General features: G+C 68.8%; 55 protein-coding genes and 3 tRNA genes. 33 read left to right on the forward strand and 25 right to left on the reverse strand.

The annotated features are described in order from the left end of the window. Window positions 1-217: 217 nt before the first annotated feature. The 7 genes from E3O60_RS04505 (at window position 218) to E3O60_RS04535 (ending at window position 11,191) form a co-directional block, all read left to right on the forward strand. Window positions 218-1,237 carry an adenosine deaminase gene (locus E3O60_RS04505; protein WP_134497270.1) on the forward strand — a complete coding sequence of 340 codons (1,020 nt, stop codon included), beginning with the start codon at window positions 218-220 and terminating at the stop codon, window positions 1,235-1,237. Further along, window positions 1,234-4,860 carry a bifunctional proline dehydrogenase/L-glutamate gamma-semialdehyde dehydrogenase gene (locus tag E3O60_RS04510; RefSeq protein WP_088454888.1) on the forward strand — a complete coding sequence of 1,209 codons (3,627 nt, stop codon included), beginning with the start codon at window positions 1,234-1,236 and terminating at the stop codon, window positions 4,858-4,860. Before E3O60_RS04505 ends, E3O60_RS04510 begins: the two co-directional genes overlap by 4 nt. A gap of 36 nt (window positions 4,861-4,896) precedes the next feature. Beyond that, window positions 4,897-5,523, forward strand: coding sequence for a hypothetical protein (locus tag E3O60_RS04515; protein ID WP_088454889.1), 627 nt, complete (start codon window positions 4,897-4,899; stop codon window positions 5,521-5,523). A gap of 219 nt (window positions 5,524-5,742) precedes the next feature. Continuing rightward, complete coding sequence (locus E3O60_RS04520; RefSeq protein ID WP_088454890.1) at window positions 5,743-6,744, forward strand: 3-oxoacyl-ACP synthase III; 1,002 nt, start codon at window positions 5,743-5,745, stop codon at window positions 6,742-6,744. Beyond that, window positions 6,741-9,446 (forward strand): alpha/beta fold hydrolase, encoded by a 2,706-nt coding sequence (locus E3O60_RS04525; RefSeq protein ID WP_134497286.1) that lies wholly within the window; start codon window positions 6,741-6,743, stop codon window positions 9,444-9,446. The genes E3O60_RS04520 and E3O60_RS04525 overlap by 4 nt, the downstream gene beginning before the upstream one ends. Next, window positions 9,443-10,414, forward strand: a complete 972-nt coding sequence (locus E3O60_RS04530) for an NAD(P)-dependent oxidoreductase (protein ID WP_134497272.1) — start codon at window positions 9,443-9,445, stop codon at window positions 10,412-10,414. The genes E3O60_RS04525 and E3O60_RS04530 overlap by 4 nt, the downstream gene beginning before the upstream one ends. Window positions 10,415-10,750: 336 nt before the next feature. Continuing rightward, complete coding sequence (locus E3O60_RS04535; RefSeq protein WP_088454892.1) at window positions 10,751-11,191, forward strand: YdeI/OmpD-associated family protein; 441 nt, start codon at window positions 10,751-10,753, stop codon at window positions 11,189-11,191. Window positions 11,192-11,231: 40 nt separating this feature from the next. Here E3O60_RS04535 and E3O60_RS04540 read toward each other — a convergent pair whose 3' ends face one another. The 3 genes from E3O60_RS04540 to E3O60_RS04550 all read right to left on the reverse strand — a co-directional run bounded on the left by E3O60_RS04540 (window position 11,232) and on the right by E3O60_RS04550 (window position 13,067). Continuing rightward, window positions 11,232-11,594 carry a GntR family transcriptional regulator gene (locus tag E3O60_RS04540; protein ID WP_088454893.1) on the reverse strand — a complete coding sequence of 121 codons (363 nt, stop codon included), beginning with the start codon at window positions 11,592-11,594 and terminating at the stop codon, window positions 11,232-11,234. Then, on the reverse strand, window positions 11,591-12,559 hold the full coding sequence (locus tag E3O60_RS04545) for a hypothetical protein (RefSeq protein WP_134497274.1): 969 nt from the start codon (window positions 12,557-12,559) through the stop codon (window positions 11,591-11,593). The genes E3O60_RS04540 and E3O60_RS04545 overlap by 4 nt, the downstream gene beginning before the upstream one ends. Before the next feature lie 70 nt (window positions 12,560-12,629). After that, window positions 12,630-13,067: an Lrp/AsnC family transcriptional regulator gene (locus E3O60_RS04550; RefSeq protein ID WP_088454895.1), complete on the reverse strand. Its 438-nt coding sequence runs from the start codon at window positions 13,065-13,067 to the stop codon at window positions 12,630-12,632. A 307-nt stretch (window positions 13,068-13,374) separates the two neighbouring features. On the opposite strand from E3O60_RS04550, the gene ddaH reads away from it, so the two are divergent. Next, on the forward strand, window positions 13,375-14,166 hold the full coding sequence (gene ddaH / locus E3O60_RS04555; RefSeq protein WP_088457798.1) for a dimethylargininase: 792 nt from the start codon (window positions 13,375-13,377) through the stop codon (window positions 14,164-14,166). Then, window positions 14,163-15,428: an ornithine--oxo-acid transaminase gene (gene rocD / locus E3O60_RS04560; protein ID WP_165787866.1), complete on the forward strand. Its 1,266-nt coding sequence runs from the start codon at window positions 14,163-14,165 to the stop codon at window positions 15,426-15,428. The genes ddaH and rocD overlap by 4 nt, the downstream gene beginning before the upstream one ends. Window positions 15,429-15,478: 50 nt before the next feature. On the opposite strand, the gene E3O60_RS04565 is transcribed toward rocD, so the two are convergent. The 4 genes from E3O60_RS04565 to E3O60_RS04580 all read right to left on the reverse strand — a co-directional run bounded on the left by E3O60_RS04565 (window position 15,479) and on the right by E3O60_RS04580 (window position 18,291). Continuing rightward, a complete protein-coding gene (locus E3O60_RS04565; protein WP_088454897.1) occupies window positions 15,479-15,844 on the reverse strand; it encodes a LysR family transcriptional regulator in 366 nt (121 codons plus the stop codon). 78 nt (window positions 15,845-15,922) lie between these two features. Further along, window positions 15,923-16,318, reverse strand: a complete 396-nt coding sequence (locus E3O60_RS04570) for a sortase (protein WP_240632329.1) — start codon at window positions 16,316-16,318, stop codon at window positions 15,923-15,925. Between the two features lie 63 nt (window positions 16,319-16,381). After that, window positions 16,382-17,773: an MFS transporter gene (locus E3O60_RS04575; RefSeq protein ID WP_165787867.1), complete on the reverse strand. Its 1,392-nt coding sequence runs from the start codon at window positions 17,771-17,773 to the stop codon at window positions 16,382-16,384. Then, the gene (locus tag E3O60_RS04580; RefSeq protein WP_134497276.1) at window positions 17,770-18,291 is read right to left on the reverse strand and encodes a MarR family winged helix-turn-helix transcriptional regulator; all 522 of its coding nucleotides are present in this window, start codon (window positions 18,289-18,291) and stop codon (window positions 17,770-17,772) included. Before E3O60_RS04580 ends, E3O60_RS04575 begins: the two co-directional genes overlap by 4 nt. Before the next feature lie 162 nt (window positions 18,292-18,453). Between E3O60_RS04580 and E3O60_RS04585 the strand changes: the two genes are divergently transcribed. Together E3O60_RS04585 and E3O60_RS04590 are read left to right on the forward strand one after the other, a co-directional pair. Further along, the gene (locus tag E3O60_RS04585) at window positions 18,454-19,383 is read left to right on the forward strand and encodes an alpha/beta fold hydrolase (RefSeq protein WP_134481263.1); all 930 of its coding nucleotides are present in this window, start codon (window positions 18,454-18,456) and stop codon (window positions 19,381-19,383) included. A gap of 9 nt (window positions 19,384-19,392) precedes the next feature. Beyond that, the gene (locus E3O60_RS04590; RefSeq protein WP_088454901.1) at window positions 19,393-20,442 is read left to right on the forward strand and encodes a biotin/lipoate A/B protein ligase family protein; all 1,050 of its coding nucleotides are present in this window, start codon (window positions 19,393-19,395) and stop codon (window positions 20,440-20,442) included. A 42-nt stretch (window positions 20,443-20,484) separates the two neighbouring features. Here the strand turns inward: E3O60_RS04590 and E3O60_RS04595 are convergent, their stop codons facing one another. Next, entirely contained in the window at window positions 20,485-20,805 is a 321-nt protein-coding gene (locus E3O60_RS04595) for a GNAT family N-acetyltransferase (protein WP_241993204.1), read from the reverse strand. 34 nt (window positions 20,806-20,839) lie between these two features. Here E3O60_RS04595 and E3O60_RS04600 point away from each other — a divergent pair, with 34 nt between their 5' ends. Both E3O60_RS04600 and E3O60_RS04605 read left to right on the forward strand, forming a co-directional pair. Further along, a complete protein-coding gene (locus E3O60_RS04600; protein WP_103478745.1) occupies window positions 20,840-21,745 on the forward strand; it encodes a site-specific DNA-methyltransferase in 906 nt (301 codons plus the stop codon). After that, complete coding sequence (locus tag E3O60_RS04605; protein WP_088454904.1) at window positions 21,742-22,668, forward strand: LLM class F420-dependent oxidoreductase; 927 nt, start codon at window positions 21,742-21,744, stop codon at window positions 22,666-22,668. Before E3O60_RS04600 ends, E3O60_RS04605 begins: the two co-directional genes overlap by 4 nt. A gap of 18 nt (window positions 22,669-22,686) precedes the next feature. Here the strand turns inward: E3O60_RS04605 and E3O60_RS04610 are convergent, their stop codons facing one another. Then, entirely contained in the window at window positions 22,687-23,715 is a 1,029-nt protein-coding gene (locus E3O60_RS04610; RefSeq protein ID WP_088454905.1) for a LacI family DNA-binding transcriptional regulator, read from the reverse strand. A gap of 261 nt (window positions 23,716-23,976) precedes the next feature. On the opposite strand from E3O60_RS04610, the gene E3O60_RS04615 reads away from it, so the two are divergent. The 3 genes from E3O60_RS04615 (at window position 23,977) to E3O60_RS04625 (ending at window position 27,347) form a co-directional block, all read left to right on the forward strand. After that, entirely contained in the window at window positions 23,977-25,305 is a 1,329-nt protein-coding gene (locus E3O60_RS04615; protein WP_088454906.1) for an ABC transporter substrate-binding protein, read from the forward strand. 81 nt (window positions 25,306-25,386) lie between these two features. Next, complete coding sequence (locus E3O60_RS04620) at window positions 25,387-26,439, forward strand: carbohydrate ABC transporter permease (RefSeq protein ID WP_088457800.1); 1,053 nt, start codon at window positions 25,387-25,389, stop codon at window positions 26,437-26,439. Continuing rightward, window positions 26,436-27,347, forward strand: a complete 912-nt coding sequence (locus E3O60_RS04625; RefSeq protein WP_088454907.1) for a carbohydrate ABC transporter permease — start codon at window positions 26,436-26,438, stop codon at window positions 27,345-27,347. The genes E3O60_RS04620 and E3O60_RS04625 overlap by 4 nt, the downstream gene beginning before the upstream one ends. A 57-nt stretch (window positions 27,348-27,404) precedes the next feature. Here the strand turns inward: E3O60_RS04625 and E3O60_RS04630 are convergent, their stop codons facing one another. Next, window positions 27,405-28,100, reverse strand: a complete 696-nt coding sequence (locus E3O60_RS04630; RefSeq protein ID WP_088454908.1) for an NAD(P)H-binding protein — start codon at window positions 28,098-28,100, stop codon at window positions 27,405-27,407. Window positions 28,101-28,193: 93 nt separating this feature from the next. Between E3O60_RS04630 and E3O60_RS04635 the strand changes: the two genes are divergently transcribed. Both E3O60_RS04635 and E3O60_RS04640 read left to right on the forward strand, forming a co-directional pair. Next, entirely contained in the window at window positions 28,194-29,051 is an 858-nt protein-coding gene (locus E3O60_RS04635) for a D-alanyl-D-alanine carboxypeptidase family protein (protein ID WP_241993205.1), read from the forward strand. A 224-nt stretch (window positions 29,052-29,275) separates the two neighbouring features. Beyond that, a complete protein-coding gene (locus tag E3O60_RS04640; RefSeq protein ID WP_166788953.1) occupies window positions 29,276-29,956 on the forward strand; it encodes an amidase domain-containing protein in 681 nt (226 codons plus the stop codon). 15 nt (window positions 29,957-29,971) lie between these two features. On the opposite strand, the gene pgm is transcribed toward E3O60_RS04640, so the two are convergent. Continuing rightward, a complete protein-coding gene (pgm, locus tag E3O60_RS04645) occupies window positions 29,972-31,588 on the reverse strand; it encodes a phosphoglucomutase (alpha-D-glucose-1,6-bisphosphate-dependent) (RefSeq protein ID WP_088454911.1) in 1,617 nt (538 codons plus the stop codon). 36 nt (window positions 31,589-31,624) lie between these two features. Here pgm and pheA point away from each other — a divergent pair, with 36 nt between their 5' ends. Next, window positions 31,625-32,569, forward strand: a complete 945-nt coding sequence (gene pheA / locus E3O60_RS04650) for a prephenate dehydratase (RefSeq protein ID WP_088454912.1) — start codon at window positions 31,625-31,627, stop codon at window positions 32,567-32,569. Next, on the forward strand, window positions 32,566-33,102 hold the full coding sequence (locus E3O60_RS04655) for a hypothetical protein (RefSeq protein WP_088454913.1): 537 nt from the start codon (window positions 32,566-32,568) through the stop codon (window positions 33,100-33,102). The genes pheA and E3O60_RS04655 overlap by 4 nt, the downstream gene beginning before the upstream one ends. A 4-nt stretch (window positions 33,103-33,106) precedes the next feature. On the opposite strand, the gene E3O60_RS04660 is transcribed toward E3O60_RS04655, so the two are convergent. Continuing rightward, window positions 33,107-34,150 carry a diacylglycerol kinase family protein gene (locus E3O60_RS04660; RefSeq protein WP_174776284.1) on the reverse strand — a complete coding sequence of 348 codons (1,044 nt, stop codon included), beginning with the start codon at window positions 34,148-34,150 and terminating at the stop codon, window positions 33,107-33,109. Window positions 34,151-34,199: 49 nt separating this feature from the next. On the opposite strand from E3O60_RS04660, the gene serS reads away from it, so the two are divergent. The 5 genes from serS (at window position 34,200) to E3O60_RS04685 (ending at window position 38,014) form a co-directional block, all read left to right on the forward strand. Next, window positions 34,200-35,465, forward strand: a complete 1,266-nt coding sequence (gene serS / locus E3O60_RS04665) for a serine--tRNA ligase (RefSeq protein WP_088454914.1) — start codon at window positions 34,200-34,202, stop codon at window positions 35,463-35,465. Further along, the gene (locus E3O60_RS04670) at window positions 35,462-36,274 is read left to right on the forward strand and encodes an HAD family hydrolase (protein WP_134497278.1); all 813 of its coding nucleotides are present in this window, start codon (window positions 35,462-35,464) and stop codon (window positions 36,272-36,274) included. The genes serS and E3O60_RS04670 overlap by 4 nt, the downstream gene beginning before the upstream one ends. Window positions 36,275-36,426: 152 nt before the next feature. Then, window positions 36,427-36,511 (forward strand) — tRNA-Ser (locus tag E3O60_RS04675). 42 nt (window positions 36,512-36,553) lie between these two features. Further along, window positions 36,554-37,831 carry an LCP family protein gene (locus E3O60_RS04680; RefSeq protein ID WP_241993206.1) on the forward strand — a complete coding sequence of 426 codons (1,278 nt, stop codon included), beginning with the start codon at window positions 36,554-36,556 and terminating at the stop codon, window positions 37,829-37,831. Window positions 37,832-37,923: 92 nt separating this feature from the next. Continuing rightward, window positions 37,924-38,014 (forward strand) — tRNA-Ser (locus tag E3O60_RS04685). A 53-nt stretch (window positions 38,015-38,067) separates the two neighbouring features. Here E3O60_RS04685 and E3O60_RS04690 read toward each other — a convergent pair. Beyond that, entirely contained in the window at window positions 38,068-39,057 is a 990-nt protein-coding gene (locus E3O60_RS04690) for a DUF389 domain-containing protein (protein ID WP_198415688.1), read from the reverse strand. Between the two features lie 53 nt (window positions 39,058-39,110). Here E3O60_RS04690 and E3O60_RS04695 point away from each other — a divergent pair, with 53 nt between their 5' ends. Beyond that, entirely contained in the window at window positions 39,111-39,632 is a 522-nt protein-coding gene (locus E3O60_RS04695) for a metallophosphoesterase family protein (protein ID WP_088454918.1), read from the forward strand. Here the strand turns inward: E3O60_RS04695 and E3O60_RS04700 are convergent. The 3 genes from E3O60_RS04700 to E3O60_RS04710 form a co-directional block, all read right to left on the reverse strand. Beyond that, window positions 39,619-41,385: a bifunctional diguanylate cyclase/phosphodiesterase gene (locus E3O60_RS04700; RefSeq protein WP_088454919.1), complete on the reverse strand. Its 1,767-nt coding sequence runs from the start codon at window positions 41,383-41,385 to the stop codon at window positions 39,619-39,621. The two genes, E3O60_RS04695 and E3O60_RS04700, sit on opposite strands and share 14 nt — an antisense overlap. An 87-nt stretch (window positions 41,386-41,472) precedes the next feature. Next, window positions 41,473-41,970, reverse strand: a complete 498-nt coding sequence (locus tag E3O60_RS04705) for an FBP domain-containing protein (RefSeq protein ID WP_088454920.1) — start codon at window positions 41,968-41,970, stop codon at window positions 41,473-41,475. A 122-nt stretch (window positions 41,971-42,092) separates the two neighbouring features. Then, window positions 42,093-42,947: an SDR family oxidoreductase gene (locus E3O60_RS04710; protein ID WP_088454921.1), complete on the reverse strand. Its 855-nt coding sequence runs from the start codon at window positions 42,945-42,947 to the stop codon at window positions 42,093-42,095. 216 nt (window positions 42,948-43,163) lie between these two features. Here E3O60_RS04710 and E3O60_RS04715 point away from each other — a divergent pair, with 216 nt between their 5' ends. Beyond that, window positions 43,164-43,502, forward strand: a complete 339-nt coding sequence (locus tag E3O60_RS04715; protein WP_240632463.1) for a helix-turn-helix domain-containing protein — start codon at window positions 43,164-43,166, stop codon at window positions 43,500-43,502. A 20-nt stretch (window positions 43,503-43,522) separates the two neighbouring features. Here the strand turns inward: E3O60_RS04715 and E3O60_RS04720 are convergent, their stop codons facing one another. From E3O60_RS04720 to E3O60_RS04730, 3 genes are read right to left on the reverse strand one after another with little or no spacing between them, the layout of a single operon-like run. Then, a complete protein-coding gene (locus E3O60_RS04720; protein ID WP_103478753.1) occupies window positions 43,523-45,112 on the reverse strand; it encodes a carboxylesterase/lipase family protein in 1,590 nt (529 codons plus the stop codon). Between the two features lie 57 nt (window positions 45,113-45,169). Continuing rightward, on the reverse strand, window positions 45,170-45,898 hold the full coding sequence (locus tag E3O60_RS04725; protein ID WP_088454924.1) for a flavodoxin family protein: 729 nt from the start codon (window positions 45,896-45,898) through the stop codon (window positions 45,170-45,172). A 32-nt stretch (window positions 45,899-45,930) separates the two neighbouring features. Then, on the reverse strand, window positions 45,931-47,130 hold the full coding sequence (locus tag E3O60_RS04730; RefSeq protein WP_088454925.1) for an MFS transporter: 1,200 nt from the start codon (window positions 47,128-47,130) through the stop codon (window positions 45,931-45,933). A 234-nt stretch (window positions 47,131-47,364) separates the two neighbouring features. Between E3O60_RS04730 and E3O60_RS04735 the strand changes: the two genes are divergently transcribed. From E3O60_RS04735 to glsA, 5 genes are all read left to right on the forward strand, one after another. Next, window positions 47,365-47,952 (forward strand): nucleoside deaminase, encoded by a 588-nt coding sequence (locus E3O60_RS04735; protein ID WP_088454926.1) that lies wholly within the window; start codon window positions 47,365-47,367, stop codon window positions 47,950-47,952. Window positions 47,953-47,956: 4 nt separating this feature from the next. Then, window positions 47,957-49,342 carry an MFS transporter gene (locus tag E3O60_RS04740; RefSeq protein ID WP_240632332.1) on the forward strand — a complete coding sequence of 462 codons (1,386 nt, stop codon included), beginning with the start codon at window positions 47,957-47,959 and terminating at the stop codon, window positions 49,340-49,342. A 2-nt stretch (window positions 49,343-49,344) separates the two neighbouring features. Further along, window positions 49,345-49,761: an MmcQ/YjbR family DNA-binding protein gene (locus E3O60_RS04745; protein WP_134497280.1), complete on the forward strand. Its 417-nt coding sequence runs from the start codon at window positions 49,345-49,347 to the stop codon at window positions 49,759-49,761. 43 nt (window positions 49,762-49,804) lie between these two features. Next, a tRNA-Arg gene (locus E3O60_RS04750) sits at window positions 49,805-49,877 on the forward strand. Window positions 49,878-49,942: 65 nt separating this feature from the next. Next, on the forward strand, window positions 49,943-50,869 hold the full coding sequence (gene glsA / locus E3O60_RS04755) for a glutaminase A (protein WP_088454929.1): 927 nt from the start codon (window positions 49,943-49,945) through the stop codon (window positions 50,867-50,869). Window positions 50,870-50,886: 17 nt separating this feature from the next. Here the strand turns inward: glsA and E3O60_RS04760 are convergent, their stop codons facing one another. From E3O60_RS04760 to E3O60_RS04770, 3 genes are all read right to left on the reverse strand, one after another. Next, the gene (locus E3O60_RS04760) at window positions 50,887-51,507 is read right to left on the reverse strand and encodes an NUDIX hydrolase (protein ID WP_240632333.1); all 621 of its coding nucleotides are present in this window, start codon (window positions 51,505-51,507) and stop codon (window positions 50,887-50,889) included. Window positions 51,508-51,600: 93 nt separating this feature from the next. Then, window positions 51,601-51,786, reverse strand: a complete 186-nt coding sequence (locus E3O60_RS04765; RefSeq protein WP_088454930.1) for a DUF1918 domain-containing protein — start codon at window positions 51,784-51,786, stop codon at window positions 51,601-51,603. Between the two features lie 245 nt (window positions 51,787-52,031). Continuing rightward, complete coding sequence (locus tag E3O60_RS04770; RefSeq protein ID WP_088454931.1) at window positions 52,032-52,478, reverse strand: MarR family winged helix-turn-helix transcriptional regulator; 447 nt, start codon at window positions 52,476-52,478, stop codon at window positions 52,032-52,034. A gap of 129 nt (window positions 52,479-52,607) precedes the next feature. On the opposite strand from E3O60_RS04770, the gene E3O60_RS04775 reads away from it, so the two are divergent. Next, window positions 52,608-53,549, forward strand: a complete 942-nt coding sequence (locus E3O60_RS04775; protein WP_088454932.1) for a diacylglycerol kinase family protein — start codon at window positions 52,608-52,610, stop codon at window positions 53,547-53,549. Between the two features lie 11 nt (window positions 53,550-53,560). Here the strand turns inward: E3O60_RS04775 and E3O60_RS04780 are convergent, their stop codons facing one another. From E3O60_RS04780 to E3O60_RS04790, 3 genes are read right to left on the reverse strand one after another with little or no spacing between them, the layout of a single operon-like run. Continuing rightward, entirely contained in the window at window positions 53,561-54,295 is a 735-nt protein-coding gene (locus E3O60_RS04780) for an ABC transporter permease (RefSeq protein ID WP_166788793.1), read from the reverse strand. Between the two features lie 16 nt (window positions 54,296-54,311). Further along, window positions 54,312-55,115: a hypothetical protein gene (locus tag E3O60_RS04785; RefSeq protein WP_088454934.1), complete on the reverse strand. Its 804-nt coding sequence runs from the start codon at window positions 55,113-55,115 to the stop codon at window positions 54,312-54,314. Then, window positions 55,112-55,819, reverse strand: coding sequence for an ABC transporter ATP-binding protein (locus E3O60_RS04790; RefSeq protein ID WP_088454935.1), 708 nt, complete (start codon window positions 55,817-55,819; stop codon window positions 55,112-55,114). The genes E3O60_RS04785 and E3O60_RS04790 overlap by 4 nt, the downstream gene beginning before the upstream one ends. Between the last annotated feature and the right edge of the window lie 33 nt (window positions 55,820-55,852).

Genomic DNA, 55,852 nt, shown 5'->3' on the forward strand with positions numbered 1-55,852 from the left:
AAGCTAAGACTCTTTGCGCCGATGGTACTGCAGGGGGGACCCTGTGGGAGAGTAGGACACCGCCGGACTTAACTTAGAAACACACAGAAAAGCCACCCCGCCAGGGGTGGCTTTTCTGCGTTTAACCCCACCCCCGGTTCCGCGAGTTTTCGGTGCTCAACTCACAGTTCGCGGACATGGCACGATGGGGACTCACCTTAATCCGGGGGAGAGAGCTATGACCGTCGCCACCTGGCCCGTCGCGGAACTGCACGTGCACATCGAGGGCACCCTCGAGACCGAGCTGCTCGTGACCCTGGCCCGACGCAACAACGTCGAACTGCCCAGCTACGACCCCGCGGCCTTGCGAGAGCTGTACAGGTTCACCGATCTGCAGTCGTTCCTCGACATCTACTACGAAAACCTGGCGGTGCTTCGCACCGAGGCCGACTTCTACGATCTCGGAATGGCGTACCTCACCCGCGCATCCGCCGCAGGAGTGCGCCGTGCCGAGATCTTCTTCGACCCGCAGACCCACTTGGCCAACGGCATCCCCCTCGACGTGGTGTTCGGCGGCCTCACCCGCGCCCTCGGCGACGCCCGGGCCACGCTGGGCATCTCCGCCGACCTCATCCTCTGCTTCCTCCGTCATCTGGGCGGTCGGGCCGCAATGGAGACCTTGGAGGCGGCCCTCCCGTACCTCGACCAGTTCATCGGCGTCGGACTCGACTCCGCCGAGGTCGGTTTCCCGCCCTCCCTGTTCACCGAGGTCTTCGCCAAGGCCACGGCCCTCGGGCTGCACAGGGTGGCGCACGCGGGCGAGGAGGGCGGGCCGGACTACGTGCGCGAAGCCCTCGACCTGTTGGGGGTGGAGCGGATTGATCACGGCATCCGCGCCATCGAAGACCACGACCTCGTCGAGATTCTCCGCAAGCGGCAGATCCCGCTCACGTTGTGCCCGCTCTCGAATGTGTGCCTGCGGGCCATTCCGATGCTCGGCCTGCATCCGCTGCCCGCCATGCTCGCCGTCGGCCTTCTGGTGACCGTCAACAGCGACGACCCCGCCTACTTCGGTGGCTACGTCGATGACAACCTGGCGGCCCTGCAGCGCGAGTTCAGCCTGGATCACCACCAGATGGCGACGCTGGCCCGCAACTCGTTCGTGGCCTCGTTCCTGCCCGAAGATGAGAAACGCCGACACATCACGGCCGTGGACGAGCACCTTGAGGGGCTGCTGCGACTAACCTCGGGAGCATGAGCAATAGCCTCCCGAACGTGCAGCAGGACCTCGGTGTGGAGGTCGTGGCCCTGGTCACCAAGTGGCTGGCCGACAGTGCGACGATCCCAGCAGACGTTTCCGCTGAGCGGCTCGCCGGCGTACTGAAGGACCCCAACGGGCTCGACTTCACCGTGGGGTTCGTCGACGGCGTCATGCGACCGGAGGACGTGATGGTCGCCGGCTACAACCTGCAACGGGTGGCCAAGCTCGCGCCGGCCTTCCTGCCGCCGGTTCTGCGAGGCGCCATCGGCGTCGGCGGCGTCATGGGCCCGGTACTGCCGTGGGTCGTGATCCCGGCAGCCCGCAAGGTGCTGCGCCAGATGGTCGGTCACCTGGTGGTGGATGCGACGGCAGACAAGCTCGGCCCCTCCATCGAGGCACTCAAGGAATCCGGCAACCGGCTCAACATCAATCTGCTCGGCGAAGCCGTGCTGGGCGAGAAAGAGGCGCTGCGTCGCCTCGCCGGCACTCGCGAACTCCTGGCCAGGGACGACGTGGACTACGTGTCGATCAAGGTCTCCTCGATCGCCAGCCAGCTGTCGATGTGGGCGTTCGACGAGGCCGTCGACAGGGTCGTCGAACGCCTGACCCCGTTGTACGAGCTCGCCGCGGCGTCACCGACACCCAAGTTCATCAACCTCGACATGGAGGAATACCGCGACCTCGACCTCACCATCGCGGTCTTCGAACGCATCCTCGACCAGCCGCGGCTGCAGGGCCTCGAGGCCGGAATCGTGCTGCAGGCCTACCTGCCCGACGCGCTCGGCGCGCTGCAAGGCCTCACCCAGTGGGCGCACGCCCGCCGAGCCGGCGGCGGCGCCCCCATCAAGGTGCGCCTGGTCAAGGGGGCCAACCTTGCGATGGAGCACGTGGATGCGACGGTGCACGACTGGCCGCTTGCCACCTACGTCAGCAAGCAGGACACCGATACCAACTACAAGCGTGTGCTCAACTGGGCGCTCACCCCGCAGAACACCGACGCCGTGCGCATCGGGGTGGCCGGGCACAACCTGTTCGACGTGGCCTATGCGCACTTGCTCGCCGAGCAGCGCGGTGTAGACGACCGCATCGAGTTCGAAATGCTGTTGGGCATGGCCACGAGCCAGGCCGAGGCCGTGAAGAAGGACGTCGGCCGGCTGCTGCTCTACACGCCGGTGGTGAACCCCGCGGAGTTCGATGTGGCCATCAGCTACCTCATCCGCCGCCTCGAGGAGAACGCGAGCGAGGAGAACTTCATGTCGGCGGTGTTCGAACTGGCCGACACCCCGGCCCTGTTCGAGCGGGAGAAACAGCGCTTCCTCGACTCTCTGGCCGCCCTCGAGACCGCCCCGGGCGCGCCGGGCGGCACCGTGTTCGTGCCGCCGGCGAACCGGGACCAGGACCGCTCGGTGGTTGTGCCTCTCGAGCCCCTGCCCGACATCGACTCGCCCCCGCTGACGACCCCGCCGGCCGACGCCGACGACCCCAACCTCACCGCGATGGTGCTCGGCCTGACCCGGGGTTCGGTCTCCACGAGCCGGTCGGTTCTGGGCGGTTTCCACAACGAACCCGACACCGACCCGTCCCTCCCGGCGAACCGCGCCTGGGGCCGGAGCATCCTGGCCAGGGTCGAGACGTCGATGCTGGGCAGGGAGAGCATCAAGCAGGCCCGCATCGATGACGCCGACAGGCTCGATGAGGTCATCGCCACCGTCACCGCGGCCGGAGCCGCCTGGGGGCAGAAGCCGGGCATCGAGCGCGCCCAGGTGTTGCACCGCGCGGGTCTGGCCCTGGCCGCCAACCGCGACCGCCTGATCGAGGTGATGGCCTCCGAAACCGGAAAGACCATCGCCGAGGGTGACCCGGAGGTCAGCGAAGCCATCGACTTCGCGCACTACTACGCCGCACAAGCCCGCGAGCTCGACAGGGTGCAGGGCGCCATCTTCGTACCCTCACGGCTCACCGTGATCACGCCGCCGTGGAACTTCCCGGTGGCCATCCCGGCCGGCGGCGTGCTCGCCGCCCTTGCCGCGGGCTCCGGCGTGATCATCAAGCCGGCGGCTCTCGCCCAGCGCACCGGCGCCGTGATGGTCGAAGCGCTCTGGGAGGCCGGGGTTCCGCGCGAGCTTCTCGCCCTCGTCGACCTGCCCGACCGGGCTCTCGGTAGCCGGCTGTTGGCCCATCCCGACGTTGACAGGGTCATCCTCACCGGTGCCTACGAGACCGCCACGCTGTTCCGCGGCCTGCGAGAGGACCTCCCGCTCCTGGCCGAGACCAGCGGCAAGAACGCCATCATCGTCACCCCGTCCGCCGACCTCGACCTGGCCGCCGCCGACGTGATCAAGAGCGCCTTCGGCCATGCCGGCCAGAAGTGCTCCGCCGCCAGCCTGGTGATCCTGGTCGGGTCGGTCGCGCGGTCCACCCGATTCCTGGGCCAGCTGGTGGATGCCGCGACATCGCTCCGGGTGGGCCGCCCCGCCGACCCGGACAGCCAGATGGGCCCCATCATCGAGCCCGCCGACGGCAAGCTGTTACACGCGCTGACCGAGCTCGGCGCCGGCGAAAGCTGGCTGGTCAAGCCCCAGCTGCTCGATGACGACCTCGAGACCGGGGTCGGGCAGCTGTGGTCGCCCGGCATCCGCAGCGGCGTCGCCCCCGGCTCGTACTTCCACCTCACCGAGTTCTTCGGCCCGGTGCTCGGTGTCATGCACGCCCGGAATCTCGAGGAAGCCATCCGCTACCAGAACGCCGTCGACTACGGGCTCACGGCCGGGCTGCACTCGCTCGACGCCGACGAGATCGCCCAGTGGGTCGACACGGTTCAGGCCGGCAACCTCTACGTGAACCGCGGGATCACCGGCGCGATCGTGCGGCGACAGCCGTTCGGCGGCTGGAAGCGCTCGGCGGTCGGACCCGGCTCCAAGGCCGGCGGCCCCAACTACCTCTTCGGTCTGGGCGGCTGGGTCACCGATCCGGGAGTCAACAGCTCCACCCTGCACCTGCGGGGCCTCGAACAGCGCATCACCGATCTCATCGAGGCTTCTCAGCCGTCGCTGCCCTACGAGGAGTTCGACGTGTTGCGCCGCTCGGCGCTCAGCGACGCCCTCGCTTGGCGTGAAGAGTTCGACGTTGTCGCGGACGTGTCCGCGCTCGGGCTGGAGCGCAACCTGTTCCGGTACCGCCCGCTGCCGGTCACCGTACGGCTGGGCGACGACGGCAGCCTGGCCCTGCTGTTGCGCGTGATCGCGGCCGGCCTGCTGTCCAAGTCCAGGTTCGTCGTCTCCAGCGCCGTGCCGGTGCCGCCGAGGGTGCGAGCGGTCCTCGCTCCCCGCGATATCCCCGTGATCATCGAAAGCGACGAGGAATGGCTGGCCAGGGCTGCCGCCGGCGGAATCAGCACGAGCCGGGTGCGGCTGATCGGCAGCGACCCGCAGGCCGGAGCCGCTGTTGCAGCCACGGCTTTCGCCCACGCCCTCGGCGGCAGCCCGGACATCGCCGTCTACGCGCATCCGGTCACCCAGTCCGGACGGGTCGAGCTGCTGCCGTTCCTCCGGGAACAGGCGATCTCGATCACCGCGCACAGGTTCGGCAACCCGAGCACCCTCACTGATGAGGTCATCTAGCGCAATAATGGCTGCGGTCGAAGGCGAGGTGATCCAGTGGCAGCACCGACGTTCCTCCGGCTGCGCCGTGAGGCCTGGGGATTCATCATCGGGTCGGTGCTTTTCATCGTGGGTGCCGTTCCCGGTTTTTTGGATGCCGTCGGCCCGGTGGCCGACAACCTGACCTTTTTCATCGGCTCACTGTTCTTCACCCTCGCCGCGTTCATCCAACTCAATCTCAGCGGTCGGCGGCCGCCGCGCAGCACCACCAACCGGCCGGACCGGTTCGACTGGTGGGCCGCGGCCATCCAGTTCGCCGGCACCCTGTTCTTCAACCTGAGCACCGTGACGGCTCTGGCGGCCAGTCTCGGCGGCACCGAGCGCACCGGGTGGCGTCCGGATGCCTACGGGTCTGTCTGCTTCCTGCTCTCCAGTCTCCTCGCCGTTGTTGCGACCACCGGGCGAGATGCCCTGTGGGACCCGAAGGCCCGAACCTGGCGGGGTGCCTGGCTGAACCTCCTGGGGTCAGTGGCCTTCGGCATCGCCGCGGTCGGCGCGTATCCGATAGCGGAGTCCGGCCAACAGTTTCTGGCGAGCTGGGCTACTGTCGGCACCATCACGGGTGGTGCCTGCTTCCTGGTGGCCGCCGCCCTCACCAGACCCGGTACGCCACGCCTCTCCTGACCCTCCCCGAACCCGGGCGCGCGGCCCGGTGACGGCACCACCGTCAGAAAGGCTGATAATGGAAGGTAAGCGTCGCCGCATCCACCGACATCCGGAGCCGCTGTGGGCATCAGCTTACGCACGGTTGACACCCAGACTTCTGGGAGAAAATCGATAGGACATGATTTGTCGCCACCCATAACTCGACAGGGGACCCCGTTGGACGGAAACGCAACAACGATGCACCGCAATGTCGCGTTGTTGTCGGTCGCCACGACCATCGCCCCGCGCATCACCACCTCCGAAGAGATCGACGCTCGCCTGCAGCCGGCGCTCAAGCGACTGCGCCTGCCCAAGGGGCTGCTGCAGCGCGTCGCCGGAGTGCACGAACGACGCAATTGGGACGTGGGGCAGGCCTTCGACGACGCCGCCGTCTCCGCGGGCAAACGTGCCCTCGCTCAAGCCGGTGTCGATCCCAGCGAGGTGGGGTTGATGATCAACACCTCGGTCACCCGTAAGCACCTGGAACCCTCTGTCGCGGTGCGCATCCACCACGGACTCGGTCTGCCGTCGTCGGCCACGAACTTCGATATCGCCAACGCCTGCCTGGGCTTCGTCAACGGCATGACCCTGGCCGCCCAGCTCATCGACTCCGGCCAGATCAAGTACGCCGTGATCATCGACGGCGAGGATGCCGACGAGATCCAGACCAACACCATCGAGCGCCTCGGCCGGCCCGACATCGGACGCAAGGACTTCATGAGCGAGTTCGCCAGCCTCACGCTGGGCTCCGGCGCCGCTGCGGCCGTGCTCGGCCGGGCCGACGCGCATCCGGAGGGACACCGCATCCTCGGCGGCGTGACCCGGGCGGCCACCCAGTTCAACGACCTCTGCGTCGGCAGCGTCGACGGCATGTTCACCGACGCCAAGGCCCTGCTCAAGGGCGGCATGGAACTCGTCGTGTCGGCCTGGACCGAAGCCAAGCGGGATTGGAGCTGGTCGAACATGGACCGCTACATCCTGCACCAGGTGTCTGATGTGCACACCAACGCCATTGTGAAGGCAACTGGCCTGGACCGCAGCAGGGTGCCGCTGACCTACCCCAGCTATGGCAATGTGGGGCCCGCCTCCATCCCGATCACGCTCTCCGAAGAGGCCGCTCGGCTCCAGCCCGGCAACCGGGTCCTGCTGATGGGCGTCGGCTCCGGTCTCAACACGGCCATGATGGAGATTCAGTGGTGAGCTTCCGGCTGCCGCGAACCGCGACGGCCCTCGCTCCGGCGAGCGTGCCGCCGAGCGGGCTGCCCGGCCTGGACCCGGACTGGTCCCGGATCGTCGATGTCGTCGAGAGCAGCCTGGCTGATGACGGCACGGCGCCAGGTGCCAGTCACGCCTGGCATCTGCTCGACAACGGCGAACAGCTGGCCGCGCTCGGGGCGGAGCCGGTCGGCACGATCCTGTGCGTGCACGGCAACCCCACCTGGTCCTACCTTTGGCGTGACCTCGTGGCCCAGGCCACCGCGGCGGCGACCACCGGCCGGCCGGCCTTGCGCGTCATCGCGGTCGACCAGCTCGACATGGGTTTCTCGGAGCGCACCGGCGTCGCCCGCCCGCTCGCCCGACGAGTGCGCGACCTCGACGACCTGACCCGTGCCCTCGGCCTCACCGGTCCGGTGGTGACCTTCGGCCATGACTGGGGCGGCGTGGTCTCCCTGGGCTGGGCCGTCGACCACCCCGAGCACCTCGCCGGCGTCATGCTGCTGAACACCGCCATCCATCAGAGCGACACCGAACCCATCCCCGCCCCGCTGCGCCTCGCGCTCGCCCGCGGTGTGCTCGGTGCCGGCACCGTGACCACTACGGCGTTCCTGGACACCACCCTCGCGCTCGGGCACCCGGCCATGCCGGCTGCGGTCAAGAACGCCTACCGGGCGCCGTACCGCACCCCCGCCCGCCGCGGCGGCATCGGCGGCTTCGTCGCCGACATCCCGGTGGACGCCCGCCACGACAGCCACGCGGAGCTCGACCGCATCGCCGAGTCGCTCCGCTCGCTCACGGTTCCCGCCCTGCTGCTCTGGGGTCCGCGGGACCCGATCTTCAGCGACAGGTACCTCGACGACCTCAGCGACCGGCTGCCGCACGCCGCCGTGCACCGCTTCGAGGGTGCCGGACACCTCATCGCCGAAGACGTGGACTACGCCGGCGCCGCACTCGGCTGGCTTGCCGAGAGCCTGGTCGAGCTGAGCCCGGTGGTCGAGCTTGTCGAGACCCAGACGGCGCCTGCCGACGTACTCCAGCCCCTCTGGCACTACCTCGACGAGCTGCGGGACAGCGACGAGACCGCCCTCATCGACATGGCTCCCGGCAAGGGCACCGACCCCCGCGTGGTCAGCTGGCGGCTGCTCTCCCGCCGGGTCCGCGAGATCGCGGCCGGTCTGCACCAGATCGGCGTGCGCCGCGGCGACCGCGTCTCCCTGCTCGTGCCGCCCAGCGCCGACCTCACCGCGGTGCTCTACGCGTGCATCCGCCTCGGCGCGATCGTGGTCGTGGCCGACGCCGGTCTCGGACTCACCGGCCTCACGCGCGCGGTCCGCGGCGCCCGCCCCGACCACGTCATCGGTGCGTTGCCCGGCCTGATGGCCGCCAGGGCCCTCGGCTGGCCCGGCCAGAGGATCTCCGTCAACCGGCTTCCTACCGCCAGCCGTCGCGCCCTCGGCGTCTCCTACGCCCTCGCGGATCTGATCTCGCTGGGCCGGGACGAAGAGCTTCCCGAACCGCCCCAGCCGGACGACGTCGCCGCGGTGCTGTTCACCTCCGGCTCCACCGGACCCGCCAAGGGCGTCGTCTACACCCACGGCCAGCTGTCGGCCGTCAGCCGTGCGCTGCACGCCCAGTACGGCGTCGGCCGCGGCACCGGCCTGGTAGCCGGCTTCGCACCGTTCGCTCTGCTCGGCCCGGCTCTGGGTGCCCGCTCGGTGACCCCGGACATGGACGTCACCGCCCCGAAGACGCTGACCGCCACCGCGGTCGCCGCCGCCGTGGCCGCGATCGACGCCACCGTCGTGTTCCTGTCCCCGGCCGCGCTGGCCAACGTCGTGGCGACCCAGGGTGAACTGACCCCGGCCGACCGTGCCGCCCTGGCCCGGGTGACGAGCTTCCTCTCAGCGGGCGCCCCGGTGTCCGAACCTCTGCTGGCCTCGGCCGCCGCCCTGATGCCCGGAGCCAGCGCCCACACGCCGTACGGCATGACCGAGGGCCTGCTGATGACCGACATCACCCTCGACGGCATCCGCGAGGCCGCCATCGATGACGAGGCGCGCGGCCCCGGCGGCGTCTGCGTCGGCCGCCCCACGGCGACCACCCGAGTGCGCATCAGCGCCCTCGACGAAACGGGAACCGCCGTCGGAGAGCTCTCCGAAGCTCCGCAGGTCACCGGCGAGATCGTGGTCTCGGCTCCGCACGTGAAGGACCACTACGACAGGCTCTGGCTCACCGACCAGGCCGCCACCCGCATGGTCACCCCCGGAGAGCGCTGGCACCGCACCGGCGACGTCGGTCACCTCGACGCCTCCGGCCGGCTCTGGGTTGAGGGTCGCCTGCCACATGTGATCACCACGCCGCACGGTGTCGTCACCCCCGTCGGACCGGAGTTAGCCGTTTCGGCCCTGGCCGGCGTCGACCGCGCCGCCGCCGTGGGCGTCGGACCGGCCGGCAGCCAGCAAATCGTCGTCGTCGTCGAGACTGTGCCGCCGGCCACCCGGGTCGGCCTGGCCGAGCCTGCGCTTGCCGCGGCCGTGCGCGGCGTCGCCGGCCAGCCGGTCGCGGCCGTGCTCGTCGTTCCGCACCTGCCCACCGACATCCGCCACAACTCGAAGATCGACCGCACGCGCCTGGCCGGCTGGGCGCACGGCATCCTCACCGGCGCCAGGCTCACCCAGCCATGAGGGTGCTCGTCACCGGTGCCAGCGGCTTTCTCGGCCGGGCTGTCGCGGCCGCCATCGTCGCCGCCGGCCACGAGGTGCGCTGCTTCCAGCGCCGGCCCAGCGGCGTCGCCGGCGCCACTGACGCGCTGGGCTCGATCACCGAGCCGGCCGACGTCGCCGCGGCCGTCGCCGGGGTCGACGCCATCGTGCACCTGGCCGCCAAGGTCTCCCTCGCCGGCCCGCCCGCCGAGTTCGAGACCGTGAACGTGGGCGGCACCCGCACCCTGATCGCCGCCGCCCGCACGGCGAACGTGCAGCGCCTGGTCTTCGTGTCGTCGCCGTCGGTCGCCCACTCCGGCGCATCCATCACCGGCAGTGATGCGCTACCCGCCGACCCCGACCACGCCCGAGGCGACTACGCCCGCACCAAGGCCGCCGCCGAGCTGCTGGCGCTCGCCGCGGACTCGGCCGAGCTGCGGGTCGTCGCCGTGCGGCCGCACCTGGTCTGGGGCCCCGGCGACACCCAGCTGATCGCGCGGATCGTGGAACGCGCCAGGGCCGGCCGGCTGCCGCTGCTCGGGCACGGCGCCGCTCTCATCGACAGCACCTACATCGACAACGCCGCCGGCGCCATCGCGGCCGCGCTCGAGCGGGTGGATGCCGTACACGGCAACGCCTACGTCATCACCAACGGTGAGCCCCGGCCGGTGGCCGAACTGCTGGCCGGCATTTGCGCGGCGGCGGGCGTTGCAGCACCGGCCTGGCGCGTGCCGGCGAGTGTCGCCCGTGCGGCCGGCTCCGTCATCGAGACGGCCTGGCGGGTGTTCCCGGGCGAGGATGAACCGCCGATGACCCGGTTCCTCGCCGAGCAGCTCTCCACCGCGCACTGGTTCGATCAGCGCCGCACCCGCGCCGACCTGCACTGGACCCCGGCGGTCTCCCTCGACGAGGGTCTGGCCCGCCTCGCCGAGTCCTACCGCACCGCCTGAGCCCTCGACTAACGGCGCCTCACCCGCACTGCGGCGCGTGCCCCGCAAAGCGGCGCGTGGCCCGCATAGCTCGGCGGGCGGGGTAGGCGCCGCTGCGCGGGTGGCACGCCACCCGCCTACCGGCGCTTGACCCGCATATCGCTCTCAAAGCCCCGGATACCCCTGGCGCTACACCTGCACAGCGGCGCCTGACCCGCACAGCGCGCGCGAGCGGGGAGGCCGTGAGTCGCGCCAAGGTGCCCCTTCGGGCGTGCTGAAGGGGCGCAACGCCGCAATTCGCAGGCGATGCGCGCAGGGTGCTTGTCGAGATCCGACCGACGGCGGCATACTCGCACCATGGACTTCCGCACCGTCATCGAGCAATCCGGTGCCACCGCCACGGGCATCCCCGTGCCAGAGGAGGTGGTCGCGGCGCTCGGCCCCGGCAAGCGGCACGCCATCACCGTCACCCTCAACGGGCACAGCTACCGCAGCTCGGTGGCACCGTACCGGGGCGCCTACATGATCGCCCTCAGCGCCGAGAATCGCATCAAGGCCGGGGTGGCGGGCGGCGATGAGGTGGACGTGACCATCGAACTCGACGATCAACCGCGCACCGTCGATGAGCCCGACGTGCTGCGGGCCGCGCTCGCCGCGGACACGGCAGCACGCACCGCCTTCGACGCCCTCTCCTACAGCAACCAGCGCAAGCACGTGCTCGCGCTCGAAAGCGCCAAGACCGACGCCACCCGTCAGCGCCGTCTCGACGCGGTTCTCGCTGAGCTGCGCGGTGCCTGACCTCAGCTACGCGGTGCCGGACCACGCCCGCCCGGTCGGCTCAGCCCGGCAGCCCCAACGCCCCGCGCACGATGGTCAGTGCCTCACCGGGGTCGACCCCGAGCGATTTCGCCCGGTCGGCGTAGGCCACCGCGGCGAGCTGCATCTGCCGCTGCGTCGCATCCCCGGTGGCAGCCACGAAGGAACCCAGCCGCCCGCGCGTCTCGATCACCTCGTCCTGCTCCAGCGCACGGTAGCTGCGCGCCACGGTGTTGGGGGCGAGGCCCAGGTCTTCGGCCAGACGGCGCACCGTGGGCAGCTTGTCGCCGGGCGTCAGGGTGCCGGTGCGCACGGCCTCGATCACCTGGATGCGGATCTGCTCGAAGGGGGGCGTGGTTGAGCGTGGGTCGACGACGAGTCTCACGGGCGGCCGCTCTCGACCGGAGCGGCTACTCCGTGTGTGCCGCGGCGCAGCTCCGCGGCCACGTCCGGCCAGAGCCGGGTGAGGTAGTGCGGCGGACGGCGTGACCCCATCGAGAGCAGAGCCACACCCACCGAGCCCATGACCAGTGGCACGATGGAAAAGGCCACAGACATGGCGGTTCCGGTTCCCGACGAGGGTGTCACCGCCGAGCTGACGGAGGTCAGCACCACGACCACACTGCAGAGCGCCCCCAGCGCGGGAGTCTGCACCAGTGCACGCAGCGTCCAACTGCGGAGAGCGTCGGACCACGCCAACTCCATGTCGTTGCCGGCGGGCTGGCCCCGCCCCACCAAGCGAGTCGACAGGATGCGGCCGACTCCGGCCGATGCGAGCGAGATGATCCACAGCACAAAGCCGGGCCACCACAGAGAAGGGATGCTCGCGTCACTGAGCGCGTCGTCGGGACCGACCAGGATCAGCGCGGCCACGGCGGCCAGTGCCACTCCGCTGACACCCATGGCAACGGGACCGCACCAGAGGTCGACGGTGGAGAGATAGTCCGCACGGCGCGGCGTGGGCGCCCGCGCCACGCGAGGACGATCGCCGAGCGAGACGAACGCCGACCTGAACTCCGCAACGCACAGTCCGACGGCGCCACCCAGGCCGGTCAGAACGATGAGCATCAGCCCGGACCATATGCCGCCGTCCGGTGATTCCGGTAGCGCGATAAGAGAAGCTGTCGAAACGAGCAGAGCGATCAGGGTGCCGACCAACACGCCGCGGGTCCGCGAACGGATGCGCGCGATCAGGACAGGCTCGACCTCCGGTGTGATGGCCAGGCCGGCGCGTCGGGCGGTATCTCGCAGCGCATCCGGGCGAATGACGGCACCTGGCCGAAGCTGCCACGCGAAGACGACCGTCAGCAGTCCGGCCACGACCAGCAGGGTGATCTCGTACGCGTCCACGGGCATCCTCGTTTGTTTGGTATTTGTACCAAGCTAACAAGCCGGGGTGCGCCCGTCAAGGGCCGTGCGGCTACTCCGCGCTGCGGTGGATCAGCCTGGTGAGCACGATGGCACTCCGGGTGTGGTCGACGTTCGGGGCCAGCCGCACCTTCTCCAGCGCCGCCTCGAGGCCGGGGATGTCGCGGGCCCGGATGTGCACGATCGCGTCGGCGCTGCCGGTCACGGTGCCGGCATCCACGACCTCCGGCACGCCGGAGAGGATGCGCAATAACTCGTCGGGCGCGACGGTGCCCCGGCAGAACAGCTCGACGTAGGCCTCGGTGCTCATGCCGTCGATCGACGGGTCGACCTGGATGGTGAAGCCGCGGATGACCTTGTCGGCGACCAGCCGGTCCACGCGGCGTTTCACCGCGGAGGCAGAGAGGCCCACGATAGAACCGATGTCTCCGTAGCCCGCCCGGGCGTTCTGGCGGAGAAGGTCGAGGATGCCGCGATCGAGGTTGTCCATTCGACCAGTGTACGCGCCGAAGTTGCGTGCGCGCCGCTTGCAACGCGCATTACATGCGCCAATTCGCACGAAACGTTGATTCATGCTGTGTGAGACTAGAACCGGCGTCCCTGTGTGATCGGCCTCACCGTTGTACAGGGCTCACGAGAGCGACCTGGTCCGCCACCCACCCGCGTTCCGCCAACGCCTTGGCCGGCGGACCGCCAACAGAGGAGCTCCAGTGTCAATAGATGTCGCATCCGCTACCCCGAACGAGTCGGTCGCGCCAGCCGCGGTGACTCGTACGCCGGTGAAACGCACAATCCTGATGTGCAAACCGGAGTTCTTCACCGTGGTCTACCGGATCAACCCCTGGATGGACCCGGCCCTGCCGACCGACACGAGCCTGGCCGTCGCCCAGTGGCAGACGCTGTACGACACCTACATCGGCCTCGGCTTCGATGTCCACCTGATCGACCCCATCGACGGTCTGCCCGACATGGTCTACGCCGCCAACGGCGGTTTTGTCATCGACGGCATCGCCTACGGCGCCAAATTCACCTACCCGCAGCGCCAGCCCGAGGGCCCCGCCTACATGGACTGGTTCGGCGCCAACGACTTCGACGTGCGCGAGCCCGTCGAGATCAATGAGGGCGAGGGCGACTTCCTGCTCGTCGGCGACGTGATCCTGGCCGGCACCGGCTTCCGCAGCGCGTCGAACAGCCACGAAGAGGTCTCGGCCATCTACGATCGCCCGGTGATAACCCTCACCCTGGTGAACCCCAGCTTTTATCACCTCGACACCGCCATCGCCGTGCTTGACGCCTCCCCGACATCGGGGAACGGCGAGATCGCTTATTTGCCCAGCGCGTTCGACGAACCCAGCCTGGCCATCCTGCGCGAACGCTTCCCGGATGCCATCCTCGTCACCGAGGAAGACGCCGCGATCCTCGGCCTCAACTCCTACTCCGACGGTTACAACGTCGTGATCGCCGCCAAGGCGAAGGACTTCGAACGCCAATTGCGTGCACGCGGCTTCAACCCGATCGGCGTGGACCTGTCCGAGCTCTTGCTCGGCGGAGGAGGAGTCAAATGCTGCACTCTGGAGCTGCGCCGATGAGCGCCCTGACCGATGCGACCGGCCTCACCGCTCAGGTCGGCCTGACCGACCAGAGCGCGGCGATCGCACTTGAGAACCAGCACGCCGCGCACAACTACCACCCGCTGGCCGTCGTGGTCGCGTCCGGCGACGGCGCCTGGGTCACCGACATCAACGGCAAGCGGTACCTCGACTGCCTCGCCGCATACTCCGCCGTCAACTTCGGTCACTCCAACCCGGTGCTCCTGGATGCCGCGCGCGCGCAGCTGGGCCGGATCACCCTCACCAGCCGCGCCTTCCACAACGACCAGCTCGGCCCATTTGTGACCGCCCTGGCCAAGCTGGCCGGCAAGGACATGGTGCTGCCGATGAACACCGGCGCGGAGGCCGTGGAATCCGGTGTCAAGGTAGCCCGCGCCTGGGGCTACCGGGTCAAGGGCGTCGCGGCGGGGATGGCGAACATCATCGTCGCCGGCGGCAACTTCCACGGCCGCACCACGACCATCATCAGCTTTTCCGACGACGAATCGGCGCGCGCCGACTTCGGCCCGTTCACGCCGGGCTTCCGCACGGTGCCCTACGGGGATGCCGCGGCGCTGGAGGCGGCCATCGACGAGAACACCGTGGCGGTGCTGCTGGAACCCATCCAGGGTGAGGCCGGCATCGTGGTACCGCCGGCGGAGTACCTGCCCGCCGTGCGGGAGATCACCTCCCGGCACAACGTGCTCTTCATCGCCGATGAGATCCAGTCCGGCCTCGGCCGCACCGGCGCCACCTTCGCGGTGGAGCAGGCCGGTGTGGTGCCCGACCTGTACCTGCTCGGCAAGGCCCTCGGCGGCGGCATCGTGCCCGTCTCCGCGGTCGTCGGCAACACCGACATCCTGGGCGTGCTGCGCCCGGGTGAGCACGGGTCCACCTTCGGGGGCAACCCGCTGGCCGCCGCCGTGGGGCTGGCGGTGGTGAACATGCTCGCCACCGGCGAGTATCAGCAGCGAGCCAGGGACCTCGGCGCCCACCTGCACGAGAGGCTGCTCGGCCTGGTCGGCCACGGTGTGCTCGAGGTGCGCGGTGCGGGTCTTTGGGCAGGTATCGACATCGACCCGGCGCTGGCCTCAGGGCGCGCGGTCTGCGAGGCCCTGATGGAGCGCGGTGTGCTGGCGAAGGACACCCACGGCTCCACCATCCGGCTCGCCCCACCCCTGGTGGTGTCGGCCGAAGACCTGGACTGGGCGGTGGACCAGCTCACCGCGGTGCTCGAGGAGTTCGGCGCCTCCGTTCGTTAGGCCACCTAGCTCGGAGAGAATCCGGCTGGCCCGGTCGACGCCGGGTCAGCTCAGCGGGATTGGCGGCGCTTGCCGGGCGCGGCCTGGCCCTTGACGGCGGGCGCGCGACCGCGGCCCTTGGACGCCTTGGCCTTGCCGCCGCCGGATCCGCTGCTGTTGCCCGATCCCTGGGACGGGCCGCCGGCCGGCGGCATGTGAGCGATCAGCCCCTTCGCTTCGGCGAGCAGGGCGATGCCGGCCTCGGTGAGATACGGGTTGTCGGCGGCGGGCTCGAAGAGGGGAACGCCGAGCTCGGCTTCCAGGGCGGCGACCGATTTCATCAGCGTCGTGCGCGACACGTTGAGGTTCTTGGCGGCGCGCGCGATGTCCAGTTCCTCGGCGACGGCGACAAAACGCCGGAGCAGTGTGGTGTCCACGGGCATCCTCTCTGCCGCACGCGCGGGTCGCGTGCCTCAGTACAGGCTACGCGGTCGTGACGGCCTTCACTCTTCGGGTCACACGAAGAGCAGCACGATCCCCAGAACCGCCGAGCCGAGGCCGAGGCTGGTCAGGATCAAGCCGGTCAGCCGCAAGGCCTTGCCGTCGTGGTCCGGCGAATGGGTGCGGCATCGTTCAGGGGCCCTGGCGTTGAACCACAGGGTCACGTCGTCGCCGGGCTCCAGGTGCACGGTCTCGTGGCTGTCTGCCCGGGCCTCGTGCACCTCGCCGGTGGTGTCGAACCAGCGGATCACCGGGCCGGACGTGGTGGCCGCGACGACGCCATCCGCCTCGACCCACCGGCCGCCGAAGCCGCGCACCGATAGGCCGATGATGTAGAGCGGAACGCCCACCAGGAGCCCGACGATGGTGAAGATCTCGCTGAGCATCGAGACGATGTCGTGAAGGTCCACCCGTGCCGCCGTTTCCCGTCGTCTGCCTAGGGTGAAATGTTAGCGCGCGCGGCACCCCCTGGGTCAGCGTGGAGCAGTCGCCTCGACGACCGCGATCTCGCGGGTGGCCGTCTCCCGGTCGCGGTCCTGCCGTGCCGCATCGGCCTTCGCCGTGACGATGCGGATGGCCGAGGTGAGCGGATGGCCGTCGCCGCGGTGCCGCACGTGCAGCCGCGCGGTGCGCGGTGAGGTGCGGGGGCGGATGCGGACCCGCAGGCGCTGGTACCTGATCATCCAGAACAGCACCGCCGCCGCCGCGAGGAGGCCGGAGACCGCGGCGACGCCGATGGCCCAGCGCGGGCCGTACTGGTCGGCGACCCAGCCGACCAGTGGAGCGCCGAGCGGGGTGCCGCCGGCGAAGATGGCCATGTACAGCGCCATCACCCGGCCGCGCATGGCCGGCTCGGTGGTGGTCTGCACGTAGGCGTTCGCGGTGGTCATCAGGGTCAGCGAGGTGAGGCCCACGAAGGCGAGCGAAATCGCGAAGGTGATGTAGCTGGGCATCACGGCGGCGATGGCGCAGGTGAGGCCGAAGAAGAACGCGCCGCCCACCACCAGGCGCATCCGGGGTCGGCTGCGCCGGGCCGAGAGCAGGGCGCCGACCACGCTGCCCACCGCCATGATCGAGCTGAGCATGCCGAACTCGCTGGCGCCCATGCCGAACTCCACGGTGGCCATGGTGGAGGTGAAGATGGCGAAGTTGAAGCCGAATGTGCCCACCAGGAACACCGTGATCAGCACCGCGACGATGTCGGGCCGATGCCAGACATAGCGGAAGCCGGCCATGAGTTGGCCCCGTTCCCGCGGTGCGCGGGGCTGCTTGCGGAGTTGCTTGGTGCGCAGCAGCGTCATGGCGGCGACGGTGAAGGCGAAGGTGACGGCGTTGATCATGAATACCCAGCCGGCGCCGACGGCGACGGTGAGGAGGCCGGCCGCGGCGGGGCCGATCAGCCGGGCGCCGTTGAACGAGGCCGAGTTCAGCGCCACGGCGTTCGAGAGGTTGTCGTCCGGCACCAGCTCGGAGACGAAGGTCTGCCGGGCGGGCGCGTCGATGGCGGCAACGATGCCCAGGCCGAGGGCGAAGAGGTAGACGTGCCAGAGCTCGACGACGCCGGTGATGGTGATCAGGCCGAGGCCCAGGGCGAGTGCGCCCATCAGAGCCTGGGTGAGCATCAGCAGCTTGCGGCGGTCGAACCTGTCGGCGATGAGGCCCGACCACGGCATCAGCACCAGCTGCGGCCCGAATTGCAGGGCCATCACGATGCCCACTGCGGTGGCATTGTAGTCGGTGAGCTGGGTCAGCACGATCCAGTCCTGGGCCGTGCGCTGCATCCAGGTGCCCACATTGGACACCAGGGCGCCGGCGAACCAGATCCGGTAATTGACCACGCTCAGGGAGCGGAACATTGCACTCAACTGTTGGCGAGCTCCTTCATGATTTCGGTGGCGGACGCCAGGATCTGGCGTTGTTCGGGGGTGAGCCGCAGGATGCGCGTGGCTATCCAGTCGTCTCGGCGGCGGCGGGTCTCGCGCACCAGGGTCATCCCGGTGTCGGTGACGGTGAGCACCACCTTGCGGCCGTCCTCGGCGGAGCCGGCGCGGTTGACCAGGCCGGCCTCGACGAGGGCGTTCACGGTGCGGTTCATCGAGGGCGGGGTGACCCGTTCCTCTTCGCTGAGCGCGCTCAGGGTCATCGGGCCGAGTCTGAACACAGCGCCGAGGGCCGAGAACTGGCCGCTGGTGAGTTCGTTGTCGGCCTGCTCCTGGCGCACCCGGCGGGCCAGTCGGCCGTTGGCGAGCCTGAAGTCGTGGCTCAACTCGGCGACGGAGCGGCGCTTGGTGTGCGCCGCCGCGGGGGCCGGCGCTGGCGCGGGTGCGGGTGCGGGTGCGGGTGCGGGTGCGGGGGGACTGGGCGCAATGGGGCTCTCTGACATGATTACTTAGCCTAACAAATTAGCTATGCTAATGATTCCCAGCTCGCCGAATCGCCGCCGAATCGCCACTGAATCGCCGCGACTGTTCCCGAAGCGGACATTTGCGCCCGGTACGCCGGGCGCAAATGTCCGCACGGGCAACAGGTACGGCAGAATAAGCCCGTGCCCACCTTCATCGATGAACACGGCGTCCCGATCGTCTACTACGCCTGGCCGGTCGACAACCCGCGCGCGATCGTGCAGCTCGTGCACGGGGTCGGCGAACACGCCCTGCGCTACCGGGAGGTGGCCCGCGCGCTCAACGCGGCCGGCTACTCCGTCTACGCCGACGACCACCGCGGGCACGGCCAGACCGGGATGCTGCAGCACGGTGGCGACGTCGGCCAGCTCGGTCGGCTCGGCGTCGGCGGTCTGCGCGCGGCCGTCGCCGCCGTGCACGCCTTCACCGGCGTGATCCGGCAGGCCACCCGCCACCAGACCGTTGCGCGGGGCGAGGGACCGGCTGCGCAGACCGGGCAACCGCAGGCACAGCCGGTGCCGCTGGTGCTGCTCGGGCACAGTTGGGGATCCTTCATGGCGCAGATGATCCTCAACCGGTATCCCCAGGACTACCAGGCGGTCGTGCTCACCGGCACGGCCTACCGCTGGCCCGGCTACCTCAACAGCGGGGATCTCAACGCCAGGCACAAGCACCTCGGCTCGACCGGTGCCGAGTGGCTCAGCCGGGACCCGGCGGTCGCGGCGGCTTTTGTGGCCGACCCGCTCACCACGAGCGTGCCGCTCGCCAAGCTGTTCGGCCTGCGCGACGCCGCCCGCATCCTCGGTCGCCCCGCCCGGCGGCTCCCCGCGGACCTGCCCGTGCTCATCCAGGTCGGCGGCGACGACCCCGTGGGCGGGGAACGCAGCGCCCGCAAGCTTGTGGACGCCTTCCGGCGCCGGTCCGGCCTGCGGGATGTGCGCCTGATCGTGTACCCCGGCGCCCGGCACGAGGTCCTCAACGAGATCAACCGCGACGAGGTGCTGGCCGACCTGGTCGCCTGGCTCGACGCGCATCTCCCGGCCGCCGTCTCCGAGTCCGCTGCCGACGATTAGGCTGATCACATGCATGGTGAATACAAGGTTCCAGGCGGCAAACTCGTTGTGGTCGATCTGAATGTCGTCGACAATCTCATCACCGATTTTCGCCTGGCCGGTGATTTCTTTCTCGAGCCGGACGACGCCCTCGAGGACATCAACGCAGCGGTGAACGGCCTCGCCGCCGACAGCGACGCGGCCACCATCGCGGCCGCGGTGCGGGCCGCGTTGCCGCCCCAGGCCACCCTGCTCGGGTTCTCTCCGGAGTCGGTCGCCGTCGCCATCCGTCGTTCGCTCGCCCACGCCAGCGGGTGGCGGGACTATGAGTGGCAGATCATCCACACCAAGGCCGTGCCCCCGGTCATGCAGATGGCTCTCGACGAGGTGCTCGCCGTCGAGGTCGGCGAGGGCCGCCGCAGCCCCACCCTGCGCATCTGGGAGTGGAATGAACCGGCCGTCGTGATCGGCAGCTTCCAGTCGCTGAAGAACGAGGTCGACCCCGTCAACGCCGAAAAGCACGGCTTCACGGTGGTGCGCCGGGTCTCCGGCGGCGGCGCCATGTTCATGGAGGCCGGTTCGGTGATCACGTATTCGATCTACGCTCCCACCGAGCTGGTGCACGGTATGAGCTTCGCCGACTCCTACGCCTTCCTCGACGAGTGGGTCATCACGGCGCTCAAGTCACTGGGCATCGACGCGCACTACCAGCCGCTCAACGACATCACGAGCCCCACCGGAAAGATCGGCGGGGCGGCCCAGAAGCGCCTCGGCAGCGGCGCCGTGCTGCACCACGTCACCATGAGCTACGACATGGACGGCGAGAAGATGGTGCAGGTGCTGCGCATCGGCCGGGAGAAGCTCAGCGACAAGGGCATCACCAGCGCCGCCAAGCGGGTGGATCCGCTCCGCAGCCAGACCGGGCTCAGCCGCGCCGAGATCATCGACCGCATGAAGCAGACTTTCACGAGCCTGTACGGGGCGAAACCCGGCGACATCACCGATGAGGAATACGCCAAGGCCGCCGACTTGGTGGAGAGCAAGTTCAGCACCGACGCCTGGATCGGCCGCGTGCCCTAACCAGGACGGCCCTGGCCAGCACAGCGCCTGGCGAGCACAGGATCAGGTGCCGCGGATGAGCAGGTCCTGGTATTCGGCGTGCTGGTCGATCCAGTCCGCGACGAACGGGCAGGCCGCCACCACGGTGAGGTCGGTGCGCGTGCGCACGTCGTCGAGCGCCTGCTCGATGAGGAAGCCTGCGAGCCCGTGTGCGCGCTTGGCCGGGTCGACCTCGGTGTGGGTGAAGGTCACTGACTGGCCCGCCAGCCTGTAGTCGGCCAGGCCCACCGGCTCGCCGTCCTGCCACAGCGTGTAGCGCGAGAGGTCCGGTTCGTGCCTGATGTGCGCGGTGCTGTCGGCACGGGTCATCTCTTCACTTGTCATCGGAACAGCGTAAGCCGACTGACAGAATGAGGGAATGCCAAACGCGTGGACTCAGTCCTCTCCCAGCAGGGTCATCGAGGCGGACAACCTGGTTGTGCTGCCGACGCTGCCCGACGGCGCGTTCACCCTCATCTACCTCGACCCGCCGTTCAACACCGGCCGCAGCCAGAAGCGGCAGTCGACCACCTCGGTGCGGAGCACCCTGGCCAGCGGCGCCCACGCCACCGGAACCATCACCGGGTTCAAGGGCCAGCGCTACGAGCGCATCAAGGGCGATCTGCTCGGCTACGACGACCAGTTCGAGGACTACTGGGCGTTCTTGGAGCCCCGTTTGATCGAGGCCTGGCGCCTGCTGGCCGATGACGGCACCCTCTACCTGCACTTGGACTACCGTGAGGCGCACTACGCCAAGGTGCTCCTCGACGCTCTCTTCGGCCGGGACTGCTTCCTCAACGAGCTGATCTGGGCCTACGACTACGGCGCCAAATCGAAGAACCGCTGGCCCACCAAGCACGACACGATCCTGGTCTACGTGAAGAACCCCAAGGATTACTACTTCGACTCCAGCACCGTGGACCGAGAGCCCTACATGGCGCCGGGCCTGGTCACCCCCGAGAAGGTGGCCAAGGGCAAACTGCCCACGGATGTCTGGTGGCACACCATCGTCTCGCCCACGGGCAAGGAGAAAACCGGCTACCCCACCCAGAAGCCGGTCGGCATCCTGCGGCGCATGATCCAAGCCTCCAGCCGGGAGGGCGACTGGGTGCTGGACTTCTTCGCCGGCAGCGGCACGACGGGTGCCGTCGCGGCTGCCCTGGGGCGCAAGTTCCTTCTCATCGACCAGAACCCGGAGTCGCTCGCGGTGATGCACGAGAGGCTCGGCGCCCTGCCCGGTGTGGATTTCGTCGACGCCGAGCTGGAGACAAGACTGGGAGCATGAGACTCCGCATTTTCACCGAGCCCCAGCAGGGCGCCAGCTACGACGACCTCCTCGCGGTCGCGCAGGCCACCGAGACTCTCGGCTTCGACGCCTTCTTCCGCTCAGACCATTACCTCGCCATGGGCGATCACGTCTCCGGGCTGCCCGGGCCGACGGATGCCTGGACCACCCTGGCCGGACTGGCGCGCGAGACGCAGCGCATCCGCCTCGGCACCCTGGTGTCCTCGGTCACCTACCGTCCGCCGGGGGTCCTGGCGATCCAGGTCGCCCAGGTCGACCAGATGTCGGGCGGCCGCGTGGAACTGGGCCTGGGCACCGGCTGGTTCGAACAGGAACACCTGGCCTACGGCATCCCCTTCCCGGCCAAGCGGTTCGGCATGCTCGAGGAGCAGCTCGAAGTGATCACCGGCCTGTGGGGAACGCCCGTCGGTGAGACCTACAGTTTCGCCGGCGAGCACTACACCCTCGTCGACTCTCCCGCCCTGCCCAAGCCCACGCAGTCCCGCGTGCCGGTGATCGTGGGCGGTGGCGGAGCCAAGCGCACCCCGGCGATGGCCGCGCGGTTCGCCACCGAATTCAACCTGCCCTTCCCCGACTTCGCCGACATCCCCGCCAAGTTCGCCGGGGTGCGCGCAGCCTGCGAGGCCATCGGCCGCAACCCGCAGGAACTGGTCTACTCGACTGCGCTGATCGCGGTGGCCGGCGCCGACGAGGCCGAGTTCGCCCGACGCGCTGCCGCCGTGGGCCGGGAGCCCGCCGAACTCCGCGAGCACGGGATCGCCGGGACCACCGGTGAGGTCGTCGACAGGCTGGGAGCCCTCGCCGCCGACGGCGTGGAGTGCGTCTATCTGCAGATCATGGACCTGGCCGACCTCGAGCACCTTGATTTTCTGGCCAGAGAGGTTATGCCGCAGCTCGACTGAACGGATGACCTGGGCGGCTCAGGCCGAGTCGCGAAGCACCAAGCGCGTCGGCATGAAGTTATGGTGCGGCACGGTCTCGTCGCCGGCGAGCAGGCGCAAGAGCAGGTCCGCCATCGCGAAGCCCATCTCCTTCGATGGCTGGCTCACCGTGGTCAGCGAGATCGGACCGGAGGTGGCGGCCGGGCTGTCGTCGAACGAGACCACCGCGATATCGCCGGGCACCGAGCGGCCCTGTTCGGCCAAGACCCCCATCGTGCCCACGGCCATGAGGTCGCTCGCGACGAACAAGGCATCCACGTGCGGGCTGTGTTCAAGCAGACGGCGAGTTGCCGCGGCGGCGCCCGCGGCCGTGAAGTCGGCGTGCTCCACGGCATCTGACTCGAGCCCGGCGGCCGCGAGTGCGTGCCGGAAGCCATTGAGTCGGTCGATGCCGGCGGGCATGTCGACCGGTCCGGTGATGGTGCCAATGCGGTGCCGGCCGAGGTTGATGAGATGCTGCACGCCGCTGATGGCGCCGGCCACGTTGTCGACGTCCACGAAGTAATTATCCGGGCCGGAGTGGTTCGTGGGTCGGCCACCGAAGACCACGGGCATGGTGGTCTCCAGGTTCGCCACGAAATCATCGCCGGTGTGGTGCGAGATGACGATGGCTCCATCGACGTTACCCGAGCGCAGGTAGCGCATGGTCTTGTGCCGGGGGTCGCTCGACGCGACGAGGAGGTTGAGCGTGTAGTCACTCTCGTCCAGGCGCTGAGTGATGCCCTGCACGACGGCGGCGAAGTACGGGTCGCCGAAGAACTTGGTCATGTCTTCCGGCACGACCAGGGCGACCGACTGGGTGTGGTGGCTGGCCAGTGACCTGGCGGCGCGGTTGGGTACATAGTTGAGTTGTTCGATCGCGGCGTTGACGGAATCGACGACCTCCTGCCTGACCTTGGGGGAGCCGTTGACAACCCGGCTGACCGTTGCTCTGGAGACTCCGGCCGCCGCGGCGACCATCTCGAGGGTCGGCTGGGGCGGACGCGCACTCCGGATTCCCATTGTCATGGGGTCAGTCTATTTGCGCTCGGGCCATTGGTCCCGCGTGAATCCGGTGCGCCCGTGCCCAGGCCGCCCTTCAGCGCCCCCGTTCGAGGTCACGACGCGCCGTCAAATCACCGGTACGTCGTGGTCGTATTGACAAGCCTGCTTCTCCTGCTCTATGGTGACGGTGATTGATGAGAGCGCTCTCACGTTTGAATGAGAGCGCTCTCATTCCCGCACGTATGTCTTGCAATCGCACAAGCACACGCACACAAAGGAGTGAAAGTGAAGTTCTCACAACGCACCAAGGTTGGCGCCGCAGTAGCCTGCGCCGCATCCTTCGCCCTCATCGCCACAGGCTGTTCGTCGGCGGGCACCGACGGCGCCTCCGGCGGTGACATCGAGCTGACCGTCACCACGTTCGGCAGCATGGGTATGGCTGACCTGTACGCCGAGTATGAGGCAGCCAATCCCGGCATCACCATCAAGGCGAACAACATCGACACGGGTGGCAACGCTCGCACGGATGCCTTCACCAAAATTGCCGCCGGCAGCGGCCTCTCGGACGTTGTCGCCGTCGAGGAAGGCTGGCTGGGTTCGATCATGGCCGTCTCCGACCAGTTCGTCGACCTGTCGGAATACGGCGCCGACGACATCAAGGACCGCTGGGTTCCGTGGAAGCTCGAACAGGGCACCGACGCTGAAGGACGCATCATCGGTTACGGCACCGACATCGGCCCGGAGGGACTCTGCTACAACAGCGCAGCCTTCGAAGCCGCCGGGCTGCCCACCGACCGTGCCGAAGTAGCCACGCTTCTCGGCGGCGACGACGCAAGCTGGGAAAGCTACTTCGCCCTGGGCAAGAAGTACCAGGAGGCCACCGGCAAGGCGTGGTTCGACCAGTCCGGCTTCATCTGGAACTCCATGGTGAACCAGATGGACGAGGGCTACTACACCGCCGACGGCGAGCTCAACGTTGTTGACAACGCCGAGCTGAAGGCGGCCTGGACGCAGCTGGCCGACGCCAACGCGGCCGGCCTTTCCGGCAAGCAGGCTCAGTGGGACTGGAACAAGGGCTCGTCGTTCACCGACGGAACCTTCGCGACCTTCATGTGCCCGGGCTGGATGCTCGGAGTCGTTCAGGGCCAGGTCGAGACCGCCGGCGGCGACGCCACCGGCGCGACGGCCGGCTGGGACTTCGCCGACGTGTTCCCCGGCGGAGCGACCAACTGGGGCGGAACCTTCCTGACCGTCCCGACGCAGTCCAAGCACCCGCAGGAAGCCGCGGACCTGGCTGCCTGGTTGACCGAGGCCGACCAGCAGGTCGCCGAGTTCAAGGCCGAGGGCCCGTTCCCCAGCGTCACCGCTGCACAGACGGACCCCGCACTGTCTGAGGCAACCGGAGTCTCCGCGTTCTTCAACGACGCGCCGATCGCTGAAATCCTCACCAAGCGTGCCGACGGCGTGAAGGCCCAGTTCAAGGGTCCGGATGACTCCACGATCCAGGAGCAGGTCTTCGGCCCGTCCGCGATCGCGCTCGACCAGGGTGTCGCGGGCGACAAGGCATGGGACGACGCCATGACCCTGTTCGACCAGCTCATCGTCAACAAGTAGTAGCAGCACCAATCCGCTCTTGCCGGGCTTCCGGCGCCGCGACGCGGCACCGGAAGCCCGGCTCGAATGCAGAAAGTCACCATGACACGCACACTTGAACCAGAGACCAGCGCTCCCGCGCCTCTCAAGCGTCCCGGCCGCGCGAGCGCCCTCACCTACAAGCACCGGCTGAGCCGCCTGGATGTGAAAGTCTCGCCCTACCTGTACGTCGCACCGTTCTTCGTGCTGTTCGGCCTGGTGGGCCTGTTCCCTCTCGTCTACACCTTTGTGGTGTCCCTGAACAACTGGAATCTGCTGAGCGGGCCGGGGGAGTGGGTCGGCTTCGACAACTACGCCGCAGAGCTCAGTGACCCCCTGTTCTGGAATTCACTGTTCAACACCATGAGTATCTTCCTGCTCTCGAGCATTCCGCAGCTCGTGGTGGCCACGGCCATCGCCGCGATCCTCGACCAGAACCTGCGCGCCAAGACCTTCTGGCGCATGAGCATCCTCATTCCCTACGTCGTGACCCCTGTCGCGGTCGCCCTCATCTTCTCCAGCATGTTCAGCGAGCAGAGCGGTCTGGTGAACCACCTGCTCAGCTTCGTCGGCGTGGACCCGATCCTTTGGAAGACCGATGTGTTGCCCAGCCACCTGGCCATCGCCGGCATGGTGAACTGGCGCTGGACCGGCTACAACGCCCTGATCCTGCTCGCCGCCATGCAGTCGGTGCCGCGGGACATCCACGAGTCCGCCGCCCTGGACGGCGCCGGGTTTGTCCGCCGCTTCTTCTCCATCACCCTGCCGAGCATCCGCCCCACCATGATCTTCGTCATCATCACGGCGACCATCGGTGGGCTGCAGATCTTCACCGAGCCGCGCCTGTACGACGCGACCAGCTCCACGGCCGGTGGTGCGCACCGACAGTTCCAGACCACGGTGCTCTACCTGTGGGAGATGGCCTTCCAGCGCCAGAACTTCGGCAAGGCCTCGGCGATCGCCCTGATCCTGTTCGTCATCATCGTGGCGTTCGGCGTGCTCAATTACCTGATCTCGCAACGGATCGCCACGGCAGACAGCCGGTCCGACGCGAAGAACAACAAAAGCGCGGTTCGCCGCACGCTCCGAAACGGCGCGAAGGAGCCCCGAGCATGACCGACACCATCGCCCGCCCAGAAACCACCCCGGAGGTACCGGGTCAGACGGTCACCGTCAAGCGGGGCAAGACCAAGCACAAAGGCCTCGGCATCGACCGTCGTCCAGGCTTCCTTACCTACGGAATCCTGATCGCGCTCTTCGCAGGCGGAACCTACCCGCTCTGGTGGTCCGTTGTCGTCGGTGCGAGCCCGTCGTCTGTGCTGTCCCAGGATTGGCCGCCGCTTCTTCCTGGCGGGCAGTTCTGGACCAACGTCGCCGCAGTCTTCGACACCATTCCGTTTTGGCAGGCCCTGCTCAACAGCGTGATCGTGTCGACGATCATCACCGTGTCCGTCGTATCGTTCTCGACTCTCGCCGGGTACGCGTTCGCCAAGCTCAAGTTCCGTGGCAGCAACGGGCTGATGGTTTTCGTCGTCGCGACGATGGCGATCCCCACCCAGCTGGGCATCATTCCGCTGTTCATCCTGATGCGCGAGTTCGGCTGGACCGGCTCCATCGGCGCGATCATCGTCCCGACCCTGGTGACGGCCTTCGGCGTGTTCTTCATGCGCCAGTACCTCGTCGACGTGATTCCGGACGAGCTCATTGAGGCGGCCCGCGTCGACGGCGCGAACATGATCACCACGTTCTGGAACGTCGCGGTTCCCGCCGCCCGTCCGGCGATGGCGATCCTGTCGCTCTTCACCTTCATGATGGCGTGGACGGACTTTCTCTGGCCGATGATCGTTTCGCCGCAGAACCCGACCCTGCAGGTGGCTCTCAGCCAGCTGCAGTCCGCACGATACATCGACTACTCGGTCGTGCTCGCAGGTGCCGTGCTGGCAACACTGCCGCTGCTCGTGCTCTTCGTGCTTGCGGGCAAGCAGCTCATCTCCGGCATCATGGCGGGCGCCGTCAAGGGCTGATCCAGCCGCCTCACGTCGCTCCCCTGAATCGGTCAGGGGAGCGACGTGTGTGGTGTCTCAGGCGAAGACGGCCACGGCCTTCGCCACCGGGGTCGGGCCGGAAATGAGGTGCAGCACCGTGTGGCTGCCTGCTCCGGTGCGGAGCAGCTCGGCCAGCACCGCTGCCACATCGGCCCGGGGCACGCTGCCCTGGGTCTCCGGCTGCACGGTTCCGCTCTCGTCGGGTCCCGTGCGCTCAAGCCGAACCGAGCCGATGGGGTCGTGATCGGTCAGGGTGCCCGGCCGCACGATGGTCCAGTCGAGGTCTCTGCCCGCGAGGTCTTCCTCTGCGCCGAGCTTGGCCTGGAGGTAGGCGACGAAGTCGGCGGGGACGCTGTCGGGGGTGGCTCCGTCACGCACCAGATCCGCTCCGGTGGAGGAGATCTGTACGAACCGGCGCACCCCGGCGGATTCGGCGGCATCCGCCAACAACACCGAAGCCCCCAGATCGACCGAGTTCTTACGTGCGTCGCCGCTGCCCGCACCCGCGCCGGCCGCGAAGACCGCGGCGTCGGCGTCGGCCATGACCTCGGCGACGGCGTCGACCGAGCTGTTCTCGAGATCGAGGACAACCGGTTGGGCTCCATCGAGGACGAGGTCTTCCTTTTGCTCAGCGTTCCTGATCAGCCCGATCACAGTGTGTCCGTCGAGGGTCAACTCCCGGGTGAGGGACCGTGCAATTTTTCCGTGTGCTCCTGCTATAACAATTCGCATACGGGGTGAAACAGACTACGGGGCGCTGGAATTCCCCGGCGGCGATGATGCCGATGCCGGGGAGTGGCGTCAGCGCAGGATATGCTCGGCAGCGTGTCAGTTCAATCGCGCCGGGGGGCGTCGCCGCGCGTACGCCGTCGACGCGCACTCGTCGCGGCCGCCGCCGCACTGCTGCTGGTCGCCGGTGGTGGAGCCCTCATCCTGGGCCAGCACACCGGCCGCGCCGCATCGAGCGAGACCACGCCGACCACATCCGCATCGCCCGGCCCGTCGGCCAGTACGCCGACCGAACCACCGCGCCCGTCGCCGTCGGCCTCGCCTGACCCGGCTCCGGCGCCCACCTTCGACCGCGCTGCCCGGTCGATCGACGACCCGAACAGCATCTGGGTGGTCGTTGACAAGCTCCGCCCGCTCAACCCCACCGACTACGCTCCCGACGACCTCGTCGATGTGCCGATCCCGTTCGCGAACCCCCCGCAGTTGCGGCAGGAGGCCTCCGACGCCGTCGTGGCCCTGTTCTCCGCCTTCACGGCCGAAACCGGCCTGGCCTTGCAATCGCAGAGCGCGTACCGCAGCTTCGACGCGCAGACGCGGGTCTACAACAACGATCTCGCGAACCTCGGTCAGGCCGGTGCCGACTTGAGTACCGCGCGGCCGGGTACGAGTGAACACCAGACCGGTCTCACGATCGACATCAGCGCCCAGCCCGGGCAGTGTTCACTCAACGCGTGCTTCGCCGACACCCCACACGGCCAGTGGCTCGCCGCAAACGCGTGGCGATTCGGCTTCCTGCTGCGCTACCCCGCCGACAAGACCCCGGTGACCGGCTACGAGTTCGAGCCCTGGCACTTCCGGTACGTCGGGATCGACCTGGCCACGGAAATGCACGACCAGGGCGTCACCACGCTCGAGGAGTTCTTCGGCCTACCGGCCGCACCGTCCTACGGCTAAAGCCCTCGGCTGAATTCCACTCACACGCCACCCTCACAGCCTCGGGGGCCCCGACGCTCACGGTCCGCGGGTCGAGAACACCCTGCCCGCGATGAGGTCTACTATGCCTGGCACGCTCACAACACCGCCCGAAGATCGGTGGCCGGTCCGGTCCCAGACTCTTCACCAAATAGTGTGGTTGGCTTGAGATCCCCCCCCCCCCNCCCCCCCGAATGGAGGTAGTTGTGGCTGTAGCTCGACCAGCACGAATCGGGGTCATCGCCCTGATCCTCGGCGGACTCGCCGTGGGAACCGTGGCCCTGGCGACGTCCGGCGTGGATCGAACCGGTTCGGCTCAGCGCGGTTCCACTGCGGCGGACGCCGCTGCCACGGTCGAGACCGCGCCGCGCGAGACTCCGGCGATGACGGCCGCGCCCGTCGACGTTGACCCCGCCGTGCAGGCTCAGCTGAGTTACGCGCTGGCGCACTGGAAGGACTACAACACCGACCAGTACGGTGTGGTCACCGGAAACGACTGCGTGAACTTCACCAGTCAGTCCCTGGTGGCCAGGGGCTGGGCCATGGACGAGACCTGGTGGACCAGCGGAACCGGCTCCGACTTCGACTTCTCCTCACCGTGGGTGAGTTCGACCGCGTTCATGAACTACCTCGCGGACTCCGGCCGGGCCACCGCCCTGACCGACGACCAGCGCGATCAGGTGAAGCTCGGTGATGTCGTCCAGTTCGACTGGGACAACACGGGCGACCGTGACCACACCGCCGTCGTCTCCCGCATCGAGGGCGCCGGCGACGACATCGTGATCTACTACGCCGGGCACACCGACGACACCGACTACCTCTCGGTGGACTTCGCGATCACCGAGAAGCACCCGGGCGGAACCGCGTACTACTGGAGCATCCCGTAGCCCACCGAGCGCGGGCTAGCTGATCGCGGCGTCGACGATGGCCTTGGCCTCGATCTGCACCAGCTTGAGGTGCTCCGGGCCCTTGAACGACTCGGCGTAGATCTTGTAGACGTCTTCGGTGCCGCTGGGGCGGGCGGCGAACCAGGCGTATTCGGTGAAGACCTTCACTCCGCCGATGGCCGCGCCGTTTCCCGGGGCGTTGCTGAGCGCGCCGATGATCTTGTCGCCGGCGAGCTCGGTGGCGGTGATTGCTGCGCCGTCGAGCTTGCCGAGGGCGGTCTTCTGCGCCGGCGTCGCGACGGCGTCGATGCGCTCGTAGGCCGGGGCGCCGAAGTGCTCGGCCAGTTCGGCGTACCGCACGCTGGGCGACTTGCCGGTCACGGCGACGATCTCCGCAGCGAGCAGGGCCAGCAGGATGCCGTCCTTGTCGGTGGTCCAGACCGTGCCGTCGAAGCGCACGAAGCTCGCGCCGGCGCTCTCCTCGCCGCCGAAGGCGACCGAGCCGTCGATCAGGCCGGGCACGAACCACTTGAAGCCCACCGGGACCTCCCACAGCTCACGGCCGAGGAAACCGGCGACGCGGTCGATCATGGTGGAGGAGACCAGGGTCTTGCCGATCGCGGCATCCGCCCGCCAGCCGTCGCGGTGGCTGTAGAGGTATTCGATGGCCACGGCCAGGAAGTGGTTGGGGTTCATCAGGCCGGCGTCCGGCGTGACGATGCCGTGCCGGTCGGCGTCAGCGTCGTTGCCGGTGAGGATGTCGAAGTCGTCCTTGTGCGCCAGCACCGACGCCATCGCCGAGGGGCTGGACGGGTCCATCCGGATCTTGCCGTCCCAGTCCAGGGTCATGAACGCCCAGGTCGGGTCGACCAGCGGGTTGACCACGGTGAGGTTGAGCTCGTAGCGGTCGCGGATGGCGCCCCAGTAGCCGACGCTCGCGCCGCCCAGCGGGTCGGCGCCGATACGGATGCCGCTCTTCTTGATGGCCGCCATGTCGATGATGTTCTCGAGGTCGTCGACGTACTGGCCGCGGAAGTCGTAGGTCTCCACGGCGCTGGGCTCGGCCATGAGCACGGCGCGCATCTCGTCGGCGATGATCTCGTTGGCGCGATTGGCGATCCAGGAGGTGGCGTCGCTGTCGGCCGGTCCGCCGTGCGGCGGGTTGTACTTGAAGCCGCCGTCCATGGGCGGGTTGTGGCTCGGGGTGACGACGATGCCGTCGGCCTGGTCGTCGTGTCCGGCCCGGTTGTAGGCGAGGATCGCGTGCGACAGTGCCGGGGTGGGCACGAAGTCGTCGAACTCGTCGACCAGCACCCGCACGCCGTTGCCCACCAGCACCTCGAGGGCCGTGGTGGTGGCCGGGGCGCTGAGGGCGTGGGTGTCGGCGCCGATGAACAGCGGGCCGGTGATGCCCTGGGCGGCGCGGTACTCCACGATCGCCTGCGTTGTGGCGAGGATGTGGTTCTCGTTGAACGCGGTGTTCAGCGAACTGCCGCGGTGCCCGGAAGTGCCGAAGACAACCCGCTGGGCGGGCACCGACACATCCGGCTTGAGGTCGTAATACGCCCTGATGAGGGCCTCAACGTCGATCAGATCGGATTTCTGGGCCGGGGTGCCTGCGCGTGCGTTCATAGTGCCCAGTCTTGCACTCCAACTAGGCTGTGAGCCATGCCAGAGACTCCCGATGTGCACTACAGCTTCCTGGGGCCGGCGGGAACCTTCACCGAGGCCGCCCTCGCCCAGGTTCCCCAGGCCAGGGGCTTGCCGTGGCGCGCGGTCAACAACGTGGGGGAGGCCTTCGCCGACGTCGTGAGCGGGCGCAGCGTCGCCGCCATGATCGCCATCGAGAATTCGGTCGACGGCGGGGTGAGCGCCACCCAGGACGCCCTAGCCAGCGTGCCGAACCTGCGGATCATCGGCGAATACCTGGTTCCGGTCAACTTTGTGCTCGTCGCCAGGCCCGGAACCGCCCTCGAGGACGTCAAGATCGTCAACGCGCATCCGGTGGCCTACGCGCAGTGCCGCAGCTGGCTCGAAACGACACTGCCCAGGCACGGGCACATCCCCTCGTCGAGCAATGTCTCCGCCGCCGCCGCCCTGTTCGAGCCGGGACCAGCGGATGCCGCCGTCGCGCCGCCCGGTATCGAGAAGCACCATGACCTGGTGGTGCTCGCCCGCAACATCGGTGACAACCCCAACGCCGTCACCCGGTTCGTGCTCGTCGGACGCACCACCGTGATCCCGGAGCCGACCGGCGCCGACAAGACCAGCGTGATCGTGGAGCTCCCGGAGGACCGGGCCGGCGCCCTGCTGGAGATGCTCGAGCAGTTCGCCACCCGCGGCGTCAACCTCAGCCTGATCCAGTCCCGGCCGATCGGTGACTCCCTCGGCCGGTACCGGTTCGTCATTGACGCCGACGGGCACATCCTCGACGAACGGGTGGCGGACGCCCTGCTGGGGTTGCGCCGGTTCAGCCCCAAGGTGATCTTCCTCGGTTCGTATCCGCGAGCCGACAAAGCGGCCAATGTGTTCACCGACCGGTACGACGACGGTGTTTTCATCGAAGCCAGGGACTGGCTGCGCGGTCTGGTCTCGGGGGAGCCGACAGCGTGACCGAGCCTGGGGGGCCCGAACGGCCGGCGTTCGACCCGCGGCACGACGCCAGGTTTCAACGCGGCTACCAGCCCGGTGATCCACCCCGGCCCGCCGCTCGCCCCGGGCTGATCGGCGCGTCGCCGGCGAAACCTGCCGCCGCGGCCGGCGGAGCCGCGGCGCCGTTCGAGGACCTCGTCGTCGGCACCGACGATGCATTCGACGATCTCGACGCCCTGGCCTTCGACGGCGACACCTTCCAGGACGAGCTGGAGCCCTCGAGGTGGAACCCGTACATCGCGCTGCTCTGGGTGGTGGCCCTCGCGCTTCCGGCGGGTGGCATGGTGTTGCAGTGGCAGGCCGTGAGCGGAATGTTCGGGAACAATTCGTATACGGGAAACGGGGAACCGCCGGTCGCGTTCGTCCTCCAACAGTTCAGCTACCTGGTCGCGCCACCCCTGATCTCGAGCGGGATCGTGATTCTCGGTGGCCTGCTGTTCTGGCACGCCTGGGGCTGGCGGGCTCGCCGGCGCCGAAGCGCCCAGGGCCTCTGACGGCTCACCGGACTCCCGCGGATCCGTCCGTCGGCATCGGCCAGCCGGCCGGTACCCGCACCAGCAGGGCACCGGCATCCGCCCGGAGGAACACGCTTGTCACCAGCCCGAATTCGTCGCCGTCCAGCTCGAATTGCTGCGGGTGGTCCGGCACGATCCGGATGTCGGTGCCGACCAGCGTCGTCATCGCACGTTCGCTGTCGGTATCGGTGAGCTCGATGATCCGCCGGCCCACGGCGGAGCGCCGCAGCACCCCGTTCTGCCAGGTCACCCGTCGCCAGATCATGAGCCAGCCGAGCACACCCTTGGGCTGCAACACGGCGATGTCCAGGACGCCGTCGTCGAGGAGGGCGTCGGGCAGGAACTGGATGTTTCCGGGCAGCACCCCGCAGTTGGCGATCAGGATGGTGCTCACCAGCGCCTGGTGCTCGCTGCGGGTGCCCAGGCTGTAGCGGATGCGGAACGGTTCGGCCTTGGGGATGGCGCGCATCCCCGCATCCACATAGGCCAGCCAACCCACCTGCTTCTTCAGGTCCGGGCGCGTCTCGGCGATCATCTGGGCGTCGAGGCCGAGCCCGGCCATCACCAGGAAGACGTGGTCGTTGATGCTGTTGTCGGCGTAGGTGACCGAGGCCACGCCGAGGTCGATGGCCTTGTCGGCCCCGCCGAAGGCGATGCTGATGGCGTCGTCGAGGCTGTTCAGGGGCAGCTGCAGATTGCGGGCCAGCAGGTTGCCGGTGCCCACCGGCAGGATGCCCAGGCTCACCTCCGACCCACGCAGCGCTTCGGCCACCGCCCGCACGGTGCCGTCGCCACCCGCAGCGAGCACCATGGTCACACCCTGGCGCAGCGCCTGCCGGGTGACCCGCTGGCCGGGGTCGGCCACGGAGGTCGCCAACCAGAGCGGTTCGGCCCAGCCCGCCGCGGCGGCCGCGGTGTTCACGCCGAGGCGAAGCCTGTCGACATCCGTCTTCACGGGGTTGTAGACCACCGCGGCACGGCGCAAACTCGAGGGGATGTCGCTGGGTCCGGAACTGGAGGCTGGCACCCGCTCAGGCTAGCAAGGGGGCAACGGCTGGCGCTTGTAGACTGACCGAGTGATTGATCCGGTGCTGCTACGCGAAAATCCCGACCTCGTCAAGCGATCGCAGGAGGCGCGGGGCGACTCTGTCGAGGCCGTCGACGCCGCGCTCGCCGCGGACGCCGACCGGCGATCCTCGATCACCACCTTCGAGGCGCTGCGTGCCTCGCAGAACGCCTTCGGCAAGACCGTGGCACAGGCGCCGCCCGCCGAGAAGAAGGCCCTGGTCGCCCAGGCGCAGAGCCTGGCCGCGGAGGTCAAGGCGGCCGGAGTGACCGCCGCGGAGGCCGAGGCGCGTTTCACGAGCGTGATGCGCACCATCGCCAACCCGATCATCGACGGCGTGCCCGCCGGCGGCGAAGACAACTTCGCCACCCTGCGCACCCACGGCGAGATCCCCACCTTCGACTTCGAGGCCCGCGACCACCTCGAACTGGGCGAGATGCTCGGCGCCATCGACATGGCCCGCGGCGCCAAGGTCTCCGGTGCCCGGTTCTACTTCCTGCGTGGCATCGGCGCCCGGCTCGAGATCGCGTTGATGAACATGGCGTTGGACCATGCTCTCGCGGCCGATTTCATCCCGATGATCACGCCCACCCTGGTGCGCCCGGAGATCATGGACGGCACCGGGTTCCTCGGCGAGCACGCCGACGAGATCTACCACCTGCCCGCCGACGATCTCTACCTCACCGGCACCAGCGAGGTTGCCCTCGCGGGCTACCACAGCGACGAGATCCTCGACCTGTCCGACGGTCCGCTGCGCTACGCCGGCTGGTCCACCTGCTACCGCCGCGAGGCCGGGTCGGGCGGCAAGGACACCCGCGGCATCATCCGGGTGCACCAGTTCAACAAGCTCGAGATGTTCACCTACGTGCTGCCCGAAAATGCCGAGGCCGAGCACAACCGCCTCGTCGCCCTGCAGGAGGGCATGCTGCAGGCCCTCGGCCTGAGCTACCGGGTGATCGACGTCGCCGCAGGCGACCTGGGTTCCAGCGCCGCTCGTAAGTACGACATCGAGGCCTGGGTGCCCACCCAGGGTGCCTACCGGGAGCTCACCAGCACCAGCAACTGCACGACCTTCCAGGCCCGGCGCCTCGACATCCGTTACCGCACCGAGTCGGGCAAGACCGCCCCGGTCGCCACCCTCAACGGCACCCTCGCCACGACCCGGTGGATCGTCGCCATCCTGGAAACGCACCAGCAGGCCGACGGTTCGGTTCTCGTGCCGGAAGCACTGCGCCCCTACCTCGGCGGGCTCGACGTCCTCACACCCATCCGATGAGCCCCACCACCGACGCGCCCTGGCTGGTCGCCCTCGACATCGACGGCACCACCCTGCACGAGGACGGCACCATCAGCGAGGCCGTGATCCGCCAAGTGCGCCGGGTGCACCAGGCGGGCCACGAGATCATGCTGGCAACCGGCAGAAGCGCCGCCGCCACCCTCCCGGTGCTCGAGCGTCTCGGGATCACGCCGCAATTCGTGGTCTGCTCCAACGGCGCCATCACGCTGCACCGAGACGCGGATTCCCCGACCGGGTACCGCCGCGAATGGGTCGAAACCTTCGACCCCAGCGACGTGCTGCTCTCCATCCGCTCGCACCTCACGGATGCCCGGTACGCGGTCGAGGACGAGCACGGCTTCTACCGGTACACGGAGGTGTTCCCCGACGCCACGATCGGCATCGACAGTGAGCACGTCGCCTTCGACGAGCTGCTGCGCCACGACGCCACCCGCGTCGTCGTCGTCTCGCCGGACCACGACATGGAGGACTTCCTCGCGGTGGTCGAGCAGATGGGTCTGAACCGGGTGAGCTACGCGATCGGCTGGACCGCCTGGCTCGATATCGCCCCCGACGGTGTGAACAAGGCCACCGCCATGGAGCGGGTGCGTGCCGAGTGCGGCATCCCACGCAGCCGGGTGATGGCCGTCGGCGACGGGCGCAACGACATCGACATGCTGCTCTGGGCCGGCGCGGAGGGCCGCGGTGTGGCCATGGGCCAGTCCCCGGACGACGTCCTCGAGGCCGCCAGCGAGCTCACCGTGAGCGTGCAGGACGACGGCCTGGCCGTGGTCCTGAGCAGCCTCTAGCACTCCAGTACACACGGTAATTCGCGGGGGTCGGCCGCCGTGCAGGGCGTTGCCAGTTTCGCGTGTCAGGCTACTTATTCCGTGATCGGCTAAGATCGGGCGAAGTTCGATGTTGGATCCGGCCCGTCACGGGGCGGTCCCGCGTTGAATCGGGAGGGCTGTCCGAGCGGCCGATGGAGCCAGTCTTGAAAACTGGTGGGCAGAAATGTCTCGTGGGTTCGAATCCCACGCCCTCCGCGCCGCGAGGCGCTGCACCTGCATAACGACGAAAGGATCTGCGTGAGCGACCAATTGCGCCCCCGCTCGAAACGATCGAAGCAGACCAGCCCGATCGCCCGGCACGGCAGGCTCAAGCGGTCCAACGCATTCGCCAACATCGCCAAGGTGCTCGCCGCCGCCCTCGCCGTGGTCATGGTCAGCGGTGTCTCGGTCGCGGCCCTCGCCACCCTCAACGTGGCCACCAGCGTCAAGGAACCCATCCGCCTGGACAGCGAGACCGCTGGTCCGATCCCGCAGATCAGCTCCATCGACGGCGGGGCCAACCTGCTCCTCGTCGGCAGCGACAGCCGTGTCGGCCAGGGCGGCGGCTACGGCGATCCCGAAGAAGAGACCGCGGTCCTCAACGACGTCACCATGCTGCTGCACATCGCCGAAGACCACAGCAGTGCCACCGTGGTCAGCTTCCCCAGGGACACCTACGTGCCCATCCCGGAGTGCACCGGCCCCGACGGGGAAACCTACTCGGCCATGAGCAGCCAGAAGATCAATACCACCCTCAGCTACGGCGGGCTCAACTGCACGGTGTCGACGGTCGAGGAACTCACCGGCCTGCCGATCCAGTACGCCGCCGTCGTGCAGTTCAACGGCGTGGCGGCCATGTCAGAGGCCGTCGGCGGGGTGCCCGTCTGTATCGCGGAGCCCATCGTCGACGAACACACCGACCTGGACCTCGCGGCCGGCGAGCACGAGCTCAAGGGCCTGGAGGCACTGCAGTTCCTGCGCACCCGTTACGGCGTCGGCGACGGCAGCGACCTCGGTCGTATCAGCAACCAGCAGGTTTTCCTGTCCTCGCTCGTGCGCACCCTCAAGAGCGCCGAGACGCTGAGCGACCCGATCAAGCTGTACTCGATCGCCAAGGCCGCCGTGGACAATATGGAGCTGTCGACCTCGCTGCAGAGCATGGACACGATGGTCTCCATCGCGATGGCGCTCAAGGACATTCCGCTGGAGAAGGTCGTGTTCGTGCAGTACCCGGTCTACAACGTCGACGGGGGCGTCGAACCCGACGAGTCCGCCGCCGACGATCTGATGGCGTCCATCCTCGCCGACGCCTCGCCGACCCTGGCACCCGGTGAAGCCGACTTCCGCTCCGTGGCAGACCCTGCCGCCGGGGCGACCGAAGCGCCCGTTGAGCCGGTTGACCCTGCCGTGCCCGCGCCGACCGATCCCGCCGCGACCGATCCGGCCACCACCGAAGAGGCGCTGCCGAGCAATGTTTACGGGCAGGACGCGTCCCAGTACACCTGCTCGGCCGGGCGCACTCTGGCCGACCAGTAGCACCGTCGGCACCGGCCCGTGGGGATGGTGTTCAAACTGACGTCGTGGTGCGGTTAGTATGGTGGATGTGTGTTTGCGCAAGCAGGCATCCGGGAGACGTCGCATAGCCCGGCTTAGTGCACCACCCTGCTAAGGTGGAGTGCCCTTCACAGGGCACCGAGGGTTCAAATCCCTCCGTCTCCGCTCTTTGAAAAGCCCGCCAGACCCCCGGTCAGGCGGGCTTTTCTGCGTTCCGCTCAGGGAACTGTCGAGAGCTTCACGATGGTGGCCGGGGTCAGATCGACGGTCACCCTCTCGGGATGGATCCCCGCCGCCGCGAGGGCGGCCTGCAGCGCGGCGGTGTCGGGCACCGGCGGTGCGCCCACCACCCGCAGGGTCACCTCGGCGCCTCGGGTGGAGACGCCGGTGACCGTCCAACCGACGCTTGCGGCCCACTTCTCGCCCACGGTCTGCACGGTACCCTCCACGTTGCTGCGGGCCGTGACCTCGACGCTGGTGAGAGTGAGGGGGATGCCGATCAGCAGCAGCATCACGGCGAGCACGGCCACCGGGCGCAGCAGGCCGGGCGCCCCGGTGTCGCCGGGTGCTTTCCGGCGAGTGAGCCGGCTCACCCCGTAGACCGACATCACCACGATGCCGGTGCCGAGGATGGCGACGACGTTGGTGACGAAGAGCAGCAGCGCCCCCAGGAACTGGGGGACGGAGCCCGACTCGAGGACCAGGCCGGCCACGGTCAGCGGCGGGACCAGGGAAATGGCTATCGCGACGCCGGGCAGCGTATCGGAGATGTCCCGGCGCACCAGCGCCACCGAGCCGACGACGCCGGTGCCGAGGGCGGCCAGCAGATCGATCAGACGGGGATTCACCCTGGCCGAGACCTGGGCATTCGTGCTGGCGAGCACGTCGGTCTGCACGAGGAGGCCGACCGCGAAGCCGATCACCACGGCGGCGGCGGCGCCGCCCAGCACCAACACCAGGGAGCGGATGAGGTTCGTCCTGTCGCCGAGCACCGTCGCGAGCATCGTGCCGAGGATGGGCGTCATCAGCGGAGCGACGATCATCGCGCCGATCACCGTGGCGGTGGAATCGCCCACGATGCCCGCCGAGGCGATGATCGATGCGAGCACCAGCAGCATCCAGAATCTGGAGTACCGCGCGCTGGACGCCGGCCCGTCGAAGAAGACGGAGTCGCGCATGCTCTCGGTGGTGTTGAATCGGTCGGCCACGCTGCGAACCTAGCCCTCGTGCGAACCCGACGGTAGGCGGGGCAGAATGGGGCATGGCCACCAGACTTCTGCTGATCTCCGATACGCACGTTCCCCAGCGAGCCCGGCGGCTGCCCGAGCAGGTCTGGCGGGCTGTCGACGAGGCCGACCTCGTGCTGCACGCCGGGGACTGGGTCGACCTCAGCCTGTACGAGGAGCTGACCCGCCGGGCACCGGCGCTGTTGGGCGTGTTCGGCAACAACGACGGCGCCGACCTGCGCCGTGTGCTGCCGGAGATCGCCCGGGACACCATCGAGGGCGTCCGCTTTGCGATGATCCACGAAACCGGTGCCGCCACAGGGCGCCAGAAGCGCATGGACGAGGCCTTTCCGGACACCGATGTGCTCGTCTTCGGGCACAGCCACATCCCCTGGGACAGCGTGTCGCCCCGGGGTCTGCGGCTGCTGAACCCGGGGTCGCCGACTGACCGCCGGCGGCAACCGGCACACACCTACCTGACGGCTGTTGCCGACAACGGGCAGCTCACCGACGTCACCCTCGTGCCGGTTCTGCCGGACGAGGTCAGGCGCGGGTAACGGGCTGGACGAGGAACCTGGCCACGAACTCGTCGGCGGCCACGGGCCGCGAATACAGGTAGCCCTGCGCGAGCAGGCAACCGCGCTCCCGCAGCCACTCAGCTTGCGTCTCGGTTTCGACACCCTCGGCGATCACCTGCAGTCCGAGGGTCGCCGCCAGTTTTATCGTCAGTTCCGCGACGGGGGATTCCCGTTCGGTCTCGATCACGGCCACGAAGGACTGGTCGATCTTGATCACGTCGAGTTCGATCTCGGTGAGCCTGGACAGGCTGGAGTGGCCGGTGCCGAAATCGTCCATCGAAATGATCACTCCGGCGCCGCGCAGCACCCGGATGTTGTCGCGAACGGCCGCGGCATCGCTGCCGAAGTGGGTCTCGGTCACCTCGATGTGCACCAGGGCGGCCGGCAGACCCACATTGGCGCACTCGGTGAGAACAAACTCTCCGTAGCCGGCCGAGGTCAGTTCGCGCGCCGAGGCGTTGATCGCCACGCTCACCGGGTCGTCCTCCCCACGCAGCCGGCGCCAGCGTGCTGCCTCCGCGACCGACTCGCGGACGACCCACTCCCCGAGGACCACGATGGACCCGCTCGCCTCGCAGAGCGGGATGAACTCGGCGGGGGGCACCAGCCCCCTGGTGGGGTGTTGCCAACGCACCAGGGCCTCTGCGCCGATTGCGGCGCCGGTGGCCAGGTCGACCACGGCCTGGAAGCGCAGAAAGAACTCGCCGTTCCGCAGGCCGTCCAGCACGGCTGCCGGGGAGGCGTAGTAGCCGCCGTGGATGATCATCTTGCCGTGGCCTCCCACGCGCTGGGCCTCGAAGAGCGCCTTGCCGGCCCGGCCGAAGAGCTCGCTCTCGGACTCGCTGCCCTCCCTGGCTGAGATGCCGGCTGAGAACTTGGCCACCTGGACTTGCACCCGCACCATCAGGTCGCAGGCGTCGCCGGCGGTGAACCCGGGCAGCAGGATCGCAAACGCATCGCCCTCCACGCGGCCCATGGTCGCCGCACTCGGGAGAGCCTTGACCACATCGGCGACGAACTTCATGATGGCCAGGTCGCCGCCCTCCCGGCCACGTCGCCTGTTCACCAGGGCGAATTCGTTGATATCCAGTCGCACCAGGGAGAGCGGCTCGGTGGGAGCGGCGTCCCGCATGGCGGCGCTGAGCACCTGTTCGAATCCGGCGAAATTGTGGATGCCGGTGAGCTCATCTGTCTCCGCGAGGAGGGCGCTGCGGGCGAACCAGGTGAGCCCCAGGCCGGTCGCCAGCATGAGGAGCGACGACATGGCGACATCCGCCGGGTCGGCGCCAGGTTGCACCGCAAGCACGATGAGCGACAGGGGGATGAAGACCGCCGGATAGATCAGGGATTGCGCGGCGGGGAGCACCGCGAATGCGACCAACGCCAGCATGCTGGGGGTCCAGGCGAAGGTGAGGGTGACCGGCTCGGCGCCGGTGGCCGCCTGGCAGAGCAGGTCCATGACGCCTATCCAGCACAAGGCGAGATGGCGCAGCGGCACCCGCATCCTGGTGCGGAACCCGGCGGAGAGCGCTCCCGTGACGATGAGGACTGCTCCGACGCACAGGAGCACGAGCATCGGTTCATCGTTCTGCACCCACTTGTACCAGGCGTACAGGAGCAGGGGCAGGCCGAAGCCGGCCTGAGCCACGCCGAGCAGGAGGCCCGCCGACTCGTTGGCGTTGAAGAGCCCGGGGCGGTAGCCCGCGGCCAGACGTTGCGCAGAGCGCGCCATTCACCCACCCCCTGCCCCACAGTTGTCGGCGTCATCGCCGGGTTGTGTATAATCTACCCCGCCGCCCCCCGAAGACGTGACACGCGACTACTCCGCCGGTTTGAGGACCTCGTTCGTGAACCCCTCGAGACGGGCCAGCAACCCGGCACCCCTGGAGGTGATCATCTCGGCGGGGTTGGGTTGCATTTGCGACGGTGGCGGCAGGATGCGGATGAGCGTGGAGCAGGCCAGGTCGGAGCAAATGTAGGTTCCGACGGTGTTGCCGTCCCGACCGGCCTGGCCGGCCTTGGGCACGCTGAACAGGCTCACCTGGTGCGCCGGCTGCTGCGTGCGGCACAGCGAACAGAACGCAGACATCGACCGACCGGGCCCCCGCGCCGCGGCCCGCAGCATCATGCCCAATGGAGCATCGCCCCGCCAGAACACGATGTAGCCGCGGTGTGCGGCCTGCGGGTCACGCCAACCCAGATACTCACGTTCGTCCCAGATGGTTTCGTGCAGCCCGGGGAGCGGCATCCGGGCGATCTCGTCGGTGGTGGCGTTCACGATGGAATCCCGGATCTCGGTAGCAGAAAGCGGTTTCATGATCTCCCTCCGATAATCCGTACAGCGTAGTCGAGGCCTCCGGCGGGCTCAATGGCTCCGCCCCCGGCGCAGGGTGCGCCGGGGACGGAGGCTCAGAGCGGCGGCAACACCGCCGCAGGGGGTTACGCGACCGCGCGCAGACCGTCCAGCAACGGAGTGGTGGGGTGGCCGATCAGGGTGGCCAGGTCGCTCGACCCGCCGGCCAGCAGGCCGTCGCGGGTGTTGCCGTCCAGGGCCACCACAAAGCCGACGGTGCCGCCGTCCAGGCCGGCGCCGGTGAGGATGGCCGTGTGCTCCTCTGGGGAGACCGGGGTGAAGACGACAGGGCGGCCGACGACCTCGGTGAGGGCGGCAGCCATGTCGGTGCCGGTCCAGGCGATGTCTCCGGCGAGCTCATAGACGGCGTTCTCGTGGCCGGGGGTGGTGAGCACCACGGCTGCGGCTTCGGCGTAGTCGCTGCGCGAGGCGCTGGCCACCCGGCCCGCACCGGTGCTGGTGAGGTAGACGCCCGTCTCCCGGGCCTGCTGCACGGAGGCCGCGTAGTTCTCGGTGTACCAACCGTTGCGGAGGATCGTGAACGGAACGCCGGATGCCAGCAGGGCCTCCTCGGTGGCCTTGTGCTCGGGGGCGAGGATCAGGGCCGAGGTGTCGGCCTTCGGGGCGCTCGTGTACACGATGCGGCCCACTCCGGCGGCGACCGCGGCGGTGATGGCGTTGCTGTGCTGCGCGACACGCTGCCCCACCTCGCTGCCGGAGACGAGCATCAACACGTCGGCGCCGGTGAACGCGGCGGCCAGGCTGGCCGGCTCGGCGTAGTCGATGACCGCCGTGGCCACGCCCATCCCGGCCAGGTCGGCCAGACGCGCTGTGTTCCGGCCGACGGCGGTGATCTCGGCCGGGGTGACGCCGCGGTTGATGAGGTGCTCGACGATGAGGTGCCCGAGCTGGCCGGTGGCTCCGGTGACGACGATAGACATTGGATGTTCCCTTCGCGACCCGCAAGATGCGTGCCTTCTGGTCGGTGCAACCCGCCGGCCCGCCCAATACTTCCCAACCGCAGGTACCCACCTTTAGGTAAGCTAGTTTCTATGACCGCTGCACTGTCCACCCCGGCCGCCCCGTCCACCGCCGACGCAGTCGTGCGGGAGCGCCTTGCCCAGCTGGTCGGCGATCCGGCACCGGCCGGGGCCGGGATGCCGGCGGCGAACGTTTTCGCGGCCGGCTGCGCCAGCCGGGTGGTGCTGGACCACGTCACCAGCAAGTGGGGCGTGCTTGTGATCGTGGCGCTCACCGAGACCAGCCTGCGCTGGGGCGAACTGCGTCGTGGTATCGAGGGCATCAGCGAGAAGATGCTCGCGCAGACCCTGCGCACCCTCGAGGCCGACGGTCTCGTGCACCGCGACGCGCAGCCCACCATCCCGCCCCGGGTGGACTACAGCCTCACCGACCGTGGCCAAGAGCTCGCCGCTCATCTCCTGCCGCTGGTGCGCTGGGTGGGCGTGAACGCCGGCGACATCGTGGGCGGTCGCTGAGCCGGCGGGGTCGGCGGCGGCTACAGGTTGGGCAGGAACTGCAGCCAGGCCATCCGGCGCTCGCCGCGGGGGTCGGATTCCACCCGGTCCTCCTCGTCGAAAATGAGGGTCAGGCGATCGCCCTCGGTGTAGACCGGCCAGCCCGGCCCGGTGAGGCCGGTGGCCGCAAAATGCAGCCAGTGCTCGCGCATCCGGTCGCCGGTGCGCAGAAAACTCGCCCGGCCGCCCAGGGCCGTGAGTTTGCGCAGCTGACTGTCGGTGGCCGACGTGGAGAGGGCGAGCAGTTCGAGTCCGTGCGTGGCGTCGAAGCCGAGGAGGCGTAACAGCCGGGGAGCCAGGTCGAAGCGGTAGAGGTAAACCGGTGCCGACCGGGAGTGCAGCTCGGCAACCTGCACGCTGGGAAACCAGAACGCATAGTCGCCGCTGAAGTCCACTTCGGCGCGCAGGGCAGGCAGGGCGGAATACACCGCCCGCATGTCCTGATGGGAGCCGGGCGGGGCCTCGTCGAAGAGCGACTGGATGCGCTGGATCGACCGCGGCAAGATGTCGATCCGGCCGCGGAACATCGAGCCCTCCCTGTCGTTGGTGCCGATGATCAGCGGCACCGGATGAGCGTGCCCCTGGCGGAAAGCGTCGAGGGGGCGTTCGGGCAAAAAACTCCCGTCGACGACGGGGGCCATGCAGAAGGTGCCCGGGTCGACATCCGGGGTGCGTCGTTGCAGCACGAGGGCGGCACGGACCAGGGCGGGCCACGTGGCGGTGTCCAGCAATTCGGCGGCGGGCCGCCGGCCGCCGGCCAGCTCCGGCGCGCGGCCCTGCCGCAGCACCTCGATGAACTCGGAGGCCCAGCGGCCGGCCAACGCGGGGGAGTACGCCGCGTTCGACGGCGGGCTCTGGGCGATCGCCCTGGCGAACAGTCCACGGGCTGCGGGCGTCGCGAGCAGCGTCACCACGGCATTGCCGCCGGCAGACTCGCCGATCACGGTGACGTTGTGCGGGTCGCCGCCGAACGACCGGATGTTGTCCCGCACCCATTCCAGGGCGGCCACCTGGTCCCGCAGCCCGAGATTGCTCTCAAAGGGACGGTTGGGGGTGCTGAACCGACTGAAGTCGAGGTAGCCGAGGGCGCCCAGCCGGTAGTTGAGGGCGACGTAGACGGTGCGGCCGCTCCGCACGATGGTCTGGCTGCGTTCCGTGAAGTCTTGTGAGGAACCGGAGGCGTAGCCGCCGCCGTGGATGAAGACCATCACCGGCAGATCGGCCTCGTCCGGCCGGTCGGCGGGCCGCTGCACGTTCAGGCTGAGACAGTCCTCGCCCATGCGGGTGCGGCGGCTGACGCCCTTGAACTGGGTGCCCCGGTCTTGCGGGGCGACGGGGCCGTAGCTGCCGGCGTCGCGGACGCCCGCCCACGGGATCACCCGCTGGGGTGCGCGGAACCGCAGCGGCCCGACCGGCGGGGCCGCGTAGGGGATTCCGCGCCAGGTCTGCACCCCCGCGACGGGGAGGCTGCCCCGAACCAGGCCGCCGGCGACGAGAACCTCCAGGGGCCAGGGCCGGAATGCGGACGGTGACTGGTGCGCCGGGGCGTTGTCCGGCAGAGGGCGGAGCATCGTGTGTCCCTCCTGCCCCGGTTCGCGTGCTCGGGGCCTGTCGTGCCCTAGCGGTACTTACGAATTCGGTTCGAACCCGAAGCGTTCGCCGGCGTCCCACTCCTGTCGCAGGTTGCCGTAAGCGGGGATGCCGCGGTTGGCCTTGAGAATCGCGGCCAGGTGCATCAGGTTCCAGGTCATGAACGTGGTGTTGCGGTTGGTGAACTCGTTGTCAGGGCCGCCGGAGCCCGCATCCAGGTAGCTCGGCCCTGGACCGATCTCGCCGATCCAGCCGGCATCCGCTGCGGGCGGGATCGTGTAGCCGATGTGCTGCAGGCTGTACAGGATGTTGGACGAGCAGTGCTTCACGCCGTCCTCGTTGCCGGTGATGATGGCGCCACCCACCTTGCCGTAGTAGATGTACTGGCCCTTGTCGTTGTACTCGGACGACATCGCGTAAAGCCGTTCGATGACCCGTTTGGTGACCGAGCTGTTGTCGCCGAGCCAGATGGGCCCGCCGAGCACGAGGATGTCGGCGGCCGCGACCTTGTCGAACAGGGCCGGCCAGGCATCCGTCGCCCAGCCGTGCTCGGTCATGTCGGGGTAGACGCCGGTGGCGATGTCGTGATCGATGGCGCGGATGACCTCGACGTGCACACCCTGCTCGCGCATGAGGTGTGCGCTGAGGGAAATGATGCCCTGGGTGTTGCTGATCTCCGGGCTGCGCTTGAGGGTGCAGTTGATGAACAGGGCGCGCAGGCCCTGATATTCGAACGAGGCCTGCGTGTTTCTGAGCGTGTGCACCATGGGGGCAGTCAAGCACCTGGCCCGCGCATCGTCTAGCCCGGTCTCTGCGCGGAAGTGCGGGCCGGGCGCGGCGCGAACCGCCGGGCCAGGAACAGCACCGGGATGAGCAGCGCCATCGGCAGCAGGAACGCCTGGGCGAGCCCGGTGGAGTCGGCGAGGAGACCCACCAGCACGGCGCCGAGCACCGCCCCGGCGTAGTTGAACAGGTTGACCCTGGCGATCACCTCGTCGCTGCGGGCCTCGTGCAGCTCGCCCGCCGCGCTGAATGCCAGCGGCACCAGGGCACCGACCCCGAAACCGGCCAGGGCGAAGCCGGCCACGGCGGCCCAGGTGACGGGCACCGTCGCCACGACCAGGCAGCCGAGGATCGCCAGCACCGTGGTGCAGGCGGCCAACACGACCCGGCCGAACCGGCGCACCAGCACGTCGGCGCCGATGCGGGTGACCAGGATGGCGGCCTGGTAGGCGGCGTAGCCGAGCGGAGCGATCGCGGCGCCGGTGAGAAGCACATCGTGCAGGTACACCGTGCTCCAAGTGCTCACGGCGGAGTCCACCACGAAGGCGGCCAGCACCACGGTGCCGAACAACACGATGCCGCGGCGAGGCAGCTTGCCGTGCGGGGCCGCATTCGGGGCCGGTGGAAGCTTGGTACGCCGCGGGTCGAAGCCGCGCAGACCCACGACGGCGACGGCGAGGGCGACGACGGCGCCCGCAACCAGGGCGATGCCGGCGTTGGCCGCGGTGCCGGCAACGGCCGACATCAGCAGGGCGCCGGCGATGGCGGCGCCGGTGTACCAGGCGAAGAATCCGGCCATCACGGAGACGCCGATGCGCTGCTGCACCAGCACGCCCTGCATGGCGCCGGCGGCATCGACGATGCCCAGGCCCGCGCCGTAGATCGCGAACGCGGCGATAAACGCGGGCAGCCCCACCGGGGAGGCGATCAGCGGCAGGGCCACGGCCTCGAGGAGCAGTCCCACCACCAGGGCCACCCTGCTGCCCCAGCGCACCGCGAGTCGATCGGCCAGCAGCGAACCGCCGGCCGCTGTGAGGCAGACCAGCAGAACGATGAGCGACACCACGGTGTCGTCGATGCCGTACCGGGTCTTCAGGTTGGGCAGCGAGGTGACGACCACCGCGTAGCCGAAGCCCTGCGCGGCGTAGCTGGCGCTCACCGCCACCCGGGAACGACGGATGCCGACCACGGGGCGGATGGTGGTCGGTGCGCTCATGCGGTCGGCTCCAGATCGTCGGTGGTCGGGCCGCACGAGGACAATGGCGCATCGGTGCACAGGGCGGTGCCCGGAGGTTATCAGGGTGCAGCCGTGTTCGGCGGTTGCAGTGGAGATGTCGGTGGAAACAACGCCGAGAGCGGGGCTCGGCGGCATAACCTGCCGGAAACATCCGCCTCGTACGCTGTGGGGTCTCGGCTTCGCGCGGTGCGGCGCCTCTGACGGAAGGTCCCTATGGAAACCACATTCACCCTGGCACTGCCGTCATGGTTGACCGAGCTCATGCCCGGACTCCCGCAGACGCTGCCGACCCTGGACGAGCGGATGGCCCTGGTGAATTCGCTCGCCGCACGGAACTACCGGGAGGGCAACGGCGGACCGTTTGCCGCCATCGTCGTCGATGCCGGTACGGGCGAGCTCGTGTCGGTCGGGGTGAACGTGGTGCTGTCCACCGGCGTGGCCGGAGCTCATGCCGAGGTCATGGCCCTCGGGCTGGCGCAACGTGCGACAGGCTCTTGGGACCTTGGCGCCGATCCGGCCCGTCCCCTGGAACTCGTGGTCAACTGGCGCCCCTGCGTGATGTGTTACGGCGCAACGATGTGGTCGGGGGTGCGCCGACTGGTCGTGGCCGGCTCCGGCGCCGAGCTGGAAACTCTGACCGGCTTCGATGAGGGCCCGATGCGTGAGGACTGGGCGGAGCAATTCGAGGCCCGTGGCATCACCGTGGTGCAGGACATCGGCCGCGACGAGGCGCTACGGGTGTTCCGGGAGTACGGCGCGGCGGATGTGCTGGTGTACAACGCGCGCGGTGGTGTTGACTGATCGGGTGACCTCCAGCCAACGGCGCATTCTGATTGTGGCCATCCTGTCGTCATTCGTGGCGTTCCTGGACGGCTCGATCATCAACGTCGCTCTGCCGGCCATCTCCAGGGAACTCGGCGGCGGCCTGCCGCTGCAGCAGTGGGTGGTCGACGGTTACCTGCTCAGCCTGGGCGCGCTGATCCTGGTGGCCGGGTCGCTCTCCGATACCTTCGGCCGGGTGCGGGTGCTGCGCGCGGGCCTGATCTGGTTCGGGATCACCTCCCTGGCCTGCGGATTGGCGCCCACCGGAGTCCTCCTCGTCATCGCCCGACTGCTTCAGGGGGTGGCGGCGGCGCTGCTGGTTCCCAGTTCGCTGGCCCTGATCACCTCCACCTTCCGCGGTGTCGCGCAGGGCAAGGCCATCGGCGCCTGGACCGGCTGGACCGGGGTCGCCGGCATCGCCGGCCCGTTGCTCGGCGGCATCCTGGTGGATGCGGTGAGTTGGCGGCTGGTCTTCTTCATCAACGTCATTCCGATCGCCGTCACGATGTTCCTGCTACGCCGCGTTCAGGAACCGACCCGGCCTGCCGTAGGCGCCCGCGTCGACGTGCTCGGCGCCTGCCTGGCCGTGGTGGGGCTGGGCGGGCCGGTCTTCGCCCTGATCGAAAAGGGCCGGTTCGGCTGGGGCAGCCCCGTCGTCTACCTCCCGATGGCCATCGGCCTGATCGCGTTCGCAGCCTTCCTCTGGTGGGAGGCGCGGGCCCCGCAGCCGATGATGCCGCTGGGCCTCTTCAGGGTGCGCAACTTCGCCGTGGGCAACATCGCCACCGTCGGGATCTACGCCGCGCTCAACCTGGGCTTCTTCCTCTTCGCCCTCTACCTCCAGGAGGTCGGCGGTTTCTCCGCCACCCTCGCGGGGCTCGCCGGCATCCCGGCCACCGTGATGATGCTGCTCTTCGCCACCCTCTTCGGCACCTTGGCCGGTAAACACGGGCCGCGGCTGTTCATGACGATCGGCCCGTTCGTGGCCGGTGCCGGCTTCCTGCTGGTGACCACGGCGGTACCGCCGGTCAACTTCGCCCTGCAGGTGCTGCCGGGAATTGTGCTGGTGGGACTCGGCCTGGCGATCACGGTGGCGCCGCTCACCTCGGCCGTGCTCGGCTCCATCCACTCCGGCCAGGCGGGCATCGGTTCGGCGATCAACAACGCCGTGGCCCGCGTCGCCGGCCTCGTCGCGATCGCCCTGACCGGCACCATCGTCGGGTCTGCGCTGGATGTCGCCGGCTTCCAGCGCGCGATGATGCTGGTGGCCGCGTTGATGTTCGCGGGCGGCATCGTTTCCTGGCTGGGTATCCGCACGGCCGTGCCCACAACGGATGCGCCGGTCGCGGCTGTCGGGGAGCCCGGGTAGTCATGGAGCATCCGCTGCTCTTCGACGAACCGGATGCCGCGTTGGAGCGCCTGCGCGCCCTGTGCCTGGCCTTCCCCGAGGCCGTCGAGGTGCTCGCCTGGGGGCGGCCCACCTTCCGTGCCGGCAAGAAGATCTTCGTCACCGTCGGTGCGAGCATGGACCGGCCGCACAGCATGGTCTTCAAGCCCGACCCCGAGGAGCGGCGGGCCCTCGTGCAGGATGCGCGCTTCTTCATCCCGCCCTATTTCGGCCCGGCCGGCTGGCTCGCCATCGACTTCGATTCACCCCGGACCGACTGGGTGGAGTTGGCGGAACTGGTGGATACCTCGTATCGACAGGTCGCCCTGAAGCGCCAACTGGCGCAATTGGACAGCTGGAGGGCCCTAGGCGCACCAGAGGGCTCAAAATATCTGTTATAGTTTCTAAGTTGTCTTCGAGGGTTTCGGTCCCGAATTCATCACTGCGCCCGTAGCTCAACGGATAGAGCATCTGACTACGGATCAGAAGGTTGGGGGTTCGAATCCCTTCGGGCGCACAGATTGAAAGCGGTTCACTTCGGTGGGCCGCTTTCGTCGTTTCCGGCCGTGACAGGATGGGTTGATGAGCCGCTCCTCGGACCCTCGCACGTACGACCTCGATTCGCTCCGTGACCGGGTGGTCTCCGAAGCCGGGGGAGCGGTCGATGACAGCATCCCTCAGTTGGCCGACGCCGACCCGGGGTTGTGCGGAATCGCGCTCGTGCTGCCGGACGGCACCGTGCGGAGCAGTGCACAGGCCGACGTGCTCTTCAGTGTGCAGTCGGCCGTAAAGCCCTTCCTCTTCGCCCTGGCCCTGCTGGATACCCACGGAGAAGCGTTTGATCGCATCGGCATCGAACCGACCGGTGAGGCCTTCGACGCCATCAAGCTCGAAAGCGGCACCGGCCGCCCACCGAATCCCATGGTCAACGCCGGGGCGCTGCTCACCGCCGCCCTCGTCGACGGTGACGACGTCGCCGCCCGGAACGACCGCATCCTGCGGGGCCTGTCGGCATTCGCCGGGCGCCCGCTCGAGGTGGACGAGGGCATCGCCCGCACCGAACACCTACTCGGCGACCGCAACCACGCTCTGGCGCACCTGATGCGGTCGGAGGGCACCCTGCGGGTCAGTGCCGACGACGCCGTGGAAGTGTACGCCAGGGCCTGCGCCGTGCTCGTCGACGCCCGGGCCCTCGCGGTGATGGGCGCGACCTTGGCCTGCCGGGGCGTGAACCCCGTTACCGGCGAGCGGGTGGTGCCGGCCGGGATCGCCCGCGACGTCGTGTCGGTGATGGCCACCTGCGGGGTCTACGACGGGTCGGGCCGGTGGATGCAAAGCGTCGGGATTCCGGCGAAGTCGAGCGTCTCCGGCGCCATCGTGCTGGCAGCACCCGGCCGGCTCGGCGCCGCCGTGGTCAGCCCGCCGCTGGACGCGCAGGGCACCAGTGTGCGCGGGCGTCTCGTGAGCGATCGGCTCAGCGTCGACCTCGGCCTCCACGCCTTCGGCTGACCGCCCCCGGTCGGGGCTTAGTGCGTCGCCCGCTCCTGGTTGCCGAGCTCGGCGAGCACACCGGCCAGGCGGAGCGCGAACTGCGGGGGAACGTTCTGCGGCAGCGCATCCACCGGCCACCACGCGACATCGTCGCTTTCATCGCTCGCCACCGGGGCGGCCTCCGGTCTGGCGATCGCCGCAAAGCCCACGTCCCAGTGCGTACGGCAGCTGAAGCCGTCACCCAGGTTGTGCCGGTCCAGATCCAGGATGCCGCCGCCGACCGGATCGAGGTCGTCGATTCCGCATTCCTCGCGGGCTTCCCTGAGGGCGGTGTCGACAACGGAGCCGTCGGCCGCCTCGACGTGACCGCCCAATTGCACCCAGAACCGGCCCTTCTTGTGAAAGCACAGCAGCACCTGCGCCAGGTCGGGGGTGAAGACGAAGCAGCTCCCGGTGACGTGTTCGGGTCCGCCGTGGCGTTCCAGCGCCGCCTCGGGCGAGCCGAGGACGAACCCGAGGTACTCGTCCCGCAGCACGGCCTGCCCGGGTGCGAGCGGCATCCAGGCCCGGAGCCGGTCGATCAGATCGTCAGCGCGCGCGGCGACGGGTCCGCCGGCCGGATCGGTGGCGGGGGAGCGGAGGTCGGGATCGGGCATACCTGAGGGTAGCCGCCGGCAACTGGTGCCCGTGCGGACAACTGCGCCCGGTACGCCAGGCGCAGTTATCCGCTGCGGCAACGGTTGCGCCGGTCAGCGGGCGTGCTCGACCACGAAGTCGGTGCCGGGGAAGACCAGGGTCTCGTGACCGTCGTCGAAGGAGACCAGGTAGGGCGGCTCGCCCTCGGGGCCGCGGACCTCGCGAATGGTGCCGTGCCGGTCAGGCGTTGAATCGGTTTTGCCGCGGATGATGATCCGGTCGTTCTCTGCTGCGCGCATAACGCACCTCCTGTCGGGCAGATTACGCTTGCGGCCTCCGCCTGCACAGGGGCGGTGGCGCTCGGCGAGATTCCCGCAGCGCCGCAGCGGGCACAAAACTGAGCTAACCTTAGTTTTGTCCAACGCGCCACCCGGATTCTCAGTCAGGCAGCGTTCGGGTCGTCTGGCCGAGATGGCAGTCCTGCAAGGGAGTGCCACGGCGAGGTGAGGGGTAGGGCCCTTGCCTCGCCGCCACCCGCGGCGGCTCAGACCGGCTGGTCCGGTCCCAGCCGTAGCCGGTCGCACAGGGCGGTGAGCTGCAGGAGTTCATCGTCGCTCAGGCTGTCGCCCACCCGCGTGCTGATCGAGCCCATGTGGTCCAGCGCCACCCGCCGAAAGAGCGCGAAGCCGGCATCCGTCAGCTGCACGATGGCGCCGCGACCGTCGTCGGGGTCGGCGTGCTTGAGCACGTAGCCCCTGGACGCCAGGCGGTCCACCAGCCGGCTCACGCTGGGCTGGGTGAGCAACACATGCTTGTTCAACTCCCGCAACCGGATGCTGCGTTCGGGCTGGCGGGACAGATTGAACATCACGTCGTACTCGTTGAAGGAGATCTCGCGGGACGGGAAGTCCTCGGCCAGGCTGCGCATGATGGCGACCTGGGCGCGAAACAGCGACTCCCACGCGCCGACGGCTATTGCACGATCGACCATGTTGCCTCCTCACCGTGCCCCCGGGCATCCCGTGTTCAACAATATGGGATCGGCGCGGCGTCCCCGGCAGCCTAGCCCGGTCGATCGCGCATTGCCGCCCGTGCGGCCGGACCGTTCTATAGTGCGCGTATGGATGCCTCGCGAAGTCGAACCCCGTCCGTCGCCGTCGTCATCAATCCGAGCAAGTTCCCGGATCTTGAGGAAACGAAGGCTCGGGTTGGCGCCGCCGCGAGCCGCCTCGGCTGGGATGACCCCCTGTGGTTCGAGACGAACAGGGATGATTCGGGCGTCGCCGCGGCCCGGTCGGCACTGGCGCTTGCCCCGGACCTCGTCTGCGTCATGGGCGGCGACGGCACGGTGCGGGCGGCAGCGGGCGTGTTGCGCGGCACCTCGGTGCCGTGCGGTCTGCTCCCCAGCGGCACGGGAAACCTGCTCGCCCGCAACCTGGGCATCCCGGTCGATTCTCTCGACGACGCCCTGGAGATCGCGTTCCTGGGGCAGAACCACGCCATCGACGTGGGACTGGCTACCTTCGACGATGGCGAAGAACGGGTGTTCGTCGTCATGGGCGGAGTCGGCCTGGACGCCGACATCATGGCGCAGACCGATGATGGCCTCAAGAAGAAGGTGGGCTGGGGCGCCTATGTCGTCGCCGGTGGAGCGACGATGTTCCGCGAGGGATTCGGGGTGACCCTGTCTGTCGACGGTGAGGAGCATACGAGCCACGAGTGCCTCATGGTGTTGGCCTGCAACTGCAGCTCGGTGGTGGCCAATATCGAACTCGCCACCGGCGCGAAGGTTGACGATGAACGACTGGACCTGGTGGTGCTGCGGCCCAACGTCGTTGCCGGTTGGCTGGGCGTGGCGGTCGAGGTCGCCGCGCGGATCCGCAACGGGGCCGCATCGCTGCGCCAATGGTCGGGTCGCGACTTCGGGTTTCAGCTCGACCGCCCGGTGCTCGCCGAGATTGACGGTGACCCGGTCGGCGAGACCCGTGCCGGTCGGTTCAGTGTTGATCCTGGCGCCCTGGTCGTGCGGCTGCCCGTTCCCGCCAGGCTCGGCCGGCGCTGAGCGGCTCCGGATCAGGCATCCCGACGACCGAAGAGCACGAACGCGGGAGCCAGGAGCAGGACGACCCAGGCGACCATGACGACACCGCCGGGGAGTGGCTCAAGCAGCCCCATGCCCGGGTACCGCGAGATGAGTTGCAGCCCCGCGAGGTCGGGGGTGAACTTCAGCCAGGGGAGCAGACCGACCAGCGCCACCCCGAGCCCCAGGACCAGGGGGATTAGGACGATCACCGGAAGCAGGATGGACCTGGCGAGAACCGTAAGCGCGGCCGAGATGAGGCTGATGCAGGTCCAGTTCAGGCCGACCATGAGCAGGTTCAGCGTCATCGCCGGGGTGAGCTCCAGCTCGGCGATGCCCGCTCCCCCGGTCGATACCTGACGCACGGCGACGCCCAACCCGACGGCGACGACCGCCAGCAGGAAGGCGAGGGCGGCGACGACGATCGCCTTCGCGCCCAGGAGCCGCAGCCGGTTCGGGACGGCCAGCTGGGAACTGCGAAGCAGACCGTTCTGGTACTCGCAGCCGACGATGAGTGCAGCGAGCAGGATGACGAGCGGTTGGCCGAAGCCGGCGACCTCGAACCCGCCCGTGTCGTCGCCGGTCGCGGCCGGTGAGCGGGAGGCGGCGACATTCAGCCCCATCGCGAAAGACAGCGCCGGCGGCAGCACGAGGGCGGCGCTGATCGTCACCAGGGCGGCGGGGAGCGTGCGGATCTTCGTCAGCTCCGCGGCGATCGCTCGATACATGAGCGCTCCGCCCCGGCTACGCATCACGGCGCCGGAACACGATCCCGGCCAGTGTGAGGCTAGCGACAACCCACGCGACCAGCACGATCGCGCCGGCCGCTGCGCCAAGGTGGGTGCCGTCCGCCGGCGTGTACAGGCTGGCGCCGGCGGCCGGCGGGACGAATCGTGCGGGTGCCCACAGGGTGGTGAGAAAGTCGCCCAGGCCTACCGACAGCGGCACGATGACGACCAGCGGCAGGATCGCGTTGCGGGCCAGCACGCCGATCGCGAACGCCAGCAGGGCGAGTGCCGTCCAGGTCAGTGCGACGCCGGCGATGTTTCGCCACACGAGCGGCGGAAAGGCCAGCGGGTCCAGACCCTGGTCGCCGAGCGCGAGGTGCCGGAGCACGGTGCCGCCACCCATCGCCGCGCTGGCGGTCACCGCGACCACGAGAGCGAGAACCGCAGTCCGGGTGGCGAAGAGTCGGAGCCGGTGCGGGTCAGCGATGAGGGAGCTGCGGAGCAGCCCGGTACGGTACTCGCTGCCGGCATACAGTGCGCCGAGCGCGATCATCAGGATGAGCCCGATGTTCATCATGTCGAACCCCTGATACTCCACGGGCAACGGCTGAGCGGAGTACAGCTGCGGGTTGGTCGCCGAGGTTGCCCCGGCCAGGTCGCCCCCGGTTGCCGCCACCTCCGAGCGGCCCGCGAGGTAGGTCAACGAACCGGTGAGGGCGATGGTCAGCACGGGCAGCATCCACAGTGCCGTGGTTGTGGTGAATTTGACCACCTCGGCCCCGACCCGGTTCCCGGACGCCCCCAGGAGAAGGCCGTTCACGGGAGGAGACCGGGGTCGGTCAGGGCGAAGTACGCGTGTTCCAGAGAGGGCCGGCTGCCGCGCACGGCGGCGACACTCCCGGTTGCAACGATGCTCCCGTCGTTGATGACCACCACGTCGTCCGCGAGATCGGCCATCTCCGTGATGAGGTGGCTGGACACCAGAACCGTGTGCCCGGCGTTGGCCTGGCCTCTCAGGAATGACCGCAGCCAACGCAGCCCGTCGGGGTCGAGGCCGTTCGTGGGCTCGTCGAGCACCAGGGTCGCCGGTGATCCGAGGAGCGCAGACGCGATCCCCAGCCGCTGCCCCATTCCGAGCGAGAACGTGCCGACCTTGTCCTTTGCGTGGCGCTCAAGCCCCACGATCGCGAGCACCTCCGGCACCCGGCTCGGCGCGATGCCATTGCTCGTGCACATCCACCGGAGATGGTCCCGTGCGGAGCGCCCGGCACTGGCACCCGGGCCGTCGAACATCGCACCCACCGTCCTCATGGGGCGGTCGAGGTCGCGGTAGCGTTTTCCGTCGATCAGCGCGAGACCGGATGAGGCCCGGTCCAGACCGAGCAGGATTCTCAACGCCGAGCTCTTCCCGGCGCCGTTCGGGCCGAGGAACGCGGTGACCCGAGCGGGCCGGGCCTGGAAGCTGATGCCGTGAAGCACCTCCCGTCGACCATGCGATTTGTGGATGTGCTCGATGCTGATCATGCCTGCCTCTCTGCCCGGGGAACGGCCGGTCCT

It is taken from the genome of Cryobacterium sp. TMB1-7 (assembly GCF_004402435.1).
Classification (GTDB): domain Bacteria; phylum Actinomycetota; class Actinomycetes; order Actinomycetales; family Microbacteriaceae; genus Cryobacterium; species Cryobacterium zongtaii.

Excerpts from the sequence above, each read along its gene's own strand:
- E3O60_RS04505 (WP_134497270.1), top strand. The coding sequence starts at position 218 with ATGACCGTCGCCACCTGGCCCGTCGCGGAACTGCACGTGCACATCGAG.
- E3O60_RS04510 (WP_088454888.1), top strand. The coding sequence starts at position 1,234 with ATGAGCAATAGCCTCCCGAACGTGCAGCAGGACCTCGGTGTGGAGGTC.
- E3O60_RS04520 (WP_088454890.1), top strand. The coding sequence starts at position 5,743 with ATGCACCGCAATGTCGCGTTGTTGTCGGTCGCCACGACCATCGCCCCG.
- E3O60_RS04530 (WP_134497272.1), top strand. The coding sequence starts at position 9,443 with ATGAGGGTGCTCGTCACCGGTGCCAGCGGCTTTCTCGGCCGGGCTGTC.
- E3O60_RS04535 (WP_088454892.1), top strand. The coding sequence starts at position 10,751 with ATGGACTTCCGCACCGTCATCGAGCAATCCGGTGCCACCGCCACGGGC.
- E3O60_RS04550 (WP_088454895.1), bottom strand. The coding sequence starts at position 13,067 with ATGGACAACCTCGATCGCGGCATCCTCGACCTTCTCCGCCAGAACGCC.
- ddaH (WP_088457798.1), top strand. The coding sequence starts at position 13,375 with ATGTGCAAACCGGAGTTCTTCACCGTGGTCTACCGGATCAACCCCTGG.
- rocD (WP_165787866.1), top strand. The coding sequence starts at position 14,163 with ATGAGCGCCCTGACCGATGCGACCGGCCTCACCGCTCAGGTCGGCCTG.
- E3O60_RS04580 (WP_134497276.1), bottom strand. The coding sequence starts at position 18,291 with ATGTCAGAGAGCCCCATTGCGCCCAGTCCCCCCGCACCCGCACCCGCA.
- E3O60_RS04590 (WP_088454901.1), top strand. The coding sequence starts at position 19,393 with ATGCATGGTGAATACAAGGTTCCAGGCGGCAAACTCGTTGTGGTCGAT.
- E3O60_RS04595 (WP_241993204.1), bottom strand. The coding sequence starts at position 20,805 with ATGACAAGTGAAGAGATGACCCGTGCCGACAGCACCGCGCACATCAGG.
- E3O60_RS04600 (WP_103478745.1), top strand. The coding sequence starts at position 20,840 with ATGCCAAACGCGTGGACTCAGTCCTCTCCCAGCAGGGTCATCGAGGCG.
- E3O60_RS04605 (WP_088454904.1), top strand. The coding sequence starts at position 21,742 with ATGAGACTCCGCATTTTCACCGAGCCCCAGCAGGGCGCCAGCTACGAC.
- E3O60_RS04610 (WP_088454905.1), bottom strand. The coding sequence starts at position 23,715 with ATGACAATGGGAATCCGGAGTGCGCGTCCGCCCCAGCCGACCCTCGAG.
- E3O60_RS04620 (WP_088457800.1), top strand. The coding sequence starts at position 25,387 with ATGACACGCACACTTGAACCAGAGACCAGCGCTCCCGCGCCTCTCAAG.
- E3O60_RS04625 (WP_088454907.1), top strand. The coding sequence starts at position 26,436 with ATGACCGACACCATCGCCCGCCCAGAAACCACCCCGGAGGTACCGGGT.
- E3O60_RS04630 (WP_088454908.1), bottom strand. The coding sequence starts at position 28,100 with ATGCGAATTGTTATAGCAGGAGCACACGGAAAAATTGCACGGTCCCTC.
- pgm (WP_088454911.1), bottom strand. The coding sequence starts at position 31,588 with ATGAACGCACGCGCAGGCACCCCGGCCCAGAAATCCGATCTGATCGAC.
- pheA (WP_088454912.1), top strand. The coding sequence starts at position 31,625 with ATGCCAGAGACTCCCGATGTGCACTACAGCTTCCTGGGGCCGGCGGGA.
- E3O60_RS04670 (WP_134497278.1), top strand. The coding sequence starts at position 35,462 with ATGAGCCCCACCACCGACGCGCCCTGGCTGGTCGCCCTCGACATCGAC.
- E3O60_RS04695 (WP_088454918.1), top strand. The coding sequence starts at position 39,111 with ATGGCCACCAGACTTCTGCTGATCTCCGATACGCACGTTCCCCAGCGA.
- E3O60_RS04700 (WP_088454919.1), bottom strand. The coding sequence starts at position 41,385 with ATGGCGCGCTCTGCGCAACGTCTGGCCGCGGGCTACCGCCCCGGGCTC.
- E3O60_RS04705 (WP_088454920.1), bottom strand. The coding sequence starts at position 41,970 with ATGAAACCGCTTTCTGCTACCGAGATCCGGGATTCCATCGTGAACGCC.
- E3O60_RS04710 (WP_088454921.1), bottom strand. The coding sequence starts at position 42,947 with ATGTCTATCGTCGTCACCGGAGCCACCGGCCAGCTCGGGCACCTCATC.
- E3O60_RS04715 (WP_240632463.1), top strand. The coding sequence starts at position 43,164 with ATGCCGGCGGCGAACGTTTTCGCGGCCGGCTGCGCCAGCCGGGTGGTG.
- E3O60_RS04720 (WP_103478753.1), bottom strand. The coding sequence starts at position 45,112 with ATGCTCCGCCCTCTGCCGGACAACGCCCCGGCGCACCAGTCACCGTCC.
- E3O60_RS04725 (WP_088454924.1), bottom strand. The coding sequence starts at position 45,898 with ATGGTGCACACGCTCAGAAACACGCAGGCCTCGTTCGAATATCAGGGC.
- E3O60_RS04730 (WP_088454925.1), bottom strand. The coding sequence starts at position 47,130 with ATGAGCGCACCGACCACCATCCGCCCCGTGGTCGGCATCCGTCGTTCC.
- E3O60_RS04735 (WP_088454926.1), top strand. The coding sequence starts at position 47,365 with ATGGAAACCACATTCACCCTGGCACTGCCGTCATGGTTGACCGAGCTC.
- E3O60_RS04745 (WP_134497280.1), top strand. The coding sequence starts at position 49,345 with ATGGAGCATCCGCTGCTCTTCGACGAACCGGATGCCGCGTTGGAGCGC.
- glsA (WP_088454929.1), top strand. The coding sequence starts at position 49,943 with ATGAGCCGCTCCTCGGACCCTCGCACGTACGACCTCGATTCGCTCCGT.
- E3O60_RS04760 (WP_240632333.1), bottom strand. The coding sequence starts at position 51,507 with ATGCCCGATCCCGACCTCCGCTCCCCCGCCACCGATCCGGCCGGCGGA.
- E3O60_RS04765 (WP_088454930.1), bottom strand. The coding sequence starts at position 51,786 with ATGCGCGCAGCAGAGAACGACCGGATCATCATCCGCGGCAAAACCGAT.
- E3O60_RS04770 (WP_088454931.1), bottom strand. The coding sequence starts at position 52,478 with ATGGTCGATCGTGCAATAGCCGTCGGCGCGTGGGAGTCGCTGTTTCGC.
- E3O60_RS04775 (WP_088454932.1), top strand. The coding sequence starts at position 52,608 with ATGGATGCCTCGCGAAGTCGAACCCCGTCCGTCGCCGTCGTCATCAAT.
- E3O60_RS04780 (WP_166788793.1), bottom strand. The coding sequence starts at position 54,295 with ATGTATCGAGCGATCGCCGCGGAGCTGACGAAGATCCGCACGCTCCCC.
- E3O60_RS04790 (WP_088454935.1), bottom strand. The coding sequence starts at position 55,819 with ATGATCAGCATCGAGCACATCCACAAATCGCATGGTCGACGGGAGGTG.